A 57,074-nucleotide genomic window follows, 5' to 3' on the forward strand; every position below is an offset into this window, starting at 1 on the left:
CTCAAAGGGGCTTGCAGCGTGCGCAACCTGTCCCACAAACGAATTGTTCCCTGAATGCTCGAGCGACGGCAGCACCTGACGCCTCAGCACGTTTGACGTTAAAAGCTCCGTGCCATCAGAACGAGCAAGTCCAGATCCTTCACAGCGGCCTTACTTTTACTGCGTCTACCGATGCTAACGGCACACTGAAACTGACTGTTCCAGCTCTCTCTGAATATGCGATTTTCCTGATCTCTTTTGGGGATGACAAAGGTACAGTGGCAACGACGCATGTTCCCGATATTGAGGCATTTGAACGTGTGGCTTTGCAGTGGCAAGGCGAGACCGAACTACAACTACACGCGCTGGAGTTTGGCGCAAGTTATGGGGACGACGGCCACGTTTGGGCAAGTTCGGAATCCAATGGTACGGGTTCGGTAATTCATTTGGGTCAACCTGAAAATTCAGGGACGCGCCAGGCCCAGATTTATTCTTACCCCAACGGACCCGAAACGCCGACAGGCGAAATAGCACTGAGTCTGGAAGCAGAAGTAACCGAATCCAATTGCGGTAGCGCGTTGAACGTGCAGACGCTGGAGCTTCGGGGCGACCGGCGCCTGCGATCCCGAGACCTAACAGTGACACTGCCTGACTGTTCAACTTCAGAGGACTTTCTGGTGTTGAATAATCTGCTTCAAGACCTGACAATCGCCGCAAAGTAAGGGCAGTCAGGTCAACGGGCAAAAATGGCAATTTTTCGTGCGGCGATTATTGCGCTGACCGGCGTATTCGCCGCAACCAGCACACTCGCTCAGGACATCACTTTGACTTCGCATGACGGCAAGGTCGAAGTAGTCGGAACTCTTTTAGGTTACGACGGTGAGTTCTATCGATTGGAAACCCAGTTTGGCGAACTGACGATCGATGGCTCTGGCGTGACCTGTGATGGCCCAGCGTGTCCAAATTTGATCGACTACGTAGCTGAAATTCGGTTCTCCGGTTCATCCGTAATGGCAGAAGCACTTTTGCCAGCATTGTTAAAGGGCTTTGCACAACGAGAAAACCTGACCGTCAGCCGCCAAGAAGTAGACGGTCGGGAAACTATTTATAGTCTGTTTCAATCCGATCGCAAGGCGGCGTTGGCCAAATTTTTTATCCGCTCAACAGATACAGGCGGCGGATTTGAAGACCTCGTCAACAACAAGGCAGATGTTGTTCTTGCTCAGCGAGAGGTTCGACAATCTGAGATGGATGCGGCCAAGGTAGCTGGCCTGGGTGATCTTTCCCATCCAGTACGGTCACGCGTTTTGGCGCTGGACGCCATTGTGCCAATGGTTTCCTCAGACAATCCCGTGCAAAATATTTCGCTATCAGATCTGGTGCGCGTTTTTGCTGGCGATATTGCGAACTGGTCAGAGTTAGGGGGGCCAGACGCTCCGATTTCTTTGCACTTACCTCCAAATGGTTCGGGACTTGCACAAGCCGTTGACGATCAGTTGCTATTCCCGTCAAAAACAACTCTTTCCGATGATGTCATTAGGCACACTCAAATTCGTAAGTTGACCCAAACCGTCGTCAATGACCCATTTTCTATCGCGATCGGCAGTCTTGCGGAAATCGGGGATGCACGCGCCCTGGCACTGTCAGGAGGATGCGGGCATGAAATTACCGCCACACGAAAATCGGTGAAGACCGAAGATTACCCACTGACCGCGCCTATGTTCTTGTATCTTCCGCAATATCGCCTGCCTCGAATTGCCCGACAGTTTTTAGCTTATACGCAAACTCCTGCGGCCCAAGTCGTGATCCGCAAAGCAGGGCTGGTCGATCAGGAACCAGAAACAATACGCATAGGGCTGCAGGGCGATCGCCTTGCAAATTCGATTGCTTCTGGCGGAGCCGAAGTTGGTCTTGATGAACTGCAACGCATGATTGAAGTCTTACGCCCAATGTCCAGGCTGACTCTTTCATTTCGATTTGAGACCGGATCCTCGCGCCCGGATGCTCAATCCCGATCTAACATATTACAACTGGCGCAGGCTCTTGAGGGAGGCGTGTTCGATGCACGCAAACTGACTTTTGTTGGTTTCAGCGACGGCGAGGGACCAGCTTCTTCGAATGCACAAATAGCGAAACTCAGGGCAAACACCGTTAGAAATGCTGTTCTGGCTGCGGTTGAAACAGCAATTCCAGACAGTACCGAACTAACCACCGTAGGGTTCGGCGAAGCAATGCCTATGGCCTGTGACGACACCGAATGGGGGAAAAAGATCAATCGCAGGGTCGAAATCTGGATCCAATAGACCTTACAAATATCCTTTGGCCCGAAAACTCAGCTCAGTCGATTTTCCGATTATCAAATGATCATGCAGTGTAAGACCTAGCGCCAAGCATGCGTCCTGAATTCGGTTTGTCATTTCGATATCAGATTGCGACGGCGTCGGATCACCTGACGGATGGTTATGAACCAGAATCAATGCTGAGGCGTTTAGCTCGAGCGCGCGTTTGGCAACCTCGCGCGGATAAACCGGTACGTGGTCAACTGTGCCCTTTGCTTGTTCCTCATCAGCGATCAGGACATTTTTTCGGTCCAAAAAGAAGACGCGAAATTGTTCTGTCTCTCGATGGGCCATCGTTGTGTGGCAATAGTCTAGCAAGGCGTCCCATCCGGAAATCACATGCCTCTGAATAACGCGCGCGCGCGCCATTCGATGCGCGCAAGCCTCGAGTATTTTCAGGTCGGTGATCACCGTGTCGCCTACGCCTTTCACCTTTCGCAACCGTTCTACTGGTGCCGTTAAAACACGGTTGAAGTCACCGAAAGTGTCCATCAAAACCCGCGCCAACGGCTTAACGTCCTGCCGTGGAATCGAACGGAACAGTACAAGTTCCAGCAATTCATAGTCCGGCATAGCCGCCGAACCGCCTGACATGAACCGTTCGCGCAGCCTTTTGCGGTGATCCTTGATGTAAGATGGCAACTTACCAGAAGGCAGCGGCTGTACCGGGGCTTCGTCAATTTCAAATAGCGTCGGTGCTTCAGCAAAGGCGTCCTGTGTCATGTTTGAAATTTGCGGCAGAATCAGTTTCTGAAAGGTTAACGGCTTTCGCCTATCAGTCGAGCCGTCGCGTGGTGAGCGATCAAATGCAAGGTGATCGAAAATACACCAAGTGTAAGCATCGCTGCGAACATCAGGTCGGTCTTGGCGCGACCGTTTGCAAGCAGCATCAGATAGCCCAAACCCTGTGCCGACCCAACCCATTCGCCAATAACTGCCCCAATCGGGGCATAAATTGCCGCCAGACGCAGCCCCGTGGCCAGCGAAGGTAAAGCTGCAGGAATTCGGATGTGCCAAAGCACCGCCTTGGGGCCAATTTGCATAACGCGAGCCAGATCAAGGTAACCGGACGGAGTCCTCATTAACCCGTCGAAGAATGACGAAGTAATTGGAAAGTAAATGATAAGAACCGCCATCGCCACTTTGGACCAAAGTCCGTAACCCAGCCAAAGGGTCAGCAGAGGGGCAAGAACAAAAACCGGCAGAGATTGACTAAAGACCAGTACGGGCTGAACCAACATCCGGGCAATACGCGAACTGGCAAGTTGAAGCGCGGTGGCGACGCCAAGGGCGGTACCGCAGAACAGAGCGACAACAACCTCGACCGCTGTTACCCATGCGTGCTCGGCGATCAGCCAGCGGTTCTGCCACCAAGTATCGGCGACCCGTACCGGACCCGGCAAGATAAAATTGGGCAGCCCAGTCAGTTCTACAAGGGCCTGCCAAACCGCAAGCCCGAATAGAACGGCGAAAAACCCGGAAAGATATTTCAAGCCGCATCCTTCCGTAGCGGGCGCAGCAATGCTCCTTGAACTTCCAGCGTTGAAAGATCATCAACGTTGCGCGGCGGCAAGCCCGCCACTCCGGCACCAATTACCGACCACTTGCTCACGTCGCCCAAACCTTATGGAAGTGATGAACTGGACCGTGGCCAGAACCGATTTTCAAATCGTCCGCATGCGCGATCGCGCCCTGCAAGTAGGCATGTGCAGTTGCGGTGGCCAGCTTCAAATCAAGCCCACTTGCCAACCCTGCAGCAACGGAAGATGACAGGGTACATCCCGTACCATGAGTATTCTTCGTCTTCCTTCGTCGGGCCTTGAATTCACCAACTATACCTTTGCAGTCAATCAATAGATCGTGGCAAGTTTCCCCGATTGCGTGGCCGCCCTTCATCAGGACTGCACCCGCGCCGAACTCGCACAAAGCCAACCCCTGTTCTGCCATTTCCTTCGGTGATTCCGCCAAAGGGGCATCGAGCAATAGGGCGGCCTCGGGCAAGTTGGGTGTCAAAACCGTTGCGCGCGGCAACAGTGTTTCGCGTAGCGTCCGAACTGCATCTTGCCGCAACAGAACATCTCCGGACTTTGCTATCATGACTGGATCAAGTACCAGTGGACCTTCGTAACCCTGAAGGCCAATCGCCACGGTCTGGATTATCTCGCGCGTTGCAAGCATTCCCACCTTGATCGCGCCGACATCAAGATCGGACAGAACTGCTTCGATTTGTGCTGCAATTACGTCCTGCGGGATACCGTGAACAGCCTTGACGGTCTGTGTGTTTTGAGCGGTTACCGCAGTGATTACGCTGGCGCCAAAAACGCCAAGCGCGGACATGGCTTTTAGGTCCGCCTGAATGCCCGCGCCCCCGCCGCTGTCGGATCCAGCTATTGCCAAAGCTACGTACGCCATGCCTTTGCTCCAATAAAAGGCAAAGCGAACTTAGAAAACGTCTGTGCATAATAGACCGTTCCCTACGCCGGTATTGCCCGGATCAGGTTCGATGGGTTGACGCAGCAACGCCTCTCAGCCCTCCAATCAGGGCACCCCAACGGTTGGAGGGACATTCTCAGGTGGTGAGTCTGAGTTCAAGCGCAAATACGAAATTCTATCGTCAAATTTGGAAAAAATAGAGTAAATGAACTTGATTCATTTCACAGATAGCGCCAACCACCACAGAGACAGTGAGACCAGATCAAAACTAGTTGTCCCCATTGATCTGGTCTAAAAATATGAGAAGTGTCGGCAAAGCCGAGTCAAGTTGGACTCAGCCTTTCATTCCGTCCCAGAATGACTTTACAGACGAAAAGAAGCTTTTAGATTCCGGGTGATTGTCTTCGCCCAAATCTTCAAACTCTTTCAGAATTTCCTTTTGGCGGCTTGTCAGGTTGACCGGAGTTTCCACCGCTAACTCGATGAACATATCGCCAACGCCGCCGCCGCGCAGGGCCGGCATGCCCTTTCCGCGCAGGCGCATCTGGCGACCAGATTGGCTGCCTGCTGGTATCTGAACGCGCCCACGCCCACCGTCGATGGTCGGAACTTCGATCGAGCCGCCCAGCGCCGCCTTAGCCATGCTGACCGGAACACGGCAATAGAGATTCACGCTGTCGCGTTCGAAAAGTTTATGATCAGAGACCTCGACAAATATATACAAGTCACCCGGAGGTCCGCCGCGCATTCCAGCCTCGCCCTCGCCTGCAAGACGAATGCGTGTACCTGTTTCAACACCTGCGGGAATGTTGACCGACAACGCGCGTTCTTTTTCGACGCGACCAGCACCTTGGCACGACTTACACGGGTTCTTAATGATCTGGCCCAGCCCCGAACAGGTTGGACACGTACGCTCCACCGTAAAGAAACCCTGTTGCGCCCGGACTTTTCCCATGCCAGAGCACGTCGGGCAGGTCGTGGGCTCAACGCCACCCTCCGCGCCGGTACCTTCACAAGACGAACAGGCAACTGCCGTCGGCACGTTTATGGTCTTCTGCAAACCCCCAAAGGCTTCCTCAAGGGTTACCCGAAGGTTATACCGTAGGTCCGAACCCCGCGCGGCACGACGACCGCCGCCGCCCCTTTGACCGCCCATGAAGTCGCCGAACAGATCATCAAACACGTCCGAAAACGCGCTTGAAAAATCTCCCTGACCGCCGAACCCACCGCCGGGGCGGCCTCCGCCTCCCATACCGTTTTCAAACGCGGCATGACCGAAACGGTCGTAGGCTGCCTTTTTGTCGGCATCGCGCAGAATATCATAGGCCTCGTTAGCCTCTTTAAACTGCGCTTCTGCGTCGGGGTTGTCCTTGTTGCGGTCCGGGTGAAGTTCCTTGGCTTTTCTACGAAAGCCCTTTTTGATCTCATCCGCCGAAGCGCCCTTGGACACACCGAGCACTTCGTAATAGTCGCGTTTTGACATCAGCATGTCCTTCTGCCTCAACGTAATCGGGCCGGCCCGGCAACCGGACCGGCCCGAATTGGCCCGGCTTTCCGTTAGTTACGCTTGTCGTCGTCCAGATCTTCGAACTCGGCATCGACGATGTCATCTTCGCCCGGAGCAGCGTCCGCAGCCGCCGGTTCATCATCAGCCTCTTCGGACTGAGCCTTATAGATAGCTTCGCCGAGCTTCATAGCAGCTTCGGTGACGTTTTGGATGCCCGACTTGATCTTGTCGGCATTTTCGGTTTCCAACTCATCCTTCAGTGCAGCGATTGCCAGTTCAATGGCTTCGATCGTGGTCGGGTCGACTTTGTCGGAATGCTCTTCCATTGACTTCTCAGTCGAGTGGATGAGGCTTTCCGCCTGGTTTTTGGCGTCTACCAGTTCACGGCGTTCCTTGTCAGCTTCGGCATTCTCTTCGGCGTCCTTGACCATCTTTTCGATATCTTCATCGGACAATCCGCCAGAGGCCTGGATGGTGATCTTTTGTTCCTTGCCGGTACCTTTGTCCTTGGCTGAAACCGAAACAATACCGTTGGCGTCGATGTCAAAGGTAACTTCGATCTGAGGCATGCCTCGCGGTGCGGGCGGGATGTCTTCCAGGTTGAACTGACCCAATATTTTGTTGTCAGTCGCCATTTCACGTTCACCTTGGAACACTCGGATCGTTACGGCGTTTTGGTTGTCTTCGGCCGTAGAAAAGACCTGGGACTTTTTCGTTGGGATCGTCGTGTTACGGTCAATGAGCCGGGTGAACACACCACCAAGCGTTTCGATGCCCAGCGACAGCGGAGTAACGTCCAGCAGAACCACGTCTTTGACATCGCCCTGCAGAACACCGGCCTGAATTGCGGCGCCCATGGCAACCACTTCGTCCGGATTCACGCCTTTGTGGGGTTCTTTACCGAAGAATTTGGTAACCTCTTCAATCACTTTCGGCATACGGGTCATGCCGCCGACAAGAACAACTTCGTCCACATCGCCTGCAGACAGACCAGCGTCTTTCAGAGCGGCCTGACAGGGTTTCATCGACTTTTTGATCAGGTCAGAAACCAAGGATTCCAGCTTTGCACGGGTCAACTTCATAACCATGTGCAGCGGCTGACCGTTCGAACCCATCGAAATAAATGGCTGGTTGATTTCGGTCTGCGAGGTTGACGAAAGTTCGATTTTGGCTTTTTCAGCAGCCTCTTTCAGACGCTGCAGTGCCATCTTGTCGGCGGACAGATCGACACCGTGTTCCTTTTTGAACTCATCCGCCAGGTAGTTGACGATGCGCATGTCAAAGTCTTCGCCACCCAGGAAGGTGTCACCATTGGTCGATTTGACCTCGAACAGGCCGTCGTCGATTTCCAGAATGGTCACGTCAAAAGTACCACCGCCAAGGTCGTAAACCGCAATGGTTTGAGTTTCTTCTTTGTCCAGACCATAGGCAAGTGCAGCCGCTGTCGGTTCGTTGATGATCCGCAGAACTTCAAGACCGGCAATTTTACCAGCATCTTTTGTAGCCTGACGTTGAGCATCGTTGAAGTATGCCGGAACGGTGATTACGGCTTGTGTGACCTCCTCACCCAAATAGCTTTCGGCGGTTTCCTTCATTTTACCCAGAGTGAAGGCCGAAATCTGGCTTGGGGAGTATTTTTCGCCGCGGGCTTCGACCCACGCGTCGCCGTTGCCACCATCGACGATGGCATACGGGACCATCTTCTTATCTTTTTCTACTTCTGCATCATCCACACGACGTCCGATCAGGCGCTTTACGCCAAAGATCGTATTGTCGGGGTTGGTGACCGCCTGTCGCTTTGCAGGCTGACCGACCAGTCGCTCATCTTCGGTAAACGCGACGATCGAGGGCGTGGTCCGCGCCCCTTCGGCATTTTCGATGACCTTCGGCTGCGAGCCGTCCATGATGGCAACACACGAGTTCGTGGTTCCGAGGTCGATCCCGATTACTTTTCCCATTTTTGCAATCCCTTTCTCTTCAAGGCGATGTCCCGAGGCCGGGACCCGTTATGGCATCCCTGCCCCGATCTGATTTGCGCTACGGCACTACACCTTAGCGCGTCCCGGCGTATATAAGGGCGTGACCAGAGGCCTGCAAGCGTTCAGAAACGTGGGAATCACGGATTCTGGTGCCTTTTGGGAAAAGGAATTGTTAAGGAATGAGGATTCCGCGATGACAAGGCTGCTTTTGCGTGGTTTCGACATTCGAAAGAACTATTTGGGTGCCTCCGCTCAAACTGAATTGGTTCAGGTTCTGCGCCCGGTTCTGAAATCCGCACCTTTATTTAATCCGACAACTCCTTCTGGCAAGAAAATGTCGGTGCGCATGACGTCGGCGGGGAATCTGGGGTGGGTCTCGGACAAACGCGGCTATAGGTACCAGGATACCCACCCCAATGGCGTGGTTTGGCCCGCGATTCCAAACCAAATCGCCTCTATCTGGCATGATGTAACAGGCGTGGCCCGTTTGCCCGAATGCTGCCTGATCAACTATTATGGCGACGGTACACGCATGGGCATGCATCAAGACAAAGATGAGGCGGATTTTTCATGGCCCGTTGTCTCAATTTCCTTGGGCGATGATGCATTGTTCCGCATTGGCAATACCACCAGGGGAGGCAAAACCGAGTCGATCTGGTTGGGTTCAGGTGATGTGGTCATTATGGGAGGCCCCGCTCGGCTTGCCTATCACGGAGTTGACCGCATCCGGTTTGGTTCGTCTCGATTGCTGCCGAAAGGTGGGCGCATAAACCTAACGTTGCGTGTGGCGACCTAACGCCGCGCGCTCCAGCTTTTCGACACATGCTTTCGCGTGTAAAATTCAGCCATTAAACCGATCATGGTCAGAACAATCCCGACCCAAAGCGCATATTCCCAACTGGTGTTACGCGGAAAGTAATTTCGAAAAATGAAGCCGCGGCACTGATCAATTATGTGGAACAAGGGGTTCCAGGCAAACATGGTCAACATGAAACCGCCCAGCGCATTGGCAATGAACATTTTGCCTGAAAAAATCATGTTCAAGCGCCGATAAGCCAAACTCAATATTGCGGCCAGACGCGGAAACCAGGGCTGTATAGCTAGAAAAACCAAGCCCACCGCACAACCCGTAAACCACGACAAAACCAGCATGGCAAACGCTCCGCCAGGGTCTTGAACCTCCAGCGGGGCGACGGCAACGCTGTATCCAAACAAGATCACAAGGATCGAAACGAGCTGGGTGTAAAAAATCCCAAAGGCCGACGCCATCAGCATAACAATCCGGTTCATCGGGGAATGCAGCATCATCGGACTGTTGCCGGAACCAGCGCTGGCAATCGCTCCAACGGATTTAATATGCGTCAGAAAGACGAAGACGCCAGAAAGAAGGAAAAGTATGAATTCCCCGCGTATCTTGGCCACTCGTGTTCCTAATAATGACAAAAGAAAATAGAACGCCGTAACAATGAGAAGGACTTGAATAATATTAACAATAATCGCGACAACCGCGTTTGAGTGCTGAGATCGAATGTTACGAACGACGGCGTGAAAGACCAATTCGGCAGTCGTGAATGCTCCGCCCACCAAAGTCTGATTTCTACTGTACTGAAACACGCGAATACTCTTCCCTGCTACTTCGCCATCAATTTGGCACGAAATTCTTGCCGTTCCGTATTCATCGCAGCATAAGGCCGACATAATTTCGGATCAACAAACCACAGGAACGGAGTTTTTTTGTGAATTATAATTCCCTCATTCCCGTCATAAGGCGACTTGCCTTAGAGGCTGGCGACAGGATCATGCAGATCTACGAAGCCGATGACTTTGAGGTAAAAGTCAAATCCGATTCCAGCCCTGTGACCGAAGCCGACGAAGCCGCTGACGCCCTGATCGCGGCGGGCCTGCAGGATTCGTTCCCCGATGTCATGTTGGTTACCGAAGAGCAGGCAGACTCGCACAAAAAAACCAATGAAACCTTTCTGATTGTCGATCCGTTGGACGGCACCAAAGAGTTCATAAATCGACGTGGTGATTTCACCGTAAATATAGCACTGGTGGAAAACGGCGTACCAACGCGGGGTGTGGTTTACGCGCCTGCGCGCGGCAGGATGTTTTACACTCAGGCCGATGGTCAGTCAGTCGAAGAAACCGGCGCTTTGGAGAAAGATCAGCAGGGAGAGACGGCGCCAATTTCAGTCTCTAAACCTGACAATTCCGGACTTTTTGTTGTGGCCTCGAAATCGCATCGCGATCAGGCGACCGAGGACTATATTGATAAATATCATGTCCGAGACAGCAAGAGTGCAGGATCATCGCTGAAGTTTTGTTTAGTGGCTACAGGTGAAGCCGACCTTTACCCCAGGGTTGGCCGCACAATGGAATGGGACACCGCTGCAGGGCACGCCGTACTTTTGGGTGCGGGCGGCAAAGTAGTGAGGTTTGATGATCATATGCCTCTTGAATATGGAAAGGATGGCTATGCAAATCCATTCTTCATAGCCTACGCTCCGGGTGTTGAGCTTAAGGAAGCCTGATGTCTGTTCTTATTGCCATTCCCGCGCGCTATGCCTCTTCCCGCTATCCGGGCAAACCCCTCGTGCCGCTGACTGGCGCAAAGGGCGCCACCATGACTTTGATTGAAAGATCCTGGCGCGCGGCTATGAGCGTGTCTGGCGCTGATCGGGTTGTGGTAGCAACTGACGATGATCGAATTCGCCAAGTTTCTGAAGGGTTTGGCGCCGAAGTTGTAATGACTTCTGAAAGTTGTCGAAACGGCACTGAACGCTGCGCTGAAACCTTGGCCAAACTGAACGGAGGATACGAAATCGTAGTCAACTTGCAGGGTGACGCCCCGTTGACCCCGCATTGGTTCATCGAGGACTTGATCTCGGGTCTGCGTGCCGCTCCCCAGGCAGGCGTCGCAACCCCGGTTCTACGATGTGACGGCGACGCGCTGAACGGTCTTTTGAATGATCGAAAACATGGCCGGGTTGGTGGAACAACTGCGGTTTTCGGGAATGATAAGAGCGCGTTATACTTCTCGAAGGAAGTGATACCCTTTACTTCAGAAACATACGATAGCTCAGATGATACGCCAGTTTTTCATCATGTCGGAGTGTACGCTTACCGCCCAGATGCGCTCGCGGCTTATCCCAATTGGCATATTGGGCCCCTGGAAACGCTAGAAGGACTTGAACAATTACGTTTTATGGAAAACGGGCGCAAAGTTTTGTGTGTGGAAGTTGAAGCCAAGGGCCGCCAATTCTGGGAGTTGAATAACCCTCAGGACGTTGCCAAAATCGAGGAAATGATGGCCGCGATGGGTTTGGAATGACCAATATCCGAGTGACAGGCGGCGCAAGTTTTATTGGGTTTCATGCTTGCACAGCCCTGGCGCAAACCGGTTATGCACTCGCATGCTGCGAAAATTAGGCGAATGCCGGACGGTGGCAAGAAAACGGTGGCTCCTGGAAATAAGGATTACGTGAATAGCGAAGCTGCCGATTCTAATCCGCTGAATTGGCAGCAGAAATATCGGCTGCGCCTCAAACGCAAACGTCTGCTTTGGCGGTCTTTTAGAAGCCGCCATCAGCTAAGCTGTCAGTCAAATCGCACGGAAAACATTGCGCCAGGTGCTATTCTGGCCTTTTCCATCGTGCGAAACGAGATAACCCGCTTGCCTTGGTTCTTCCATCACTATCGCAGCTTGGGAGTTGACCATTTCCTAATGGTGGATAACGGCAGCGACGATGGCACCTTTGAATTTCTTTGCAATCAACCTGACGTCTCGTTGTGGCATACCGATGCAAGCTACCGGAGGTCTCGGTTCGGACTTGATTGGCTTACGTGGCTGCAAATGCGTTATGGCCACGAGCACTGGACGCTGATGGTGGACGCTGACGAAATCCTGATTTACGCCCACCACGACACGAGACCATTGCCGCATCTAACTAGATGGCTTGATGCGACCGGCCAGATCGCATTCGGCGCGCTAATGCTGGATATGTACCCTAAGGGTCCGCTCGGCACGCAGAATTATGACCCAAAAACGGACCCGGTAGCGACCTTGGGCTGGTTTGACGATGGGCCGTACAGGATCAAAAGGCAGAAACCCATGGACAACCTCTGGGTTCAAGGAGGCGTTCGGGAACGTGTCTTTCTCACCGATAGCCCAGACCTCTCGCCGACATTGAACAAGATACCGCTTGTACGATGGTCTCGGCACTTTGCCTATGTGAACTCGTGCCACTCGGCACTTCCACACCATTTGAATCAGGCCTACGATGGGCCCGGTGGTAAAATGCCTTCAGGCGTTTTGTTACACAACAAATTCCTTCCGGATGTGATCGAAAAATCTAAAGCCGAAAAGGAAAGGGGACAGCATTTTCATGATCCTTTGAAGTTCCAATCCTATTACGATGACATAATTTCAGGACCCAATATGTGGACACACCAGTCAACCAAGTATGAGGATTGGGTGCAGTTGGTTGATCTTGGCCTGATGCAGGCAGGGGATTGGGGCAAGATATGAAATGCCGGGGCTTCAAGGAGAAAAATACGGGATTTAAACCCGTTGCCTCGCAATGTGCAAAAATGCCATAAAACGTTAATTGTCCGGGACCACTCAGGCCAATGCCACTTCCGGGCAAGCTCGCGTAAAGAGGGTAGGGCAGTCGCGTGAGCCTTTTGGATTCCTATCGGATGAGACTGCGGCGCAAGCGCCGTTTGTTGCGTTGCATGCGCAAAAGACGCGAGTTGAACGTCAAACAAGACGCCACCAATGTCATCCAGCCTGATGACATACTCTTGATGAGCGTCATCCGGAACGAGAAAATCCGCCTTCCGTATTTCCTGGATTACTACCGCAAGCTGGGTGTTGATCATTTTCTGTTTGTCGACAATGACAGCGACGATGGATCAGCCGAGTTTTTGACCCAACAACCTGACGTTTCCGTTTGGAACACCCAGGCCAGCTATCGACGCGCAACCTTTGGGGTCGATTGGGTCAATTACTTGCTACGCAGTTACGCCCATGGCCATTGGGTCCTAACAGTCGATCCGGACGAGTTCTTTATCTATCCATTTTGCGATACCCGACCAATCCGTGCTCTCACGGATTGGCTGGACGACACAAGTGTACGCAGTTTTGGCACAATGTTAATCGACATGTATCCGCGCGGCCCAATCGAAGAGACGCCGTACCAAGAAGGTCAGAACCCCTTTGAGGTCGCACCGTGGTTCGACACTGGGAATTATATGATTTCGCGCAATCCGACCTACGGAAATCTTTGGATACAAGGCGGGCCACGCAGCCGGGTGTTTTTTTATGAAACACCTTCCAAAGCGCCAGCTTTGAATAAGATCCCGCTGGTCAAGTGGGATCGGCGCTACACATATGTAAGCTCGACCCATGCATTGCTTCCGCGAGGGTTGAACCAAGTCTACGAGCAAAATGGCGGAGAAAAGACCAGCGGTGCTCTATTGCACGCCAAACTGCTCGACACCTTGGGTGACAAAACACGCGAAGAACTGAGTCGCGGACAACATTACCGCAAATCGGATGAATATCGCGCTTATGCTGAACGGTTGCAGTATGGTCCTGTTTTTTGGAACGAGTGGTCAGAAAAGTTCATCAACTGGCGGCAACTGGAAATATTGGGGCTGATGTCTAAAGGAAACTGGGCATGAGCACTCTGGGCATCGTCATGCTGGTTCACACCGCCTTGGACCGGGCGGAACAAGTTGCCAGACACTGGACCGCATCGGGCTGTCCAGTAGTGATCCACGTTGACCGCAAGGTCAATAAAACGACTTATTCCCAGTTCGTTAAGTCTTGCTCTGACGATCCGCTGATATTGTTTTCCGATCGTCATGTCTGTGATTGGGGAGGTTGGGGTATTGTTGCAGCGTCACAGTCTGCAGCCACCCTTTTGTTGGATCGGTTTTCAGAAGTTCACCATGTCTATCTGTCGTCCGGGGCTTGTCTACCGTTGCGGCCAGTGACTGAATTGGTCAATTATTTGGCCGATCGCAAGCGGGTAGATTTCATTGAAAGCGCAACCACTCGCGACGTAACGTGGACAGTCGGTGGTCTGGATCTTGAGCGGTTTACATTTCGGTTTCCGTTTTCCTGGCGAAAGCAGCGCAGATTATTTGACGCACATGTTCGACTTCAACGAGCCTTGGGAATTCGCCGTGCCGTTCCGGAAGGATTAGTTCCTCATATGGGCAGCCAGTGGTGGTGCCTCACCCGACAGACCCTTTCCGCCATTCTGCAAGACCCAAAACGCAGGATTTACGACCGGTATTTTCAGCAGGTTTGGATCCCGGACGAAAGTTATTTTCAAACCCTGGCCCGACTATATTCTACTCAAATAGAAAGCCGCTCTTTGACGTTGTCAAAATTTGACTACCAAGGTCGGCCTCACATTTTCTACGATGATCACCTGCAATTGCTGCGCCGGTCAGACTGTTTTGTTGCGCGCAAGGTATGGCATCGGGCGGATCGGCTGTATCAGGCATTTCTGACCGATCAAGCTGGCGCCATGAAACCCGCCGAGCCCAATCCAGGCAAAATCGACCGTCTATTTGCAAGGGCAATGGAACGACGCACGCGGGGCCGGGATGGGTTATATATGCAAAGCCGATTTCCCAGTCTAAACAAAGGGTGCGGGTTAACAGCGTTCCCATATTCAGTCTTTCAGGGCTTTAACGATCTGTTTTCAGATTTCCAGCCATGGCTGACTAACGCAACCGGTTCCCGCGTTCACGGACATCTTTTCAGCCCCGAACGGGCACGGTTTGGCGGAAATGAAACGGTGTTGAATGGCGGACTAAGCGATAGCGCCAAGTTGAGGGACTATAACCCGGAAGCCTTTATCACGAACCTGATCTGGAATACGCGCGGCGAACGACAGTGCTTCCAGTTTGGTCCCTCCGATTTACAAAAAATCAACACTTTTCTGGCGTTCGATAAGAACGCTAAAATTTCGATCATAACCGGAGCCTGGGCCGTTTCGTTATTTAGATCGAATTTGAATTTCGCGGATATCCGGGCCGAGGCCGCCCGGTTGCAGCAAGTCGAAACGCAACAGTTGAGGGTTTTGAAATCGCTGGATGCCAAGGCTGACATTCGTATTTGGTCACTTTCCGAATTCGTCGAAGCTCCTATGGAACAGCTTCAGACCATAATCGATGATATTGGCGCTCCACATCTTAGGCCTGTAACCGAGGCTCCAAAAATGGTTGATCTGACTGGGTTCGGTAAATTTCTTCAAAACCTCAAGAACCAGGGTATGCACCCATATTTGACGGGTGATTTTTCTGCCGATGATGTTTTTGACACGCAAGTCAGGCCCTTTCGCAAACCCTATCTGGTGAAATAGACTGCAATGACACCGGACTTTGACTATTTCATCGTGTTGGCCGATATGCGCACCGGGTCCAACCTTTTAGAGCTTCACTTAAACACACTGGATGGGGTCACCTGTTATGGCGAAGCTTTCAATCCATTTTTCGTGGGGTTGCCCAAATTGCCTGAAATGCTGGGTTTCACACCCGAAAAGCGTGATCGCGATCCATCAGCACTAATCGACGCAATTCGCAATGCACCTGGTGAACTGAATGGGTTTCGCTTTTTTAGCACTCACGACGCACGCGCTTTGGGTCCCGCACTGGACGACCCGCGTTGCGCTAAAATCATATTAACGCGCAACCCGCTGGACAGTTATGTCTCATGGAAGATCGCGGTTGAAACCAAACAGTGGAAGCTTGTGAACATAAAACAAAGACGTGAGGCACAAGTTACATTTGACCCCGCAGAGTTTGCTGAACAAATCGAGCAGCGGACCGAGTTTCAACGCATGGTTTTGAATAAACTGCAAACGTCCGGTCAAACTCCGTTTTACATCGGCTTTGATGATCTGAACGATATTGAAGTTCTAAATGGGTTGGCAGAATGGCTTGGTGTACGTTCGCGTCTGAATGAGCTTAGCCGACATCTGAAACGCCAAAACCCTGAGCTGACTTTGTCTAAAGTCAAGAACCCCGAGGAAATGGAACGCGCGGTATCAGGGTTGGATCGGTTTAATCTGCATCGCACCCCGAATTTCGAACCACGAAGAGGGCCTTCTGTATCCCGATACGTATGTGCAGCAAAAACGTCCTTGATGTATCTTCCGGTTCGCGGAGGTCCCGAGGCGGCGGTCGAACGGTGGCTTGCTGAGCTGGATTCGGTCAATGTCCAAGACTTATTAACCGACCGTAACCAAAAAAAAGTGCGCAGTTGGATGGAATCGAAACCAGGCCACCGCAAATTTACAGTTTTGCGGCATCCACTGGCGAGGGCTCATTCCGTGTACTGCGAGCGTATACTGGGAACGGCGCCAGGCGCATACATCAAAATTCGTAACATGCTGCGCAACCGCTACAAACTTCCAATACCGGAAGATTTTGAACTTTCAGATTATTCCGTTGAACAGCACCACGAGGGATTTTCAGCATTTCTTGCGTTTTTGCAGAAGATTTTAGCCGGACAAACGCCCATCCGCGTCGATGGGCTTTGGTGTTCGCAGGTTCAGACATTACAGGGGATTTCATCTTTCGCGTTGCCGGACAGCATTCTGCGCGAAGACGAATTGAACAACGCGTTGCCCGAGCTGGCCCGACAAGTTGGTCACCGACACCCGCCAAGACCAATCGCATCAGATCCAGACTCTCCGTTCACGTTGGCTCAAATTTACGATGCGGATTTAGAAGCCCTGGCGCACAAAACCTATCGGCAAGACTATTTGCAGTTTGGCTTTGGTCCCTGGTTGCCATCTGGTGCATAAAATCAAGGGCGCAGTGTAATCACAGTACCTTCGTAGACCATGGAATATATCTCTTCGATCTCATTGTTCTTCACCGCGATGCAGCCTGCTGTCCAGTCTTCTGTTTTCTTCGCACGCTTGCGTTCAGATCGTCGATTGGGTTGACCATGAATAAAAATGTCACCGCCCGGATCGACACCTGCAGCTTTGGCCTTGGCGATATCTTCCGAATTTGGGTACGAGATACCCAGTGAAAGATGATATCTGCTGCGCGGATTGCGGCGATCTATTAGATAGGTACCTTCGGGTGTACGACCATCGCCACGTTTGGTTTTTGTACCGTAGGGCGCAAACCCAAGATCCACCTTATATTCCTTGAGGACCCTTTCGTTATGCAGAAGATACATTCTGCGGGCACCCTTGTTTATGACCAAAGAGGTCACTTCAGGGCCATTGTAACTTAGAAATCTGGGGCCTGTGGAGGCACATGCTGAAAGGCTCAGCGTCGCCATCGCCCCTAGTCCAAATGCTCGACGATCCATGTTTTCACTGCCTGATTGCTCTTTTTTTTTCGCATTATGCCAGAAACGAGAAAAACTGAAATCACTTTTTGATGTTCGCCTGTTCTATAAGTCTGCGTTCAATGTTTTCCAGCCGCTCAAGCACCTCATCACGATACGCATCTGTTTTAACTTCATCCTCTGCATGGTGCGCATCCTGCATCGAATTGACGATCAAACCAACCAGCAGGTTTACCACCGCAAATGTCGTCACCATTATGAAGGGGACAAAAAACAACCAAGCATACGGGTAAACCTGCATCACCGGCCGAACGATGCCCATCGACCAGCTTTCCAACGTCATGATCTGGAACAACGTGTAGGCTGACAGACCGAGGTCGCCAAACCAATCCGGAAAGGATTGAGAAAACAGTTTTGTCGAAATCACCGCGCCTATGTAGAACAAAATGGCCATCAACAGAAAAACGCTAGCCATTCCGGGAAGCGCTGAAATGAAGCCCTCGACGACACGGCGCAATCGTGGGGCAACTGAAATTACCCGTAAAACGCGCAGAATTCGAAGGGCCCGCAGCACTGAAAGGCCACCGCCTCCTGGGATCAGTGCGACCCCAACGATGGTAAAATCAAACAAATTCCAGCCGCTGGTAAAAAATCGCCGCCCGAAGGTGACCAGCTTCAACGCGATTTCAGCAACAAAAATCGCAAGGCAAATCGTGTCCAAAAAAACGATTACCGAACCAAAGCGGTCCATCAAACTGGGTGCAGTCTCCATTCCCAATAGGACCGCGTTGACAAGAATTACGGCTGTGATGAACCGCGCAAACCTTGGATCCTCGACAAAGTCCTGCAGCCGTTGCCTGATCTCCATTCTGGCACTCTCCTGTTTGATCCTATCTATCGACGAAGTGTGAACCCGGCCACCAGTTCGATGTGTGACGACCATCGAAATTGGTCAACAACTTGTATCCATTCAAGGGTGTAACCCGCGGCACACAGTTTTTTGGCGTCCCGCGCAAAACTGATTGGATTGCACGACACGTAGGCAACGACAGGACATTTGGACACTGCCACTTCTGCAATCTGCGCGATGGCACCAGCCCGCGGCGGATCCAAAACGACGGTATCGAACTGTTTTAACTCGTCTGCCATAAGAGGGCGGCGAAAAAGGTCCCTCACCTCGGTTGAGATTTTTTTTAAGCCAATGCTCATTCGCCAACCCTGGTCCAACGCGCGGGTCATAGCTGCGTCGCCTTCGACTGCATGGACTTCGGCCAAATGGGCAAGCGGGAAGGAAAACGTACCGCAGCCAGCAAACAAGTCAGCTATTTTCTTTGCGCCTTTGGATATTTCCATAACCGCCTGTGTTAGAGCCTGCTCTCCGTGCTTTGTAGCCTGCAAAAACGCGCCTGGCGGCGGGACTACGAGGTCCGGTCCCAAATGCTGGGCCGGTGCCTGCCGCATGGCAATGATCTCATCATTCCAAGTCAAGCGCGCAAGACCGTGCCGCTCGGTTTCTTGCGCCAATGCCAATTCCAGCGGACCGTCTAACGCCTTACCCCCTCTCACCGCCACATCCAGTCCGACCTCGGAAAGGGTGAGAGTAACCGAGAGTTCGGCTTTGCGGCTGCCGCCCAATTCAGCCATAGCCTCGGCAACGGGCAGGGCGTTTGTCAGGCCAGGGTCAAGCACATGGCAATCTGATATTTCCACGATGGTGCCTGAGCTGCGCCCATGAAACCCTGTTAAGGCTCCTTTTTTTGTGCGGCGCGCGGATAACACTGCACGCCGGCGGGACCGGACAGGAGAAGTCTGGATGGGGCGCAAAATGGCTTCGATGTGTTGTGCGGCTAATGCCGCTCGAACCACGTCCATCTTCCATCTCGCTACAAACTCGTCCGAAGCATGTTGCAATTGGCATCCGCCACAAGACTTATAATGATCACAAGGGGCTTTGACGCGCTCGCTTGATGGCGATTTGATGCGAATATCGCTCAGTCGATCACCTTCAAGCACGCCAGTAACCACCTCGCCCGGTAAAGTGCGAGGGGCGTATATCGGACCGTCTGCTATTCCGTCTCCATGATGTCCAAGCCGGAGAATGGTGTAATCCTGCGTCATGGCTGGCCTGATACCGGGGCTTGGCCAGTAACAAAACCCTTATTCGGCAGCCGCGGTTTGAATGAAACCTCCGGATTGCCGATGCCAAAAGCGAGCGTACAGACCGTTTTGAGCCAACAGAACGTCATGAGACCCGTTTTCGACGATCTTGCCATGGTCCAGAACAATGATTCTGTCCATCTCGCTCAGTGTCGAAAGGCGGTGCGCTATGGCCAAAACTGTCTTGCCTTCCATCACCCGATGCAGGGCCGTTTGGATAGAAGCTTCAACCTCGGAATCCAACGCCGAAGTCGCTTCATCCAGAACGAGAATAGGCGCGTCCTTTAGGATCGCGCGTGCCAAAGCAATCCGTTGGCGCTGCCCGCCACTTAGTTTAACACCGCGTTCTCCTAGATGCGCATCGTATCCTTTGCGGCCATGCGCGTCCTGCAGATCACAAATGAACTCATGAGCCTCAGCCTTCCGCGCAGCAGAAATCATGTCTTTCTCGGACACGGATGGGTTACCATAAAGAATGTTGTCACGCGCTGATCTGTTAAACATCGCGGTTTCCTGCGTGACCATTCCGATCTGACGCCGCAAGCTGTCTTGGGTAACCGCCGCAACATCTTGCCCGTCTATAAGAATAGCGCCTTTTTCCCTGTCATAGAGTCTAAGAAGCAGTGAAACTAATGTGGACTTTCCCGCCCCGGAAGCGCCGACAATACCTAGTTTTTCACCCGGCTCAATTGTCATGGATAGGTCCGTTACACCGCCTATGTCCCGACCATAGGCAAAGCTTACATTTTCAAAAACAATCTGCCCGCGTTTTACGTTCAGGTTTTGCGCTGCAGGCGCATCTTCGACCCTGTCTCGCTTGGTCAGGGTTTTCATTCCGTTTTCGATTTCACCGACATTTGCATAAAGACCCATAAGAGTGAAACTGACCCAGCCAGTCATCTGAGCAATCCGGATAGAAACAGCGCCTGCTGCAACTATGTCACCGGTCGTGGCGTTCCCGTTCTGCCACAACAAAAGCGTCGCACCCAGCAGCAGAACTGGCAGAACGCCAGCAAGTGTCATTAGCACAAATCGAAAACTTGCGGACAACATACCAAAATCAAGGGATCTTTCCCGCAAATCAACCATCGATTGTTGTGCGGATTGTTCTTCAAATTCGCCATGCGCGAACAGCTTTACTGTCTTGATGTTGGTAATCGTATCGACAACCTGCCCGGAAACCGTCGCGCGTGCGCCGGCGCGCGCAGCAGAACGTTTACGTATTCGAGGCAAGTACCAGCGGATTAATAGAAAGTAGACCACCAGCCAAGCCGCGAACGGCGCCATAACCAATGGATGTATTGACCCTAACAAAAGCAAAGAGCCAACCAACGAGGCAATTGCAAATACAATCGCGCTGATTGTTTCAGACACCACAGACGCCATCGCGTTCGAGGTTTGCATCTGTTTTTGAGCAATGCGACCAGCAAAATCGTCGTCGAAGTAAGTCACCGACTGTCCCAATGTCCAGCGGTTTAGTTTGGCAAGAACCAACGGCGTGATATTCGGCATGACGATATAGTTGTTCGACAGCGAGGAGAGGCCGAACAACAGGGGTCGCAGCAACATGAAAAAAGCAACCGCACCCATCAGCTTCCACAAGTTTGCACCTGTCAGAAAGTTATCCGGGCCACTGGCGGTCACCACGTCAATGACGCGCCCCAAGATCCAAGCGGTACCTGCCTCCATAGCGCCCGCAAAGGCCGAAAAGAACGCAGCCGCGAACAACATGGGCCAGGCACCAGACAAACACCAGCGAATGAACGCCCCCAAAGTCTGCGGCGGGGGCGTTTCGGTTGGTCGGAAAGGCTGAATGAGATCGGCAATTCTCATTCGGCGGCCTCTGGGTTCATGAATCCTCCGGACTGCCGCGCCCAGAATTGCGCGTACAGGCCGCCATGGGCCAACAAATCAGCGTGAGCGCCTTGCTCGACGATCCGCCCGCTATCCATGACTAGGATCCGGTCCATCTGTGCAATCGTACTAAGCCTGTGAGCTATCGCGATCACGGTCTTTCCCTGCATCATTCCGTAAAGTGTCTCCTGAATTGACGCTTCAACCTCGGAATCTAGTGCCGAAGTTGCTTCGTCCAGCAAAAGGATTGGAGCATCCTTTAAAATAACCCGCGCCAGCGTCACGCGTTGCCGTTGACCCCCGCTAAGCTTTACGCCTCGTTCACCGACATGCGCATCGTATCCCGCACGGCCCTGTGGATCCTGAAGGTCTAGAATAAATTCATGAGCCTCTGCCTGCTTGGCCGCGGCGACCATCTGCTCTTCGGTCGCGTCGGGACGTCCGTACAATATGTTATCGCGGACAGAGCGGTGCAAAAGCGCGCTGTCCTGTTGAACCATGCCAATGTGGCGCCTGAGACTGTCCTGAGTCACGTTAGCGATATTCTGATCATCAATAAGGATTGCGCCTTTTTCGACATCGTAAAACCGCAAAAGAAGCTTAACTAGGGTCGATTTTCCAGCTCCCGACCGACCGATCAGACCAATTTTTTCCCCGGGGTGTATCGTCAATGAGACGCGATCCAACCCACCAGCTTTCCGACCGTAGTGATGCGATAAATCGCGGATTTCAATCCGACCTTCTGTTAGCTGCAGGGGCTTGGAGCCCGGCGAATCCAAAAGGTCGATGGGCTGCGCTATCGTCTCCATGCCTTCGGCTACAACACCAAGCTGCCGGAAAAAGCTGGTAAGCGCCCACATGATCCAACCGGTCATCGCATTGAGACGCAGAGTCAGTGCCGTTGCTGCGGCCACAACGCCCACGGTTGCGCTGCCTTGCATCCACAACATAATCGCCCATCCAACAACGCCAACGATCAACAATCCGTTCAATGTAACCAAAACAGCATCCATGATTGTGAAGATACGCATTTCGATCTGGAATGTGCGGCGCGTTTCTTCAATGGCCTCGCGGGCATAGTCCAACTCTTGCTGGGCGTGGGCAAACATCTTGACCGAATGTATGTTGGTATAGCTGTCAACGACACGCCCCGTCACGGTGGACCGCGCATCTGATGCAGCCTGCGACGCCGGCCCGACACGCTTCACCGTCCAGCGCACGAGAAGCGCGTAAAGGGCAAACCAGATCAGCAGCGGCAACAGCAAACGTGGGTCTGCAGCCATCAAAAGTATTGCAGCTCCAATCAGATACGCCAGGGAGAATGAAATCGCGTCAAACACTTGAAACACGACTTCACCAGCTGCAGGCGGTGTTTGCATTATCCGGTTTGCAATTCGCCCTGCAAAATCATTTTCGAACCAACCAACGGATTGGCGCAAAACATGTTTATGTGCACGCCATCGGATTAGCGTACCAAAGTTGGGTAAGATAGTGTTGTTCAGCAACAGAACATCGATGACATGTAGGAGGGGCCGCAACAACAGGACAAACGCGGCAACCAGCAACAGCTCAGTCCCGTGGTCCCGCCAAACCTCTGCCGGACTTCTCCCTAGCAGGTCAACGACCCGGCCCATGTAATAGATGAGCCCGATTTCGACTGCGGCAACGACCACGGAAATGAGCCCCGCCCAAACAAAAACGCGAAAGAAAGGCCGGGAATAATCCAACATGAAAGGCCACAATTGCGTTGGTGGTTTGTCGACCTCATCATAGGCGACAAATGGGTCAACGAGGTTTTCGAAATAGCGAAACATTGAGGGTGCTCCGATGAGCTTAAAATTGGAATACGAAAAAAGATGGCGCTTAAACAACACCCTACGGGTCAAGTGTTCCGCGCTTTAGGCGAACCAAATCCCGTAATACATTCGCATTCCTCCCTCCTATTGGGTCACAGCCGAACGTAATCACAAACCGCTCAGCTTGTCATCCCCTTTTGAGACTTCATTTACTCAGACAGCAAATCTTCGCGTTTCAGTTTAAACCCTGACTCGATCCATCTTGCCTCGAGCTCGGCCAGTTTCCGACCCAGCGCCGGGCCGGTAAAGTCCGGTATCAGATCTTGCGCCTTTACCGGGAATTCGGCGCTTGCCCCGCGTTTCAAATCCCTTGCCATCTGATGTGACCATGGATGCTCCAGAAATGCACAACGCAACAGTGTTTTGTGCAATCCACCTTCGATGCCGTAGCGAAATCCAAGTTCGGCAACACTTGCCGGACTCATCGCTTCGTCCCTCATCCTTGTCAGCCGGTGCATTTGAGCGCGGCTGAGGCGCAAGGTTTCCGCAACTTCGGGCGGGGCGATGGCAGCCAGTCGCCGAACAGGATCGGGGATCGCACCCGCGTCATTTTCAACTGCAATCAGGATTGGAAGCGGTCGATCTTCAGAGCCCGGTAGTACACTAGCCAGAACACCGGCTTGGCGCATTACCGCGACTGAAGGTGCAGGATCCGGCGCGCCCAAGAGTTTCAGTAGCTCTGCCCCAACCCTTTCCCGCGACAGCCCGATTAGCCCGCCAAGATTTTCGGCAATCGCAGATAGCGCGTCGGCATCAAATCCGGCCTCGGCGTCGCCATACCAGGCGTGAAACCGAAAATATCGCAGCGAGCGTAAGTAATCCTCGCGGATTCTGTCCCGAGCCGTGCCAATAAATCGAACCTTTCGCGCCAACAAATCCGGCATGCAATTCAGTGGGTCCAGAATAGAACCGTCCGGCCGGGCATAAAGCGCGTTCATCGTAAAGTCGCGGCGAGCGGCGTCTTCCTCGACCTTCTCCGAAAAAGCAACAACCGCGCGGCGACCGTCAGTTTTTACATCTCGGCGAAAAGTTGTGACTTCGTGTGGTACACCATCGCTTACAACGGTAATTGTTCCATGCTCAAAACCGGTTGGGATCGCTTTCAGCCCCGCCGCCACAGCCATGTGAATGACCTGTTCTGGATGCGCATCTGTGGAAATGTCTATATCCGTTACTGGCACCTGCAGGATCGTGTTTCTTACACAGCCACCGACAAAAAAAGCCTGCGCACCTCCTGCTGTCAGTGCGGCACAAACCGCCTGAGTAGCCGGTTTGGTTATCCATTCTTCGGTGATTCGGTTCATTCGTTTACCTGCGCCGCCAGCCCTCGCAGAATGCGGGCCGTGGCGCCCCAAATGTAATAAGGCCCGTATGGTACGGTAAAGTAATATCGCTTTTGGCCGCGCCACCGACGAGATTCGATCACGTAGTTCGCGGGGTCGAGGACATGCGCAAGCGGAACCGAGAAGACCTCTTCTACCTCGCCAGGTTCTGGCACAGGGTCGAACGGACGATCAAGCACAGCAATAACTGGGGTCACCGAAAAGGATGTAACGGTTTCATGGGTCGGCAGACGTCCCAGAATACGCGGAAATTCAAGCGGTAGACCGATTTCTTCCTTTGCTTCGCGTAGCGCGGTCGCAGTGACATCCTTGTCACCTTCATCCTGCTTGCCGCCCGGAAACGCGATTTGACCGGGGTGGTGTTTTAGTGCCGACGACCTTTTGGTCAAAATTAGGCGCGGATCACTTTCGGTCACCATTACTGGTACAAGCACCCCGGCAGGGCGTAGTTTGCGCCCCGCGGGCAGATTAACTTCCGGGTTCAGATCAAAATCGCTGGACCCGGCTCCGTGGCGACTCAGAGCCGCCTTTAGTATCGAGATCGTATCAGACGCCATCCGCGTCTTCGGCATCAAAGCCGACCGTTCGAGGGTCCAGCACATAGTGAGCACCACAGAACTGGCAGTCCGCCGTTACACTGCCGTCTTCCGTCGTCATCTTCTCAATGTCCTGAGCGGAGTAAATTGAAAGGCTTTGCCGGACGCGGTCCTCGGAACAGGTGCACCCAAACTGCACCGCCTGCGCGTCATAGACGCGCGGCTGTTCTTCGTGGAAAAGCCGAACCAACAAATCTGTGGGCGCCACGGATGGTCCGATTAGCTCCAGGTCGTCAACTGTATCCAAAAGGATGTTGACGCGTTCCCAGTTTTCTCCCTCTTCTCCGTCAACCAGGTCAGAAGCGGTCAGAATCTCTCCGTTACCGTCCTCCGAGGCAGCAAATGGTGACGCCTTAGGCATGTGTTGCAACATGATTCCACCCGCACGCCAATGTTCTCCAACTTTCGGCTCCGTCGATTTGCCAAAGCTTAGTGAAAACCTTGTCGGTAATTGTTCGGACTGCGCAAAATACGCCTCCGCACACGTGCTCAGCGACCCTCCAGCAAGCGGCGTAATTCCTTGGTAGGGCTGCGTACCTTCGCCTTGGTCAATCATGATCGCAAAGTAACCTTCACCGACCTGATCGAACGGCGCATTGTCGGTCAAGCGATCCCTGTCAAAACTGGCATAGGCTCTGATCTGGGCAGGTTGCCCTTCTTCCTGAGGCGCATAATAATCAGTCGCTATCATTCGCACTGCGCCTTTGGACTGAACCTGAAGCGACAGTTTCCAGCGCAGAGATACGGTCTGGCCGATTAACGCGGTCAACAAGGCCATTTCGGCTACCAGAGCCTCGACGGTATCTGGGTACTCGTGCTGCTTAAGGATACCGTCTAGTACGCCATCCAAGCGCGCCACACGGCCACGCATATCTGATACATCAAGTTGAAAGGGTAGGACGGTATCGTCCCACGCGATTTTCGTTCCAAGAGACATGGGGTTTCCTTACACGCCAAGGGTTGGCATACCGCCATCATATAGGTTGAACGGACTCGGTTGAAAGGGGCCATACATGATCAGGCGGTTTGGCGAAAGCCCCGAACGGGGCCGAAAATATACCCGCCGGATTGGAGTGTATTCACTTTTGCCGCAAGGAGATCGCCTTTTGCTGACCTGCCAAAGGCAACCTGATCCGGATTTGCAACTGCCAGGCGGTGGAATTGACCCGGGCGAGTCTCCAGTCGCCGCTTTACATCGTGAAGTGTTCGAAGAAACCGGTTGGTCAATCGCTGCACCACGCCGTGTCGGCGCATTTCGCCGCTTTGTCTTTATGCCTGAATACGATCTTTGGGCCGAAAAAATATGCCTGATTTACTGCGCCCGTCCGGTCCGATGCAAAGGCCTTCCAACAGAACCCTTCCATGAGGCTTTGTGGATGCGAACTGCGGATGCTGCCCATTTATTGGGAAACGCCGGAGATCGGCATTTTGCGTCGCTGCTGCTTCGTGATCTTTAGGGACCATTGTATTCAAAGAAGACCGCCGAAACATCATCATCCATTCCGCCCTTGGGCGACATGGCTTGGGTCAACTGCCAGAACAAATCATCTAAAAACTCTGACCCCTCTGCCAAGGTTGCTGCGCATTCAAGGGCCATTCTTTGCAACCCGGTTTCGTCCAACAAACTTCCATTCAGCAGACGGCATTCAGTAAATCCGTCAGAATACAAAAGCAACCTGTCGCCCGGTTCCAGAAAGACGTCAGTCTGTTGAAATGGCGCGTCTGGCAGCAAACCAATCGGCAGACCACCGTCGCCTAAAAACTCGGTGCTGCCATCACGCCTCAAAAGAAGTGGGTGAGGGTGTCCGGCCTGTACCATCTTGAGGTGCCCGTTCCTCAGGTCGACAGTGGCATATGCCATGGTGAAATATTCTTCAATTCCTGTGTCAGCCATCAATCGTGAGTTCAATACCTTTGCCACCTCCTCTGGTGGCAGCAAAGCGTAAAAACTATTGAAGCGCTGTTCCATCGCGACGTTTTGATCGAAGTGTTTGCTTGAAAGATATCCCCCCAGACGCGCTGTCATCATCGCCGAGGTTATACCATGCCCTGAAACGTCGATGCTGTAGAACCCAAGCCGGTTAGCTCCTGGCGAAAACATCCCAACAAGATCTCCACCTATATGGCCGCATGGCTTCAGCAACAAACTGACCTTGGATGCGCCAAATGACGCCTTTAACTCTGGCACCAGAGATTCTTGAATTTTGCGCGCCTGCATCAAATCCTTGTCGATCGCGTCATGAGCCAGCCGCAACTCTTCCAGCGCGGCTTCAATCAGCTGGTTCTTCTCTGAAAGTTCGCGCTGCATAAGAAGTATGCGGGCCCCAGCGGCAATGCGAGCGCGCAACTCGTCAGCCTCCAGCGGCTTGATCAGGAAATCGTCCGCACCAGTATCCAATCCGCGCGCAACTTCCTGTTTTTCGCTTTTGGCTGTCAACAATATGAAATAGCTATAATGCCTGCTTTCCAATTCCCGGAAAGCTTTGCAAAATTCAAGTCCGCCCATACCGGGCATTACCCAATCGCTGAGGACCAAATCAGGCTGCTCCAACCTGCAGATGGCAATTGCTTGCTCGCCATTCTCAGCTTCGAGTACTTCGAATCCCCATTTCTTGAGAGAAGCCGCCAGAATTCGACGCTGCAGGCGGCTGTCGTCGACGATCAGCACCTTCCGAATCGCGCCAAAATCCGGCTCTACTCTGACCTCGGATTGTCTGATTCCCGGCACCATGTTTTCCCTGCTGGTCTTTTTCTCCTTCAGCTTATGAGCTGGGCACTTAATATCTGGTGAAACCCCGATCTTGCCGCCCTTAACGGGGTGTTTACCCGGAACTGAATATCGTCGGACACTCGAGGTAAAGGTGGGGGCAGGCCATGATAAATTGGCCCAGAGTCAAGCAGTTGTGGGACGAAGTGGGCAGTGATGAATTCGAGGCGATTCTACGGATTTTTCTACGGGAGGTGCAGGGCGTAATTTTACGTCTGCAACAAGAAACGGAACGCGGGCAAATTGAACAGAATTTGCACTTTTTAAAAGGTAGTGCTTCGAGTTTGGGCTTTGATCAGGTTTCCAAATTATGCCAGGACGGAGAAAGGCGCGCCGCCGCGGGTAATGAAATGGACGCGCACGTTGCAGAGATTGTCGCGGCGTTTTATGCCTCGAAAACAGAGTTTGACACAGAACGAAAGAGGCACCTGCGCTGACTTAGATCACGAACTGTGCCAGCGTTTCGTCCTCGGTAATGTCGGTGTAGGTGAATCCAGCGTCATCCAAATGTGCTAGAAGGCGGACGAAGTTTTCAGGCTTACGCGTTTCGATCCCGATTAGAACCGAACCGAAATTGCGCGCAGACTTTTTCATGTATTCAAACCGGGCGATATCATCATCGGGACCTAAAACGCCCAGAAATTCTTTTAGGGCACCCGGACGCTGCGGTAGCCGAAGAATAAAGTACTTTTTGACGCCCAGATAGCGTTGCGCACGCTCCTTGACTTCGGGCAAACGCTCAAAGTCAAAGTTTCCTCCCGAAGTGACGCAAACCACGGTTTTGCTCCGAACGAAACTTTGGACGTCGCCAATCGCTTCTATTGCGAGAGCTCCCGCAGGCTCCAGAACGATGCCTTCAACATTCAGCATCTCGATCATTGTCGTGCAAATTCGATCCTCGGAAAGAACAAGAACATCCGATAAGTGACGCGACTTCAGTAACTCAAACGGTTTCGCACCAATCCTTCCTACAGCAGCGCCATCAACGAATGTGTCGATATGATCCAGCGAAACTGGGTGGCCAGCAGCGAGCGCAGCGCGCAAACAGGCCCCACCAGAAGGTTCTACGAACAGGCAGTGGGTGCTTTCTCCAAACCACGTCGCAACACCGGCGGACATACCACCGCCGCCGACCGGCAATATTATATGATCCGGCGTATCACTCAATTGGGTTTCGATTTCGACCGCCAAAGAGGCCTGGCCTTCAATCACGTCGTCATCGTCAAAAGGCGATAGAAAATATCCGCCTTGCTTGGTGCACCATGATTTCGCGGCGGCCAACGTGTCATCAAAGTAGTCTCCAATCAGATGAATTTCGACGTTATCGCCGCCAAAAATCCGGGTCTTCTGGATTTTTTGCTGCGGTGTTGTGACGGGCATGAAAATTACGCCTCTCAAACCTAAGTGTTTGCACATATAAGCCACGCCTTGCGCGTGGTTCCCTGCGCTTGCGCAAACGAAAAGGTCCTGTTCCGGCCGCTTGCGCATCGCGTTGTACGCACCGCGAATCTTGTAGGACCGCACCGGGCTTAGGTCCTCGCGTTTCAACCAGATTTCTGCACCATAACGGTCTGACAGGTGCGCGTTCCTCTGCAGTGGGGTAGCGGGGAAAACAGATCGCATCGCCTGTTCAGCAGCTCGGGCGCGGGTCAAAAAATCACTCATAACCGGTTCACTGCCGTATCACTGTAGAAAGGGCAAGGAATACATATGTGTACGGATGCTCGGTGGGACCTGCTCATTTCGACGACTTGGACAGCCTCAGCTTGCCGAAATACAAGAATTCGCATTGAACATAACCAAGACGGCACTATACCGACCCAGATTCCTGGGTACCGGCTTTTTAAAATCTGACAAATTATCGCCTTTAGATCGGCCCTAATAGTTCTTTCTGAGCCGACAGGTTAAGACTCCAGCTGGACTGAATTGCTTGGCATCTTCTCTTACAAGTTCCTTTGACACGTGACTTTTCGGCCCTGAATTTGCCCGGTTTGCTCGCAAATCTATCCATCCAACATTTCAAATCCTGTAGTGCGTCAATCCACGCAACTTGCCCCCACGTTCAAAACCCGCTAGGGGCCAATCGTTCTACGCATAAAGGGAAGTCAGATGTCCGCGCCCAAGAAAGTTGTTCTGGCCTATTCCGGTGGCCTCGATACCTCGATCATCCTGAAATGGCTGCAGACCGAGTATGGCTGTGAGGTTGTGACCTTCACTGCTGATCTGGGTCAGGGCGAGGAACTAGAGCCTGCCCGCAAAAAGGCCGAGCTGCTGGGTATCAAACCTGAAAATATCTATATCGAGGACATTCGCGAAGAGTTCGTTCGCGATTTTGTCTTCCCGATGTTCCGCGCCAACGCGCAATACGAAGGCCTTTACCTTTTGGGCACCTCGATCGCCCGGCCGCTGATCTCAAAACGCCTTGTAGAAATTGCGGAGGCGACCGGTGCGGATGCTGTTGCCCATGGCGCGACTGGTAAAGGCAATGATCAGGTCCGATTTGAGCTGGCTGCCTATGCGCTGAACCCAGACATCAAAGTTATCGCTCCATGGCGGGAGTGGGACCTTACAAGCCGTACAAAATTGCTGGAATTCGCTGAAGCCAATCAGATACCTATTGCCAAGGACAAACGCGGTGAAGCACCGTTTTCAGTCGACGCTAACCTGTTACATACGTCTTCCGAGGGTAAAGTTCTGGAAGACCCTGCCGATATGGCCCCAGACTATGTATACCAGCGCACCGTCCACCCCGAGGATGCCCCAAACGAGCCAGAATACATCGAGATCGGCTTTGAAAAAGGCGATGCCGTAAGTATCAACGGCGAAGCGATGAGCCCCGCAACGATCCTGACAAAGCTGAATGAATATGGCGGTAAGCATGGGATTGGTCGTTTAGATCTGGTCGAAGGACGTTTTGTAGGTATGAAATCACGCGGTATCTACGAAACCCCGGGCGGTACTGTCCTGCTGGAAGCGCACCGTGGCATCGAGTCGATAACCATGGACCGAGGGGCGATGCATCTGAAAGATCAGCTGATGCCGCAATATGCCGAACTGATCTATAATGGTTTTTGGTACAGCCCAGAACGCGAGATGTTGCAGGCTGCGATAGACAAGTCCCAAGAGCATGTCACTGGGACCGTTCGCGTTAAGCTTTACAAGGGATTGGCCTCGACCGTGGGTCGCTGGTCAGACCACTCTTTGTATTCCGAGGCGCACGTGACGTTTGAGGAAGATGCTGGGGCCTATGATCAAAAAGATGCTGCAGGGTTCATTCAATTGAACGCACTGCGCCTCAAGTTGCTTGCTGCGCGGGATAAGCGTCTAAAATAATAACACGCAAAAGTTGATTTTCTGTTACTGAACACAACTTTGCCTAACAAATGTCCGTTTGATTTATTTCAAAAAGGGGCCGACTCCGCCGCGGGTTGGCCCTTTCTTTTTGGCAGCATGATTGAGGATCTTATGCACACGGACGGGGAATATAACCTTTCTGCTGATTTCGAATTTCGGGGAACAGCGAAAGAATTTTTTGGGATTTGGATTGTTAACCTGCTTTTGTCAATTCTGACTTTGGGCATCTACAGCGCTTGGGCCAAGGTTCGAACCAAAAAGTACTTTTACCAGAATACCTATGTCGCAGGGCGCAACTTTGATTATCACGCCACTGGAAAGCAGATTTTGATAGCAAGGCTGATAATTCTTGTTTTAGTTATCGCCTCTGCTCTGCTGTCAATTATTCCGTTTTTGAACATAGTTTTGTCGCTGACGCTTTTGATGTTGATCCCATACTTGTTGGTCAAGTCATTACGCTTCAATGCCCATATGACCAGCTGGTCCAACGTTCGGTTCGCCTTTAATGGTACAACCGGATCCGCCGCTTTGAATTACTACCTTTACCCGATCATCGCCATATTGACGTGGTTTACAACGTGGCCCTTTGTGGCACGATCGGTTCAACGGTTTCACGTGAATGGGCACAAATTCGGGCAAACACCACTATATTTTGATAGCCCGATAAAACCGTTCTATACGGCGATGCTGGCAGCTTTTGCCTGGGTATTGGCAACCGTTATAACCTTGATAGTCATTCTCCAAATTTTCGTCGCCGCACTGACAATAATTGCCGCCCAAATGGACAGCGTCGCTGCTGACACGCAACTGCCGTTTTTTGTCGGCGGCACGTTCCAAATCATAACCATTTTGACTATCGGAATTGTGCCTTTTGGCATCATTCCCGCCGTGGCCATCTACCAAGCCATGTTGCGCAACACAGTCTACAATTACACTATTCTTGGTGAAAACCACCGGTTCTATTCGGATATTTCTGCTCTAAGTTTGCTTTGGATTGACATGTCAAACTTTGTCGTCGTGGTGCTGTCGCTGGGTCTGATGCTGCCGTGGGCGCATGTCCGCCGCGCGTCGTACTTGGCCAGCCACACCACATTTGTCCCAGGCGGGCCGCTGGATGAATTCGTTGGCGAAATTACCGCAAACGTTAGTGCAATTGGCGACGCCTACGGTGATATCGAAGGATTCGATATCGGATTCGCGGTCTAAACGCATGGTACATGACGCCCAAAACATTGGTACATCCGTCACCGGGCGCGCCTATCCGCCCCTCAGTTCACGAGAGATGGCGGCCCGCTTATCTATCGGCACCAATTCGGCCTGGCTGATCGATGAAGACGAACGGGTTATTGTGCAATGTGATCCCCTTAAACTGCAGCTAGGAACCCGCGTTGGCAGAGCAGAGCGTCGCGTTGTTTTTCCAGACGGCACCTTGTTTCTGACAAACCATCACGATGCGCTGGAGCACTTAGTTGGTGACAGTCGTGGATCGCTTCTGCACCGGTACGAGCGACTTCACCCACGCCTGATGATCGTTCTGCTGGCCTGCCTCGTCGGAACTTGGGGTGTTTGGAAATACGGGCTGCCCATCCTCGTTTCACTGGCGGTTTGGATGACTCCTCCGACCCTGATTGCGTCAATCGACAAAACCATCATGCAGACAATTGACGCGATCGCTGCGGAACCAAGTAGACTGACGGACAAGAAGAAGGAAGAAGTTCAAATCAGCTTCGATTTGATTATTTCTGCTCTGGGATCGCAAGCAGGTGCACATGACTACAAGCTTGAATTTCGAAACATGCCCGGAATGGGCCCGAACGCGATGGCGCTGCCAAACGGTACAATCGTTATTACCGATGATCTCATCAATATCGCCTCACCAGACGCAGTCGCCGGTGTCATCGGGCACGAAGTCGGGCACGTGGCCGAGCGGCATGGGTTGCGCCAATTTTATCGCTCAGCTGGCGGCTTCGTCTTAATCAGCTTATTGGCGGGAGACACCGGACCAATCCTTGAGGACGTTTTACTGGAAGGCATCCTGATACTGTCACTTTCTTACTCACGTCAACACGAGCTTGCGGCAGACCAGTTTGGTGTCAGGTTGGCAGAACGCGCAGGTTTTGACCCCAAAGGACTGAGTGAATTCTTCGACTTAATGGTGTCGCATCATGAGGATCAGCACGGCAACTGGTTCAGCACCCATCCCGGGCTTAAAGAGCGGATCGAACACCTGGATGCCCTAACACACAACCGTTAGAGCGATAAAATCCTGTCACCAACCCGTGACAAACGATGACAGCGGATTGAAACGGGCAGAGTCCGAAGGCAGCCTTGTGATTGAAGGAGACTTGTCATGGACCGGAATGTTCGCACCAACTGCATTAAGCCTGCCTTGTTGTTTTTTTTGATTACTCTGGCAGCGATATTACGCGCCCTCCCCGCGCCGGCCGCGGGAACTGAAACACTGACAGTTGCAGGTGGGTGTTTCTGGTGCGTGGAATCTGATTTCGAATCCGTGTCGGGCGTAATTGGTGCCGTATCTGGTTATACTGGTGGTTCAACAGCCAACCCGACCTATGATCAGGTAACAAAGGGCGGAACGGGTCACTATGAGGCCGTCCAGATTACATTTGATCCAAGTCAGGTTTCGCGCGCGAAGCTATTAGAAATGTTCTTCCGTTCCGTCGATCCAACAGACCCCGGTGGTCAGTTTTGCGACAGAGGCGAAAGCTATCGCACTGCAATCTTTGTCTCTAATTCAGGGGAAAAAGCGATTGCCGAGGCCGCTAAGGCTGATGCCCAGCGCGTACTGGGACAGACGGTTGTCACGCCTATCCTGAACCATTCAGCCTTTTACCCGGCTGAGGCATATCATCAGGACTACTATAAAGGAGACAAGCTTGTACTTACGCGGTTTGGTCCTAAACGCCAAAAGAATGCCTACAAAGCCTATCGCAAAGCTTGCGGGCGCGACGCTCGGGTCAAACAGCTTTGGGGCGGTAAGGCACCCTTTGCCGGATCTTAACCGAATCTCGCTTCGCGCACTTCTTTCAGATCTGGAATCACATCTGCTGTACCGTGCCGAGTCACCATAAGGGCCGCAGCGCGATTTGCTAGTACTATCGCCTGTGCCATTGGCATACCGCGGTCCATGCCTGACAGCACATAACCTGTGAACGTGTCCCCCGCCCCGGTCGTATCGACTGGTTCAACTGAGTGCGCTTCAAAATCAACAGGCTCGGAATCATGGTGAAAATACCGCGCGCCCATTGCCCCGAGTGTAACGATCACATGCTCCACCGGCAACTCTGACGGCGAGTTGCCGGTGGACTGTTTCAACTGTTCAGCCTCAACCTCGTTCAAGATCAGAAAATCCAAGTATGGCAGGACGGCCAGAACCGCGTCTGACTGAAATGGTGCCGCCGCGTAACATACGGTGAGGCCCATTTCGTGCGCCATTTTACCGGCAATTATCTGCGCGTTGGTTTCGTTCTGCATCACCAGCAGATCACCAGGATGCGCCGAGGACAACGCTCCTGCCAACAGGTCTTCGGAAATCGCATGGTTGGCACCCTGAAACAGGATTATGCTGTTCTCTCCATGGTCATCCACCGCGATTATGGCATGGCCCGTAGGGCTATCCACTTGAGCAATATTGCGTGTATCCACGCCGTATTCTGTCAGTCTTTCCTGTGCCCAGCGCCCATCAGGGCCAACTGCCCCGATATGCGAAACCCGCGATCCCGCTCTGGCGGCTGCGACGGACATGTTTGCCCCCTTACCGCCAAGAAAACGGTCAAGCCCTTGCGCCGCCAAAGTTTCCCCGGGCCGGGGCAAGTGCGGCACGGAATAAACCATGTCTGCGTTGATCGAGCCAAGATTCCAGATGGTCATATCTTATCCGATATCGCAGGAGGCCAGAATGGCCATATTCAAAATGTCATTCGCAGTTGAGACTGTCGAACAAATCTGAATTGGCTTGTCGATACCAGAAAGAATGGGGCCAATTACTGTTGCGCCACCCATTTCCTGCATCAACTTTGTCGAAATAGACGCAGAATGGCGCGCAGGTACGATCAGGATGTTTGCCGGACCTGTCAGGCGTTGGAACGGATAGCTTTCTTGCTGATCCACATTCAGCGCCACATCGACCGTCATCTCACCTTCGTATTCAAAATCGACACCGCGTTTGTCCAGAACCGTCGGTGCGACATGCATTTTTTCGGCACGTTCTGAAACCGGATAACCAAAGGTCGAGAAACTGACAAATGCGACCCGAGGTTCCAGACCCATATGCCGAGCTACCGCGACCGCACGCTCTGCTATGTTGGCCAAATCGTTCTCATCTGGCCATTCGTGAACCAGAGTGTCGCCGATCAGGACGATGCGCCCCTTGTGCAACAGAGCTGTCACGCCTGCGGCGCCTCTCGCGGCATCCGCATCGAAGACATGATTGATCCGATCCAGTACGTGTGCCGATTTACGTGTTGCACCGGTTACTAGCCCGTCCCCGTGCCCATGTGCCAGCATCAGTGACGAGAACACATGGCGATCGCGCGCTGCCAGTCGGTGAATATCCTTACGGTCAAAACCCTTGCGTTGAAGCCTTTCATACAAGAACTCCTTGTAGGCATCCAAATGCGTAGTGTTGGCGGCGTTCACCACTTCCAACTCTCGCACGGCATCGCCCAGACCCGCCTCTTCCAGTTTTAGCTTAACGTCGTCCGGACGGCCGACAACCAAGGCCTTTCCAAAACCGGAACGCTGATACATTACGGCTGCGCGCAATACGCGTGGATCGTCGCCTTCGGCAAAAATCATTCTGCTTTGGGCAGCGCGGGCGCGGGCATTCAACCCCCTAAGAATACTAGCTGTTGGGTCCATGCGTGACTTGAGGCTCAGTTCGTAGGCTTCCATATCAATTATCGGTCGCCGGGCTGCACCGGTGTCCATACCTGCGCGGGCCACGGCCGATGGGATACGGTGAATCAGCCGGGGATCAAAAGGCGTTGGAATGATATAATCCCGTCCAAAGGTCAGCGACTTGCCATAGGCCATCGCAACTTCGTCCGGCACATCTTCTCGCGCAAGACGCGCCAAAGCATGAGCGCAGGCGATTTTCATTTCGTCATTGATAGCACGCGCATGAATGTCCAAAGCGCCGCGAAACAAGTATGGAAAGCCCAGTACGTTATTGACCTGATTAGGATAGTCGCTGCGACCTGTTGCGACGATGGCGTCAACGCGGACCTCATGCGCCTCTTCCGGAGTGATCTCAGGATCTGGGTTCGCCATGGCAAAAATCACGGGGTTGTCGGCCATACTCAGGACCATTTCCTGGGTTACCGCCCCTTTGACGGAAACGCCCAGAAATACGTCAGCACCCTTCATTGCCTCCTCCAGCGTACGAAGATCCGTCGAAACCGCGTGGGCTGACTTCCACTGGTTCATACCTTCGGTGCGGCCTTGATAGATTACGCCCTTGGTGTCGCAGACAATACAGTTTTCGTGGCTTGCTCCCATCGCTTTAAGGAGCTCAATACAGGCGATTCCGGCAGCACCTGCCCCGTTCAGTACGATCTTAACATCCTCGATCTTCTTTCCCGAGATGTGAAGAGCGTTGATCAGACCAGCCGCGCAAATCACGGCCGTTCCGTGCTGATCATCGTGAAAGACCGGGATGTCCATCTCTTCTTTCAGGCGCTGTTCAATGATGAAACATTCAGGCGCCTTGATATCTTCGAGGTTGATGCCGCCAAACGTCGGCCCCATCGAACGTACAGCGCGGCAGAATTCATCGGGGTCTTCAGTATCAAGTTCTATGTCGATCGAGTTTACGTCTGCGAACCGCTTGAATAGAACAGATTTACCCTCCATCACCGGCTTTGAGGCAAGGGCGCCAATATTACCAAGACCCAGAACCGCAGTGCCATTCGAGATCACAGCAACCAGATTGCCCTTGTTTGTATAGTCATAAGCCGTTTCCGGGGTATCAGCGATGGCCTCACACGGTACCGCCACGCCGGGACTGTACGCAAGCGACAGGTCTCGCTGTGTGGTCATCGGAATTGTGGCTTGAACCTCCCACTTGCCGGGGGTTGGCTCCAGGTGAAAGGCCAGCGCCTCTTCTTGGGTAATCTTTGCTTTTGGCATCAAACGGGTCATTTCTTTACAGCTTCAAGGCCTTCGCCTCATAGCGCAGGCTGGGACGCGCCTCAATCTCGAATACATTTCATCTTTCACACCAGTGAGGGGATTTGTAAGGTCGCCCGCGGAAGACGCCATAAGAGGTAAGCCTTGTCCACAGTCACGCCGATGATGGCGCAATATCTCGAAATCAAAGAGAACCATGCCGACGCTTTGCTTTTTTATCGCATGGGGGATTTTTATGAGATGTTTTTTGAAGACGCCGTGAATGCCGCTGAAGCATTGGACATCGCGCTGACCAAACGTGGAAAACACAATGGTGAAGACATTCCGATGTGTGGCGTGCCAGTTCATTCGGCAGAAGGGTATTTACTGACATTGATCCGCAAAGGATTCCGAGTGGCGGTCTGTGAACAGATGGAAAGCCCGGCCGAGGCAAAGAAAAGAGGCTCTAAATCAGTCGTAAAGCGAGATGTAGTCCGTCTTGTTACCCCGGGAACTCTGACTGAAGATGCGCTGTTAGAGGCGCGACGGAACAACTTTTTGACCGCCTACTCTGAGGTTCGAGACGAAGCTGCGCTGGCATGGGCAGATATTTCAACTGGCGCGTTTCACGTAATGCCACTGGCGACAGTGCACCTGAATCCCGAGTTGGCGCGTTTGGCACCATCGGAGCTGATCGTTGCCGATGGAATCGAGCAGAGATTGCGGGACTTGGCTCGGGATATGGGAATTTCCATGACTCCCATCGGGCGCGCCAGTTTTGATAGTACTGCCGCTGAAAAGCGTGTTTGCGCGTTGTTTCAAGTAAACGCACTGGACGCATTTGGCAGCTTCAGCCGCGCTGAAGTCTCGGCCATGGGTGCTTTGGTTGATTACCTTGAGATCACTCAGAAGGGCAAACTCCCTTTGCTGCAGACACCGCTAAAAGAGTCCGAGGACCGCGTCGTTCAGATTGACGCCGCTACCAGGCGCAATCTGGAGTTGACCCGCTCGCTGTCCGGCGGTCGCGCTGGTTCGCTACTGTCGGTGATGGATCGCACCGTTACTCCTGGCGGCGCAAGGCTGTTGGAGCAGCGCCTGTCCAGCCCATCGCGCAATCTGAATGTGATCCAAGACCGCCTGGATGCAGTAAACTTTGCTGTCGAAGAAGGGCCGTTGGCCTCCGACCTCCGTGATGCGTTGCGGAAGACCCCGGACCTGGACCGCGCTCTTTCCCGCCTGTCGCTAGATCGCGGTGGCCCACGGGACTTGGCGGCAATACGAAACGCTCTGACACAAGCTTCGGCAATCGCCGAAATTTGCACCGGACGGGACCTACCTGTCCGGTTAACGACGGCACTGCAGAACTTACTGGGATTTGATGATCTTCTATCCCTTCTGGACGAAGCTATAACCGCAGAACCGCCTTTGCTGGCGCGTGATGGCGGCTTCATTGCGCCGGGGTTTGACGGCGAACTAGATGAAGCCAGAAAACTACGCGACGAAGGCCGCTCTGTAATTGCGGGGTTCCAACAAAAATATTCCAGCCACACCGGAATCTCTTCGCTTAAGATCAAGCACAACAACGTACTGGGCTATTTCATCGAAACCACGGCCACCCATGCCGAGAAAATGTTAAGCCCGCCTTTGAGTGAAACCTACATCCATCGCCAGACCACAGCCAACCAGGTAAGGTTCACTACAGTAGAACTGTCAGAAATTGAAACGCGGATACTGAATGCCGGCAACCATGCGTTAGAGATCGAAAAGCGGCTCTACTCAAGGCTTTCTGGCGCTGTCCTCGATCAGGCCGTGCTTTTAAACCAAGCTGCGAGGGGCCTGTCTGAACTGGACCTGACTACCGCGCTGGGCGATCTTGCGCGCGGCGAGAACTGGTGCCGCCCACACATCGACAACTCCCGCGCATTCGAAGTGATTAGTGGTCGACACCCGGTTGTCGAGAATGCTTTGCGTCAGCAAAACGGTGATCCGTTTGTGGCGAATGATTGCGAGCTTAATGCAGATGCGGGCGCGGCGATTTGGTTGCTGACCGGCCCAAATATGGCAGGTAAGTCCACTTTTTTACGGCAGAACGCCCTTATCGCTCTGTTAGCGCAAATGGGCAGTTATGTTCCTGCAGAAAAAACGCATATCGGCCTTGTGAGCCAACTGTTTAGCCGCGTTGGTGCGTCCGATGATCTTGCTCGCGGCCGATCTACATTTATGGTCGAGATGGTCGAAACAGCCGCTATCTTAAACCAGGCAGACAACCGCGCGCTGGTGATCCTCGACGAGATTGGCCGGGGCACCGCTACCTATGATGGCTTGTCAATTGCCTGGGCGACATTAGAGCATTTGCATGCCGCCAATCAGTGCCGGGCTCTGTTTGCCACTCACTATCATGAACTTACGGCGCTGGCTGGATCCTTAGACGGAGTCGAAAACGCTACTGTCGCAGTGAAAGAGTGGGAGGGCGAGGTGATATTTTTACATGAGGTGCACAAGGGCGCGGCCGATCGTTCATATGGTGTTCAGGTCGCCCAGCTTGCGGGTCTTCCTCCGGCTGTCGTTGAGCGTGCCCGCATTGTGTTGGACCAATTGGAGAAAACGGAGCGTGAAGGCGGCAAGCAAAAGACGCTGATAGACGACCTGCCGCTTTTCTCGGCCACACCATCTCCGCCACCGCCTTCGCCAAGGGCATCGCAAGTAGAGGACATGTTAAACGAGGTTTTGCCGGACGAGTTGACGCCTCGTGAAGCTCTTGATTTGTTATATAAGCTCAAAGAGGCGGCCAATTCTTGACCGCCTCTCACACCTTCAGAAACTGTTCGCGTCTATACGTGCATTTAGTTGGCAGGGGTTGACGAAACACCGACCTGCGCCGGACGCAACAGTCTGTCGTGCAGCATAAAACCCTCTGCTGAAACTTGAATAATGTCGCCGGCTTTGGTGCCGGGAACCGGTGCCTCGAACATGGCTTCATGCACGTTTGGATCAAATCGATCGCCAACTTGGGGCGCAATCACTTCGATGCCATGTTTGTGGAATACGTCTGTCAGCGCTCGCATCGTCAATTCGACACCTTCGATCAAACCGGCGGCAACCTCTTTCTGCTCATCAGTCGCAGCCTCCAATGCCCGCTTTAGATTGTCATAAACAGGCAGCATATCTCTTGCCAGTTTCGAGCCACCGTATTGCTCGGCTTCGCGGCGCGCTTTGTCGCCTCTCTTGCGAGCATTCTCCGCATCAGCCAGCGCTCGCATGAACTTATCTTTGAAATCGTCCCGCTCGGCGCGCAGCTCATCCAGCTCCAACGCTTCTTCGCTGATTTCCACAAACTCATCTGCCATTTCTTCCGCCTCGGCGGTTGCGATGTCATCCAGAAATTCTTCGTTCTTGGGTTCTGCCATCTCTTACCCTCTAGCTCCGATCGGATATCAGCTTGCCGACCAGTTGCGCTGTATAGTCCACAATCGGAACGATTCGCCCATAGTTAAGGCGTGTTGGTCCAATGACCCCAACCGCACCGATAATCTTTCGATCAGCGTTCATATATGGAGACACCACCAAAGAGGAACCCGAAAGTGAGAAAAGTTTGTTCTCAGAGCCAATAAAAATGCGAACGCCTTCGCCCGTTTCGGTTAATTCGAGAAATTCAGCTATGTCACGCTTGCGTTCAAGATCATCAAACAGGGTTCGAATCCGGTCAAGTTCCTCTTGTTGACCTGTTTCGCCAAGCAGATTCGCTCTCCCGCGCACTATAAGTCTTGCCGAATCTGCTCCATCACCGTCCCAAGCCGCCATGCCGCTTTCGACCATTTCACGTGCCAGCAAGTCGATCTCTTGTCTTCGGCTGGCAATTTGGGTTTGCATTTGCTGCCGAACTTCGCTGAGCGTTCGCCCCTCGATCAAAGCGTTCAAAAAATTCGCAGCTTCACGCATTGAGCTGGGCGTTTGCCCGGGAGGCGGTGTAAAAAGTCGGTTTTCAACATGTCCATCAGCAAAAACCAGAACCACCAAAGCCCTATCGTGCGCAAGCGAAACAAACTCTATGTGCTTAATCTCGGATTCGTGCTTAGGCGTCAGAACCAAGGATGCTCCGTGGGTCACGTGCGACAATGCTGATCCGACGCGATCAAGCATATCGCCAACATCGCCTGCATTAGAGCCTAAAGTCTCATCCAATTTCTGTTGATCGTCTGCACCAAGGTCGCCCACTTCCAACAAGCCATCTACAAACATTCGCAAACCCATCTGCGTAGGTATGCGACCCGCACTGATATGCGGGCTATCGAGAAGACCCAAAAATTCAAGGTCTTGCATAACGTTTCGAACGGTAGCTGCGCTAACTTTTTCTGAAAGCGTTCTGGTCAAGGTACGGCTGCCAACCGGTTCACCGCTGTCCAGATAGCTCTCGACGATCAAACGGAACACTTCACGTGACCGGTCGTTCATTTCATCCAGTATTTTACTGGCTTCACTCATCAAGAATCCTCTGCTGGAGCGTCATTAAATAGCAGACATCGGAAAGGTCAATCGGGGTTGCATCGTAGCGCCGCTGAGCGTTATCCCCAATCCAGAAAACAAAGGAAATCCCATGCGACCTTCAGGAAGAGATTTAAGTGAAATGCGCGCCGTTTCAATTGAAACGGAATTTACCAAACATGCCGAAGGATCGTGCCTGATCAAGGTTGGCGACACCCATGTGCTGTGTACAGCAACAATTGAAGATCGTGTGCCGCCTTTTATCAAAGGTTCTGGTCTGGGTTGGGTCACTGCGGAATACGGCATGCTTCCGCGCGCAACAAACACTCGAATGAGGCGTGAGGCAGCCAGCGGCAAACAAGGCGGCCGTACGGTTGAAATTCAACGCCTAATTGGTCGCGCATTACGTGCTGGCGTGGACCGTGTAGCTCTTGGAGAACGCCAGATCACTGTAGACTGTGACGTCATTCAAGCTGACGGAGGAACTCGCTGCGCGTCAATTACTGGCGGCTGGGTCGCTCTGCGACTGGCGGTTAATAAGCTTCTTAAATCGGGGGACGTGATTTCGGACCCACTTGTCGACCCTGTGGCGGCTGTTTCCTGTGGTATATATGCCGGTCAACCTGTTTTGGATCTGGATTACCCGGAAGACAGCGAAGCCGGCGTCGACGGCAATTTTATTATGGCGGGCTCTGGGAAGCTGATCGAAGTTCAGATGAGTGCGGAGGGTTCGGTCTTTAGTCGTGATCAAATGAACAACTTGATGAATCTGGCTGAAAAGGGAGTCGGTGAATTGGTTGCTGCTCAAAAGGCCGCCACCGCATGACGCGCAAGTTCACAGGCGACAGACTGCTTGTTGCAACGCACAATACAGGCAAGCTTGAGGAGATGGCGCATCTCCTGAGGCCCTTTGGGGTGGCGGTTGTGGGTGCCGGTGACTTGGGCTTGCCCGAACCAGAAGAAACCGAAGATACCTTTGTCGGCAATGCCCGGATCAAAGCTCATGCTGCAGCCAAAGCCATAGGTCTACCCGCGCTTTCGGATGACTCTGGGATTACAATCGACGCCCTGAATGGGGCGCCAGGAGTGTACACGGCGGATTGGGCTGAAACTGATCAGGGCCGCGATTTCCTGGCAGCAATGACCCGAGCACATCATGAGTTAGAGAAAAAAAAGGCCCCCTTTCCCCGCACAGCGCAGTTTCGCTGCACTTTGGTTTTGGCTTGGCCCGATGGGCATGACGAAGTTTTCGAGGGTGTCGCCCCAGGCCATTTGGTTTGGCCCATCCGAGGCAAAGACGGCTTCGGATATGATCCGATGTTTGTCCCATCAGGCTACGACGTCACTTATGCTGAAATGGATCGTTGGGAAAAGAATAAGATCAGCCACCGTGGACGCGCTGTTCAGATGTTTGTGAATGGCTGCTTTGGCGGATGATTGGCTGAATGGAGGCTTTGGCCTCTATGTTCATTGGCCTTTTTGTGAGGCCAAATGCCCATATTGCGATTTCAATAGCCATGTGTCCAGAAATATTAATCAAAAACAATGGCTTGCGGCTTATCTGAGTGAATTGAAGCGTTCGGCACATCAAACTTCAGATCGGATTCTTAATACGATATTCTTTGGAGGCGGCACACCTTCACTAATGGACCCGGAGTCTGTTGCGGCGATCATTGATACGGCGCGCGCGCTCTGGCGGCCAGCTAATGACATGGAGATAACCCTTGAAGCAAATCCCAGTTCGGTCGAGGCCGGACGTTTTGGCGCCTACCGCGATGCTGGTGTCAATCGCATCTCGATGGGTATCCAAGCGCTGAATGATAACGATCTGCGTCGATTGGGCCGGAATCATACAGTGGCCGAGGCACGCGCAGCCTTTGACGTTGCCCGCGATTGCTTTAACAGGGTCAGCTTTGACCTGATTTATGCCAGGCAACACCAATCCGTGGGTGAATGGCGCGCAGAGCTGTCCGAGGCATTGTCTATGGCAGTTGATCATTTATCGCTTTATCAACTGACAATCGAAGACGGTACCGCCTTTGGCGATCGCTACGCTCTGGGTAAATTACGCGGCCTGCCAGAAGAAGACAGCTCTGCCGACATGTACACTGCGACGCAGGAGATTTGCGAGGCAAACGGGCTGCCAGCTTACGAGGTATCAAATCATGCTCGCCCCGGCGCTGAGTCACGACACAATCTGATCTATTGGCGTTACGGTGACTACGTCGGCGTAGGCCCTGGTGCTCATGGGCGACTTACATTGGGCGGGCATAAATTCGCCACTGAAACTTACTTGTCGCCAAATGCTTGGCTCAATGCCGTTTCCAAAGGAACAGGCGAAAAGAAACGTTTTGTTTTAGCAAAACAGGATCAAGCCATTGAATACCTCATGATGTGTATAAGACTGACAGATGGTCTAGATATAGAACGGTTTAATGCCCTTTCCGCGGTTCCGTTGAACGAAAGCAAAATTGAGGAACTCATCGGCTATGGTATGGTGAACGTCAGGGGCAACCAACTTTCTGCAACTGACAAAGGACGCGCTGTATTGAACGCAGTCATAAGATCACTGCTGGAGTAGTATATGCAGTTTCTTTGGGCAGGGCTGGGATTGATCTGCGTTGCAATTGCAATAATCGGGATTGTATTGCCGCTGTTACCAACAGTACCTTTTCTTTTGCTGGCGGCCTTCTTTTTTGCTCGCTCTTCGTCACGCCTTCACAATTGGCTCATAACTCATCGAACTTTTGGACCAATGATACTGGACTGGCAAACCTCCGGCTCCATCCGTCCGGGGGCGAAAAAGGCCGCCACTATCTCAGTTATCGCCGTATTTGGACTATCTGTTTTGTTTTCCGTACCGCCCCATTTCTTGATTATACAAGCGCTAACGCTGGGGGGCGTGATGATCTTTATCTGGACAAGACCTAACGGCTAAGCTTGGCGCACAGATCGTCCAATTGATCCAGATTTTCATAGTTCAGCACGACTTGCCCCGTTTCGCTCCCAGGCTTGTGGTTGATTGATACTTTCATCGCCAAAATTGCGGACAGGTCCTTTTCAAGCGCTCGTGTGTCTGCGTCCTTTTCAGGGCGGTTCCTTTTTGCTTTTGTCTGCTTTTCTTCATCAATATGGCTCTGTTTTTGAACCATTGCTTCGGTCTCACGAACAGATAGGCCCTTGCGGACAACCTCTTTTGCCAATTCCGATGCGTTATTTGCGGTGATAAGTGCGCGCGCATGACCTGCGGACAGCTTGCCTTCAACGACAAGTGTTTGAACATCAATCGGCAATGTCAGCAAGCGCATCAGATTGGCGATATGACTGCGACTTTTTCCCAAAGCCTGAGAAAGTTTTTCCTGAGTGTGGCCGAACTTGTCCATCAGCTGTTTGTAACCTGCCGCCTCTTCGACAGCATTCAAATCCGCACGCTGAATGTTCTCGATGATCGCAATCTCGAGAACTTCGGTATCATCCAGATCCCGAATAATTACAGGAATTTCATGAAGTTGCGCCATCTGAGCAGCACGCCATCGACGTTCGCCAGCAACAATTTCATACTCATCAAACGAAACACTTCGCACGATCAGTGGCTGAATAATTCCTTTTTCTTTGACTGAGGCAGCAAGGTCATCCAGTTGGTCCTGTGAAAATGTGCGGCGGGGTTGGTTCGGGTTGGCACGAAGCTTTTCTATCGGAACCTTTTGGTCCGGTCGCCGCGGCTCTGAAGAAGCACGGCCTTCACTTTCTGGCGTCACGTCCGCCATTAAAGCTGAAAGTCCCCGTCCCAATCCGCGAGATTTGCTTTTCTTAACGCTCATTTCACCCTCCTGATAACCACTTAGGCAGCTACCTTTTTGTTTTTGTGCATTATTTCCCGAGCTAGATGCCGATAAGCCATCGCCCCCAATGAACCCGAGTCATACTGCAACACTGGCAACGCATAAGACGGTGCCTCGCTGACCCGCACGTTTCTTGGTATCTTGGTTTTAAATACCATCTCTCCGAGGTTGTCACGTGCGTCCTTTTCGACCTGACGGGACAAGTTGTTGCGGTTATCAAACATTGTTAACACAACGCCTTCGATTCTCAGGGCTGGGTTGGCTGTTTGGCGAACTTCTCGGATCGTGAGCATTAATTGCGATAATCCCTCAAGTGCAAAGAACTCACTTTGCAATGGAACTAAAACAGAATGTGCAGCCACCATCGCGTTTACTGTCAATAAGTTCAGCGATGGGGGGCAATCTATTAATACAAAGTCCAATTCAAATGAATCTATAGATGTTTGCCTGAGGGCGTCGTGTAACAAGTAACTACGCTTTTCATTTGAAATTAATTCGATATCCGCCGAACTGAGGTCTACTGTAGCCGGCACGATAAGTAAGTTCTCGATTTCCGTCTCCTGAACAACAGCCTCAAGTGGAGCATCATCCAAAATCAGATCATAAGTTGTCCAATCTCGATCCTCGACCCCCAGGCCAGTAGACGCGTTTCCTTGCGGATCCAGGTCTACCACCAGTACTTTACATCCTGCTTCTGCTAAGCCCGCGGCAAGGTTAATTGCTGTCGTCGTCTTCCCCACGCCCCCCTTTTGGTTGGCAACTGCAATTATCCGGGGTCCGTTTGGACGAGAAAGATCAACCACGAGTCACTCCTTTTATCTTAAGGATAACGGCCTTGCGCTCGGTTAAGCTTGTAATTGGCTCAACTTGAAAGTTCCATTCTTCTCGCGCTTCCGCCAGCTCTTTTTCCCAACTTTCGCCCTTAAGGAACAGTGCTAAGCCAGTGTCGGTCAAATGTCTTTCACAAAAAGAAATCAGAGTTGTCAGATTGGCCAAAGCCCGTGCTGAAAGGACGTCGGCGTCAAGTGGATCAATTTCTTCAATTCGCTTCGAAATAACCGTGCAGTTTACCTTGCACTCCCTAGCCACGGTTCTCAAAAACGCCGATTTTCGCTGGTCGCTCTCTACTAGCGAAAACCTTGTTGCCGGCGCTTCTTCAATCGCCATTATGGCGCATACCATTCCCGGAAACCCCCCGCCGCTTCCAAGATCTACCCAATGATTAGCGGTTGGCACACACCTGAAAAGCTGTGCGGAATCCAGTATATGTCGGAACCATAGTTCGCTTAAACTCTTTCGCGAAACTAGATTTATTTTTGCGTTCCAGCGGGTTATCAAGTTGGCGTAAATAGAAAGTCGGTTAAATGTTTCACGTGAAACATTCAGGTCGCGCAGCTCCTTACCGAAGCTTTCCATCATGCCTTTAAAGCTTTCTGAGATCGCTTAAGTTTCGCAAGAACAAGGGTTAGAGCAGCGGGAGTCACCCCTTCGACCCTACTTGCCTGCGCTATATTTTCTGGACGCGCCTTGGACAGTTTTTGCTTCATCTCCGTCGACAACCCATCCAGTAGAAAGTAGTCGAAATCGTTAGGAATTCTATGCGACTCATCTCGCTTCATCGCGTCAACATCTCTCTGTTGACGAGCAATATAGTTGGCGTACAGGGCTTCTCGCTCGATCTGGCGGCGTATTTCCGGTTCTGTGCCAACAACACTTGGCAATAAGGCGGCGACATCATCAAACGTAACGCCCGGAAAAGCCAACAATTGCATTCCATCTCGACGGTTACCGTCTTGATTGACATTTATACCGGAAGACCGAATTTCTTTAGGGGTCAACGAAACCGAAGTAAGCTTCGACTTTGCGGCCTTCAATTTCTCTTTCTTGTTCTCAAACGCTGATTGCCGCTCTTTGCTTACGCAACCTAAATCTATGCCAATCGGCGTCAAACGTTGATCGGCATTGTCAGCCCTAAGTGAAAGCCGAAACTCCGCGCGCGACGTAAACATTCTGTATGGCTCTGCAACACCGCGCGTAGTTAAATCATCAATCATAACTCCAATATAGCTGTCCGTTCGAGTAAAATACTGCGGCTCACGGCCTTGGGATTCTAGTGCTGCATTTAAACCGGCTACAAGACCTTGTGCAGCAGCTTCTTCATAACCCGTGGTTCCATTGATTTGTCCGGCCAGGTACAGACCCGGTACATCATACACCAACAATGAGGCGGTTAAAGCGCGCGGATCTACATAATCATATTCAATGGCGTATCCTGGCTGCAGGATTTCCGCCATTTCTAAACCTTTGATCGACCGCACATAATCCCACTGCACTTCCTCAGGCAACGAGGTCGAGATTCCATTCGGGTATACCGTGTGGTCATTTACGCCTTCGGGCTCCAGAAAGATCTGGTGAGATTCCTTATCGGCAAACCTTACAATCTTGTCCTCAATTGAAGGACAGTATCTGGGTCCCACTCCTTCGATGTGACCACCATACATAGCCGACCTGGAAAGATTTTTTTCAATTATTTCATGAGTCCGTGCATTCGTATGAGTGATTCCACATGCGATCTGAGGTGCTGTTGTGGCGCTCGACAAGAATGAAAACAAGGTGGGCTCAGGGTCGCCTTCCTGTCTTTCTAAAACGTCCCAATTAATTGTACGCCCATCTAACCTGGGCGGTGTTCCCGTTTTTAACCGAGCTGTCGGTAATCCAAAATTATCCAGCCTATCTGCCAGCCTGACAGACGGCTTGTCGCCCATTCGGCCGCCGGGGCGCGAAACGTCTCCAATGTGAATAACGCCGCGCAGAAACGTGCCCGAGGTAAGAATAACCGACCCAGAATAAACTTCGGAACCATCCGACAAACGAACACCAGAAACACGGTCATTCCGTAAAACAAAGTCGGTGACTTCGCCTGTGATAACAGAAAGATTCGGTTGTCGCTGCGTTTCATATTGCATTGCTGCGCGGTAAAGGGCGCGATCCGCTTGCGCGCGAGGTCCCTGTACTGCGGGTCCCTTCCGTCTGTTTAATAACCGAAACTGTATACCAGCGCGGTCTGCTACTCTTCCCATAACACCGTCCATGGCATCGATCTCTCGCACCAGGTGCCCTTTACCAAGGCCGCCGATCGCAGGGTTGCAGGACATCACTCCGATATCTCGTTCAGACAAAGTAACTAATGCCGTGCGCACACCCATCCTTGCCGCTGCATGAGCTGCCTCTGTTCCGGCATGTCCAGCGCCGACAACTACAACATCAAACTTCGAATGTTTCACGTGAAACAATCCTTACTTTCCCAAACAAAAACTGGAAAATATTTCGTCCAGCAAGTTCTCAACGTCTATTCTGCCAACTATTGATTCGAGTGCTCGGATAGCTGAGCGTAACTCTTCTGCAGCTAAATCATACATATCCGGCCCCGATTCCAGAACAGTCCGCGCAGCAGTCAAAGCGTCTATTGCCTTTAACATCGCTATACGGTGTCGTTCTCGTGTTGCAACACCGCTGATAGTGGATCGATTAACCAGAACCCGCGATATGTTGGATACAAGTTCGTCAATACCCTGCCCAGTTTTTCCAGACACACCCGCAGACGAGCTCCGAAGATCGGCCTTTGGAAGAACTTGTATATCGCCGGCCTGCAACTCAACCCCCAACTCGTCCGTTGTCTCGGATAAAAAAACCCTTAAATCTGCAGCTTCAGCTCTCTTTCGCGCCAATTCTACCCCGATGCTTTCGACATAATCATCCGTCTCTCGTAACCCCGCCGTGTCAAGCAGTGTGACTGGAAGGCCCGCTAGGTCCATTCGAACTTCGATCACATCCCGGGTTGTTCCAGCGAATTCCGATGTAATCGCCGCTTCCCTGCCAGCCAACGCATTCAGGAGAGTAGATTTTCCCGCATTTGGCAAACCGACAATCGCAACTTCAAAACCATTTCGGATCCGTTCCGCAATACGTACGCCTCTTGCTTCCTGCTCCAAGTCTGAAACAACTCCCGAAACCAGAGTTTGGACCTCTGGGGATACGTCAGTCGGAACCTCCTCATCGGCAAAGTCAATCACCGCCTCGAGCAGTGCCGCCGCTCGGATTAAATCTCGACGCCATCGCTCTACCAAAGATCCTAACGAACCGGCTAGAACGGATTGAGCCTGCTTGCGTTGGGCTTCGGTTTCCGCATCTATTAGATCCGCCAAACCTTCTACCTGAGTCAGGTCGATCTTACCATTTTCCAATGCTCGCCGGGTGAACTCTCCCGGATCCGCAAGACGAAGTCCGCGTATTTCAGAAAGACACCGAAGTAACGCGTTTACAGTAGCAACGCTGCCGTGGATTTGCAGCTCGGCCACGTCTTCGCCTGTAAAGCTCTTAGGCGCTTGAAAGGTTAAAACCAGACCGTCATCCAGTCGCGCACCACTAAAATCACGCAGACAGCAATGTCGCATGCCACGAGGCGGAAGATCTTTGCCCGCAAGCTTCTTTGCGGCTGTGTGGGCCAGTGGGCCGGAAAGACGAATAACAGCCACCCCGGCCTTGCCTTGCGCACTGGCCAAGGCGAATATCGTATCCATTCGTAGGCCCCGCGAGAGTCAGCTCTCTGTATCAGGTATTCATAGAGTCAAAGAATTCAGAGTTCGTCTTAGTCTGCTTTAACTTTGACAGCAAAAACTCAATCGCGTCTGTTGTCCCCATTGGGTTCAGGATGCGACGCAAGACAAAAGTCTTAGCGAGATCGCCTTTATCAACCAGAAGGTCCTCTTTACGGGTACCAGATTTGAGGATGTCGATTGCCGGGAACACGCGCTTATCAGCAATCTTACGATCCAAAACAATTTCTGAGTTACCGGTACCCTTGAATTCTTCAAAGATCACTTCGTCCATCCGGCTACCGGTGTCGATCAGCGCTGTCGCGATGATGGTCAGCGAACCGCCCTCTTCTATATTCCGTGCGGCGCCGAAGAACCGCTTTGGCCGCTGAAGTGCATTTGCGTCGACACCACCCGTTAAAACTTTACCTGAAGATGGAACAACAGTGTTAAAAGCTCTACCAAGTCTTGTTATCGAGTCGAGAAGAATAACAACATCTCGTTTATGCTCGACTAAACGTTTTGCTTTTTCGATTACCATTTCTGACACAGCCACGTGACGTGTCGCCGGTTCGTCGAAGGTAGAAGAAACGACTTCGCCCTTCACCGACCGCTGCATGTCCGTCACTTCTTCGGGACGTTCATCGATCAATAGTACGATCAAATAGCATTCAGGATGGTTCTGTTCGATAGAGTGCGCAATGTTCTGCAAGATTACTGTCTTACCTGTCCGCGGCGGCGCCACGATCAACGAACGCTGTCCCTTACCGATCGGCGCGACCAAGTCAATAACACGGGCAGACTTGTCTTTGATGGTTGGATCCTCAATCTCCATTTTAAGACGCTCTTCTGGATACAAAGGCGTCAGGTTGTCGAAAAGGATCTTATGTTTAGCCTTATCAGGTTCTTCAAAATTGATTTTCGTAACCTTTATCAGCGCAAAATAACGTTCGTTCTCATCCGGCGCCTTTATTTCCCCTTCAACCGTGTCACCTGTACGCAACGAGTGCTGGCGGATCATGTCTGGTGAGACATAGATGTCGTCTGGTCCGGGAAGATAATTAGCTTCAGGCGACCGCAGAAACCCGAAGCCATCTTGGAGAACTTCAAGCACACCATCACCGCCGACAGTCCAACCTTCATCCGCGCGTTCGCGCAGAATCTGGAACATCATCTCGCCCTTGCGCATGGTCGAGGCGTTTTCGATCTCTAGCTCTTCAGCCATCGCCAAAAGGTCTTTTGGGCTTTTGGCCTTTAGATCGGACAGGTTCAGGGATTCAGTTGTCATGATTATACGGACCTTGGCCACAAAGCCTGCGGCACATCTGAAAATTTGCAGTTGGAAGATACGCAGCCCGGACGGGAGCGTTTTGCCTTAATTAAGGGTCAATGGCAGCAGAGTCAAACGCCCTTAGAACTTTAGAACAACAGATAGTACAATAATCACCATCAAGACTGTCGGAACTTCGTTCATCATTCGATACTGGCGTCCGGTAAGCCTATTGCTTCCTGCCAAAAAGTCCTTTCGCCTTGCCATTAACCAATGGTGAAACCAAGTCATGCCTAATACGGCAACGCCTTTAACCCATGGCCATGCCCAATCCCAACTGACAATGCCAGGCGTAAAGACCATCAATAATCCGCATATCCACGCTACTATCATTGCGGGACGCATGATCACACGAAGTAGCTTTTCTTCCATTTCAAAGAAAATTTCTTGCGCACCTGCCACCGTTTGCGCCTTTTCGACATGATAGACGAACAATCGCGGTAAATAGAATAGACCAGCCATCCATGAAATCACTGCCATGATGTGCAAGGACTTCACCCATGGATAAAGGGTAATAAGAAAGTCAGTCATCCCGGCCTCGAGCTTTGTTCTGATCTTCCCTAATAAAAAAAATAGAAAAGAAAAAGGATGATGGTTTTGTAGGGAGTATAGAATCCGTGGATTACTTGTTTTTCCAAGGTTTTTCCCCAAGCTGGATGAGTTTAAAGTTCAGAGCAGAAGTTCTGTTGATATAGAAAAATAAGTAAATAAAAACAACATGTTGAGATGTCGACACAAAATTAAGTCTGGGGATATCTCCTGAGGAATTCTTGGAAAACTACCTTATCCCGTTTAATGAACTTATCCTTGTCCTATCTGGACCGAACTTGAGCGACTCACAGATATTTTTTGCGTGAACACAGGACTTGCGTGTCAATCGGAAAACCATACAAAACATCCCAGAACTGTTAACGAATTACTCGGCTGGTTTTCCACATGTCTGTCCCCATTGTTTTGGCTTCTGGTTCTACTATTCGAGCACAGCTGCTGCGAAATGCTGGTATTGATTTTTCCGTAAATGTCGCGCGCATAGACGAGGATAGCGTGAAACAAGCGTTGTTGGCCGAAGATGCGTCTCCTCGGGATATCGCAGACGCTTTGGCCGAAATGAAGGCGCGGAAAGTCAGTGATAAGTCGCCGGGTGCTATGGTAATAGGGTGCGACCAGGTATTGGACTTTGACGGCAAGGTGATTTCGAAACCGGATTCGCCTGAAGATGCTCTGCAACAGCTCAAGTCTATGCGCGGTAGACGGCACGCTTTGCTTTCTGCGGCAGTCGTCTATCAGAATAGCGAACCGGTCTGGAGACATGTTGGCCAGGTGCGATTGCGGATGCGAGCGAGTTCGGACGCGTACTTACGCGACTATGTCACTCGAAATTGGGAGAGTATTCGTTATTCTGTTGGAGCGTATAAACTGGAAGAAGAAGGTGTACGCCTATTTGCGGACATAGACGGCGATTACTTTAACGTTCTGGGTATTCCGTTGTTAGAAATCATTAATTTTTTGGTTGTGAAAGGCGTAATTGACCAATGACGGACCATCGTATCCCACTGGCCGGGGTGATAGGACACCCCGTTGCACACTCCCGGTCACCGAAATTACATGGTCATTGGCTCAAGGCTCATGGGTTATCAGGTCATTACATCCCGATGGACGTGGCGCCTGCTGATCTCGAAACAGTTTTGCGGGCACTGCCCAAGGCAGGTTTTGTCGGCGCTAACATAACAGTTCCACACAAAGAGGCCGCACTGCGTCTGTCGGATCACGCAGCTGACCGCGCTTCTGTCATAGGGGCAGCGAATACACTGGTATTCCGTGAAGATGGTTCGATCCATGCGGACAACACTGACGGGTATGGTTTTATGGCGAACCTGAGATCGGGCGCTCCGGATTGGGTGCCTCAGGATGGTCCAGCAGTTGTGTTCGGCGCTGGAGGAGCGGCCAGAGCAGTATTGTGGGCTCTTGCAGATGCAGGTGTTCCAGAAATTATGCTGACCAATCGTACAAGCAACAGAGCCGACCATCTGAAAGAGGAATTTGGACAACGCATTACGGTAGTCGATTGGGTGCAGGCCGGAAATGTTGTCGAGAATGCCGAACTGGTCGTCAACACAACGTCTTTGGGAATGCAAGGACAGCCAGAGTTGCGCGTACCACTGGATGGATTGCAGCCGGGTACCGTTGTAACGGATCTTGTCTACACTCCTTTGAAAACGCGTCTCCTGCGCACAGCCGAAGAAGCTGGATGCACCACGGTCGACGGCTTAGGCATGTTGCTCCACCAGGCTGTGCCCGGTTTTGAGCGTTGGTTCGGATTACGTCCAGAAGTTGACGAAGACGCGCGTGCGGCGGCGTTAGCATGAGTTTCGCCCTTGGACTCACCGGTTCGATTGGTATGGGAAAAAGCACTACAGCAAAGATGTTTGCGGACGAAGGATGTGCTTTGTGGGATGCAGATGATGCAGTCCATCGGTTGTACTCACCAGGGGGTACCGCCGTGCAGTCGATATCAGAGATCTATCCTGAAGCTATAATAGACGGCTCGGTCAACAGAAATGTCTTAAAGCAGATTATTTCTAAGGAACCATCGGCATTGAAAGTAATAGAATCCATAGTTCATCCATTGGTTTCCAAAGACCGGGCGACTTTTCGTGCCTCGGAAACAGCGGATATCATTGTATTTGATATCCCGTTACTCTTTGAAACTGGCGGGGACGCCGACATGGACGCGGTCGCGTGCGTTTCGATATCGCCCGAGGAGCAAAAGCGCAGAGTCATGACACGGGGCACGATGACTGAGGCTCAATTCGATCAAATCAGATCCAAACAAATGCCAAATGAAGAGAAATGCCGGCGATCGGACTTTGTAATTGTCACGGATACACTGGACCACGCCCGTGCGCAGGTGCAGGATATAGTCAGACAAATCAGAGTGGGAATGCGAAATGCGTGAGATCGTACTCGATACGGAAACCACTGGCTTTGACCCTGAAAACGGTGACCGGATCGTAGAAATCGGTGCCGTGGAGCTATGGAATCATGTAGCAACCGGCGAAACGTATCACGTCTACATTAACCCAGAGCGATCAATGCCCGAAGACGCGTTTGGTGTACACGGAATCGGCCCAGACTTGCTGGACCCGCCTCAACCTACAAAGCCTGGGCAGATTACGCTGAAGGATAAACCGGTTTTCAAAAAAGTTGGTCTGGAATTTCGCGACTTTGTCGGTGACGCCAAACTAGTAATCCACAACGCATCCTTTGATATGAAGTTTCTGAATGCCGAATTGGGTTGGATGGGTGCGCCGATGATACCGATTGAACAGGCCGTTGACACATTGGCAATCGCGCGAAAACGGTTCCCCGGTTCTCCTGCCTCATTAGATGCACTATGCCGCCGGTTCAACATCGATAACTCGAACCGTGTTCTTCATGGAGCATTACTCGATTCGGAAATATTGGCTGAAGTTTATCTTGAGCTGATTGGTGGGCGGCAGCCGGATTTTGGTCTGGCTACAGCGGCGTCGACGGTATCTGAAGGAGGCGATGCATGGCGTCCTGCGCAGCGCGCGGTAGCATTGCCTGAACGGATCACAGAAGAAGAGCGCGTGGCACACAACTCTTTTGTAGAAAACCTTGGCGAAAATGCCCTTTGGACCCGCGTCTGAGGGTGCCCAGACGCGGGCAGATAACTTAAGCTTCTGTTTTCTGCGTCTGCGCAGCCTGGCGGCGCGCAATTTCATTCCGATAAAGTGCTACAAAGTCGATATTGTCCAAATTGACCGGTGGATAACCTCCGTCGCGGGTAATGTCGCTGACAATGCGGCGCAGGAAAGGGAACAGCATGCGCGGACATTCAATCAGCAGGAACGGATGTAGCTGATCTTCTGGCACGCCTTCAACATGAAACAGGCCGCAATAATCGATTTCGCAAACGAAAAGAATATCTTCCATGCCCTTGGCTTTGGATTTCAGGTTCAGCTTGATCGACACTTCATATTGGTGTTCAGTCGGGCGCTTTTTTGCATCCAGGTTAACCTGCACCGCTATTTCAGGCTGAACTTCGCCTGATACGCCCTTTTGCGCCATTACGTTTTCAAAGGACAAATCGCGGATGAACTGCCCCAAAACGCGCATTTGGACCTGCGGTGCGGCCTGTGCCGCGGTGTTTTCTTTGGCGTCTTCGTCGGCCATGGATCTACTCCAAAAATGATTTTCGTCACTGCTTAACAAGTTGCGCGAGCCACCTCAATGCTGGTGCGGCCCCTCTACCCACTTAGAAGGTTTCGCGGAGCCATTTCTGGGCCGGACCTCGGAGTACTCACCGTCAATCACATCGGCATTTTCAAATGGTTCTGGACGGCTATGGAATTGCGCACCCGCGCCCATCTGGAATTGCGTGACCGAGATTTTGGACTTCAAGTAGTGGAACAAAGCCAAACGTATAGCGGGAATTAACAATGCGAAACCAATAATATCAGTGAAGAAACCTGGTGTTACTAACAAAGCCCCCGAAAGCAAAATCATAGCGCCGTGCGCTAAGGGTTCAGTCGGGTCATCCATTTGGGAAAAGGACCGCTGTAATTCTCCCAGCGCCATGCGACCTTGTGTCCGTACCAAAACGGCACCTAAAACAGCCGTCGATACGACAATGGCAAGTGTCGGCCATAGCCCAATCAGACCACCGACCTGAATGAACAGGGCGATCTCAATTATGGGTACCAACAAAAAAGCCAGAAACAGGTACATATGCGCTGTCCTTTCTAGTAGTTCGGGCTGTGGACTTGCCACCAACTGTCACCTACATAGGAGCATGAGGCTGTGCTTACAAAGTCTCGGTTCTGAAAAGAGGACGAAATGAACAATCCCATGATCCAGCTATTGGTCTTGCTTGGTATCGCTGTTTTCCTGATCATGCGCCTGAAAAGCGTACTGGGAACACGTGAAGGATTTGAAAAGCCGCCGCTGCAGCAACAACCCGAAGCCAGCAAGTCGCGTCGCGATTTTGAAGTAATCGAAGGTGGCCCGGATCATGACATCACCGATCACGTGCCAGAAGATAGCGAACAAGCGCAAACCCTGGCAGCGATGAAGCGAATCGAACCCAGTTTTTCTATCACTGAATTTGTACAAGGTGCGCGCGGAGCATACGAAATGATCGTTATGGGTTTCGAAAAAGGCAACCTGGACGAAATCCA

At 52.1% G+C, this 57,074-nt stretch carries 55 protein-coding genes and 1 riboswitch (1 of these 56 running past the window's edge); of the genes, 25 read left to right on the forward strand and 30 right to left on the reverse strand.

From position 1 onward, the window contains the following. On the forward strand, positions 1 to 701 hold a 701-nt coding region (locus tag AC2FNV_RS13865; RefSeq protein WP_496773642.1), incomplete at its 5' end, for a hypothetical protein. 24 nt (positions 702 to 725) lie between these two features. Further along, positions 726 to 2,282 (forward strand): phosphate ABC transporter substrate-binding/OmpA family protein, encoded by a 1,557-nt coding sequence (locus AC2FNV_RS13870; protein ID WP_170606433.1) that lies wholly within the window; start codon positions 726 to 728, stop codon positions 2,280 to 2,282. A gap of 3 nt (positions 2,283 to 2,285) precedes the next feature. Here the strand turns inward: AC2FNV_RS13870 and radC are convergent, their stop codons facing one another. From radC to dnaK, 6 genes are all read right to left on the reverse strand, one after another. After that, positions 2,286 to 3,041, reverse strand: a complete 756-nt coding sequence (gene radC / locus AC2FNV_RS13875; RefSeq protein WP_170606435.1) for a RadC family protein — start codon at positions 3,039 to 3,041, stop codon at positions 2,286 to 2,288. A 35-nt stretch (positions 3,042 to 3,076) separates the two neighbouring features. After that, complete coding sequence (locus AC2FNV_RS13880; RefSeq protein ID WP_496773645.1) at positions 3,077 to 3,811, reverse strand: ABC transporter permease; 735 nt, start codon at positions 3,809 to 3,811, stop codon at positions 3,077 to 3,079. Then, complete coding sequence (locus AC2FNV_RS13885; RefSeq protein WP_302477836.1) at positions 3,808 to 3,930, reverse strand: hypothetical protein; 123 nt, start codon at positions 3,928 to 3,930, stop codon at positions 3,808 to 3,810. The genes AC2FNV_RS13880 and AC2FNV_RS13885 overlap by 4 nt, the downstream gene beginning before the upstream one ends. After that, positions 3,927 to 4,730 carry a bifunctional hydroxymethylpyrimidine kinase/phosphomethylpyrimidine kinase gene (gene thiD, locus AC2FNV_RS13890; protein WP_170606439.1) on the reverse strand — a complete coding sequence of 268 codons (804 nt, stop codon included), beginning with the start codon at positions 4,728 to 4,730 and terminating at the stop codon, positions 3,927 to 3,929. The genes AC2FNV_RS13885 and thiD overlap by 4 nt, the downstream gene beginning before the upstream one ends. Positions 4,731 to 4,772: 42 nt before the next feature. After that, positions 4,773 to 4,879: riboswitch (TPP riboswitch) on the reverse strand. A 206-nt stretch (positions 4,880 to 5,085) separates the two neighbouring features. Then, positions 5,086 to 6,234 (reverse strand): molecular chaperone DnaJ, encoded by a 1,149-nt coding sequence (gene dnaJ, locus AC2FNV_RS13895; protein WP_170480914.1) that lies wholly within the window; start codon positions 6,232 to 6,234, stop codon positions 5,086 to 5,088. A 74-nt stretch (positions 6,235 to 6,308) separates the two neighbouring features. Next, entirely contained in the window at positions 6,309 to 8,216 is a 1,908-nt protein-coding gene (gene dnaK, locus AC2FNV_RS13900) for a molecular chaperone DnaK (protein ID WP_170480933.1), read from the reverse strand. 214 nt (positions 8,217 to 8,430) lie between these two features. Here dnaK and AC2FNV_RS13905 point away from each other — a divergent pair, with 214 nt between their 5' ends. Next, positions 8,431 to 9,033 carry an alpha-ketoglutarate-dependent dioxygenase AlkB family protein gene (locus AC2FNV_RS13905; protein WP_170606441.1) on the forward strand — a complete coding sequence of 201 codons (603 nt, stop codon included), beginning with the start codon at positions 8,431 to 8,433 and terminating at the stop codon, positions 9,031 to 9,033. On the opposite strand, the gene AC2FNV_RS13910 is transcribed toward AC2FNV_RS13905, so the two are convergent. Beyond that, positions 9,030 to 9,659 carry an ABC transporter permease gene (locus AC2FNV_RS13910; protein WP_367648154.1) on the reverse strand — a complete coding sequence of 210 codons (630 nt, stop codon included), beginning with the start codon at positions 9,657 to 9,659 and terminating at the stop codon, positions 9,030 to 9,032. The two genes, AC2FNV_RS13905 and AC2FNV_RS13910, sit on opposite strands and share 4 nt — an antisense overlap. Before the next feature lie 314 nt (positions 9,660 to 9,973). Between AC2FNV_RS13910 and cysQ the strand changes: the two genes are divergently transcribed. From cysQ to AC2FNV_RS13940, 6 genes are all read left to right on the forward strand, one after another. After that, positions 9,974 to 10,771, forward strand: coding sequence for a 3'(2'),5'-bisphosphate nucleotidase CysQ (gene cysQ, locus AC2FNV_RS13915; protein WP_170606443.1), 798 nt, complete (start codon positions 9,974 to 9,976; stop codon positions 10,769 to 10,771). Continuing rightward, on the forward strand, positions 10,771 to 11,571 hold the full coding sequence (locus AC2FNV_RS13920; protein ID WP_170606445.1) for a 3-deoxy-manno-octulosonate cytidylyltransferase family protein: 801 nt from the start codon (positions 10,771 to 10,773) through the stop codon (positions 11,569 to 11,571). Before cysQ ends, AC2FNV_RS13920 begins: the two co-directional genes overlap by 1 nt. 72 nt (positions 11,572 to 11,643) lie before the next feature. Continuing rightward, positions 11,644 to 12,768 (forward strand): glycosyltransferase family 2 protein, encoded by a 1,125-nt coding sequence (locus AC2FNV_RS13925; protein ID WP_254442565.1) that lies wholly within the window; start codon positions 11,644 to 11,646, stop codon positions 12,766 to 12,768. 170 nt (positions 12,769 to 12,938) lie between these two features. Then, complete coding sequence (locus tag AC2FNV_RS13930; RefSeq protein WP_170606628.1) at positions 12,939 to 13,925, forward strand: glycosyltransferase family 2 protein; 987 nt, start codon at positions 12,939 to 12,941, stop codon at positions 13,923 to 13,925. Further along, positions 13,922 to 15,622 carry a DUF5927 domain-containing protein gene (locus AC2FNV_RS13935; RefSeq protein WP_170606447.1) on the forward strand — a complete coding sequence of 567 codons (1,701 nt, stop codon included), beginning with the start codon at positions 13,922 to 13,924 and terminating at the stop codon, positions 15,620 to 15,622. The genes AC2FNV_RS13930 and AC2FNV_RS13935 overlap by 4 nt, the downstream gene beginning before the upstream one ends. A 6-nt stretch (positions 15,623 to 15,628) precedes the next feature. Next, on the forward strand, positions 15,629 to 17,068 hold the full coding sequence (locus AC2FNV_RS13940; protein WP_170606449.1) for a nodulation protein NodH: 1,440 nt from the start codon (positions 15,629 to 15,631) through the stop codon (positions 17,066 to 17,068). 2 nt (positions 17,069 to 17,070) lie between these two features. Here the strand turns inward: AC2FNV_RS13940 and AC2FNV_RS13945 are convergent, their stop codons facing one another. The 8 genes from AC2FNV_RS13945 to hslO form a co-directional block, all read right to left on the reverse strand. Continuing rightward, complete coding sequence (locus tag AC2FNV_RS13945; RefSeq protein WP_170480954.1) at positions 17,071 to 17,589, reverse strand: L,D-transpeptidase family protein; 519 nt, start codon at positions 17,587 to 17,589, stop codon at positions 17,071 to 17,073. A 61-nt stretch (positions 17,590 to 17,650) separates the two neighbouring features. Continuing rightward, positions 17,651 to 18,436, reverse strand: a complete 786-nt coding sequence (locus AC2FNV_RS13950) for an ion transporter (RefSeq protein WP_170480957.1) — start codon at positions 18,434 to 18,436, stop codon at positions 17,651 to 17,653. Between the two features lie 26 nt (positions 18,437 to 18,462). Beyond that, complete coding sequence (locus AC2FNV_RS13955) at positions 18,463 to 19,686, reverse strand: class I SAM-dependent RNA methyltransferase (protein ID WP_170606453.1); 1,224 nt, start codon at positions 19,684 to 19,686, stop codon at positions 18,463 to 18,465. Positions 19,687 to 19,725: 39 nt separating this feature from the next. Further along, a complete protein-coding gene (locus tag AC2FNV_RS13960) occupies positions 19,726 to 21,558 on the reverse strand; it encodes an ABC transporter ATP-binding protein (RefSeq protein ID WP_170606455.1) in 1,833 nt (610 codons plus the stop codon). Further along, positions 21,555 to 23,393, reverse strand: coding sequence for an ABC transporter ATP-binding protein (locus AC2FNV_RS13965; RefSeq protein WP_170606457.1), 1,839 nt, complete (start codon positions 23,391 to 23,393; stop codon positions 21,555 to 21,557). The genes AC2FNV_RS13960 and AC2FNV_RS13965 overlap by 4 nt, the downstream gene beginning before the upstream one ends. 191 nt (positions 23,394 to 23,584) lie before the next feature. After that, positions 23,585 to 24,739, reverse strand: coding sequence for a CCA tRNA nucleotidyltransferase (locus AC2FNV_RS13970; protein ID WP_170606459.1), 1,155 nt, complete (start codon positions 24,737 to 24,739; stop codon positions 23,585 to 23,587). Further along, positions 24,736 to 25,335 carry a CoA pyrophosphatase gene (locus AC2FNV_RS13975; RefSeq protein ID WP_170606630.1) on the reverse strand — a complete coding sequence of 200 codons (600 nt, stop codon included), beginning with the start codon at positions 25,333 to 25,335 and terminating at the stop codon, positions 24,736 to 24,738. Before AC2FNV_RS13975 ends, AC2FNV_RS13970 begins: the two co-directional genes overlap by 4 nt. Beyond that, complete coding sequence (gene hslO / locus AC2FNV_RS13980) at positions 25,325 to 26,311, reverse strand: Hsp33 family molecular chaperone HslO (protein ID WP_170606461.1); 987 nt, start codon at positions 26,309 to 26,311, stop codon at positions 25,325 to 25,327. Before hslO ends, AC2FNV_RS13975 begins: the two co-directional genes overlap by 11 nt. Before the next feature lie 76 nt (positions 26,312 to 26,387). Here hslO and AC2FNV_RS13985 point away from each other — a divergent pair, with 76 nt between their 5' ends. Further along, positions 26,388 to 26,831, forward strand: coding sequence for an NUDIX hydrolase (locus AC2FNV_RS13985; protein WP_170606463.1), 444 nt, complete (start codon positions 26,388 to 26,390; stop codon positions 26,829 to 26,831). Here AC2FNV_RS13985 and AC2FNV_RS13990 read toward each other — a convergent pair. Next, the gene (locus AC2FNV_RS13990) at positions 26,828 to 28,105 is read right to left on the reverse strand and encodes a PP2C family protein-serine/threonine phosphatase (RefSeq protein WP_170606465.1); all 1,278 of its coding nucleotides are present in this window, start codon (positions 28,103 to 28,105) and stop codon (positions 26,828 to 26,830) included. The two genes, AC2FNV_RS13985 and AC2FNV_RS13990, sit on opposite strands and share 4 nt — an antisense overlap. 143 nt (positions 28,106 to 28,248) lie before the next feature. Here AC2FNV_RS13990 and AC2FNV_RS13995 point away from each other — a divergent pair, with 143 nt between their 5' ends. Beyond that, entirely contained in the window at positions 28,249 to 28,578 is a 330-nt protein-coding gene (locus tag AC2FNV_RS13995) for an Hpt domain-containing protein (RefSeq protein ID WP_170606467.1), read from the forward strand. A gap of 1 nt (position 28,579) precedes the next feature. On the opposite strand, the gene ilvA is transcribed toward AC2FNV_RS13995, so the two are convergent. Then, positions 28,580 to 29,806, reverse strand: a complete 1,227-nt coding sequence (gene ilvA, locus AC2FNV_RS14000) for a threonine ammonia-lyase IlvA (RefSeq protein ID WP_496773655.1) — start codon at positions 29,804 to 29,806, stop codon at positions 28,580 to 28,582. A gap of 444 nt (positions 29,807 to 30,250) precedes the next feature. Here ilvA and AC2FNV_RS14005 point away from each other — a divergent pair, with 444 nt between their 5' ends. From AC2FNV_RS14005 to msrA, 4 genes are all read left to right on the forward strand, one after another. Continuing rightward, a complete protein-coding gene (locus tag AC2FNV_RS14005) occupies positions 30,251 to 31,474 on the forward strand; it encodes an argininosuccinate synthase (RefSeq protein WP_170606471.1) in 1,224 nt (407 codons plus the stop codon). 132 nt (positions 31,475 to 31,606) lie between these two features. Continuing rightward, positions 31,607 to 32,701, forward strand: a complete 1,095-nt coding sequence (locus AC2FNV_RS14010; protein ID WP_170606632.1) for a YjgN family protein — start codon at positions 31,607 to 31,609, stop codon at positions 32,699 to 32,701. Positions 32,702 to 32,705: 4 nt separating this feature from the next. Continuing rightward, positions 32,706 to 33,749: a M48 family metallopeptidase gene (locus AC2FNV_RS14015; RefSeq protein ID WP_170606473.1), complete on the forward strand. Its 1,044-nt coding sequence runs from the start codon at positions 32,706 to 32,708 to the stop codon at positions 33,747 to 33,749. 96 nt (positions 33,750 to 33,845) lie between these two features. Beyond that, the gene (msrA, locus tag AC2FNV_RS14020; protein WP_170606475.1) at positions 33,846 to 34,517 is read left to right on the forward strand and encodes a peptide-methionine (S)-S-oxide reductase MsrA; all 672 of its coding nucleotides are present in this window, start codon (positions 33,846 to 33,848) and stop codon (positions 34,515 to 34,517) included. Here the strand turns inward: msrA and AC2FNV_RS14025 are convergent. Then, positions 34,514 to 35,386, reverse strand: a complete 873-nt coding sequence (locus tag AC2FNV_RS14025; protein WP_170606477.1) for a ribokinase — start codon at positions 35,384 to 35,386, stop codon at positions 34,514 to 34,516. The two genes, msrA and AC2FNV_RS14025, sit on opposite strands and share 4 nt — an antisense overlap. A gap of 3 nt (positions 35,387 to 35,389) precedes the next feature. Beyond that, on the reverse strand, positions 35,390 to 37,645 hold the full coding sequence (locus AC2FNV_RS14030) for an NADP-dependent malic enzyme (RefSeq protein ID WP_170606634.1): 2,256 nt from the start codon (positions 37,643 to 37,645) through the stop codon (positions 35,390 to 35,392). A gap of 162 nt (positions 37,646 to 37,807) precedes the next feature. Here AC2FNV_RS14030 and mutS point away from each other — a divergent pair, with 162 nt between their 5' ends. Then, complete coding sequence (gene mutS / locus AC2FNV_RS14035; RefSeq protein ID WP_496773669.1) at positions 37,808 to 40,423, forward strand: DNA mismatch repair protein MutS; 2,616 nt, start codon at positions 37,808 to 37,810, stop codon at positions 40,421 to 40,423. A gap of 44 nt (positions 40,424 to 40,467) precedes the next feature. Here mutS and AC2FNV_RS14040 read toward each other — a convergent pair whose 3' ends face one another. Continuing rightward, complete coding sequence (locus AC2FNV_RS14040) at positions 40,468 to 41,031, reverse strand: nucleotide exchange factor GrpE (protein ID WP_170480998.1); 564 nt, start codon at positions 41,029 to 41,031, stop codon at positions 40,468 to 40,470. Between the two features lie 10 nt (positions 41,032 to 41,041). After that, the gene (hrcA, locus tag AC2FNV_RS14045) at positions 41,042 to 42,106 is read right to left on the reverse strand and encodes a heat-inducible transcriptional repressor HrcA (protein WP_170606479.1); all 1,065 of its coding nucleotides are present in this window, start codon (positions 42,104 to 42,106) and stop codon (positions 41,042 to 41,044) included. A 112-nt stretch (positions 42,107 to 42,218) separates the two neighbouring features. On the opposite strand from hrcA, the gene rph reads away from it, so the two are divergent. From rph to AC2FNV_RS14065, 4 genes are read left to right on the forward strand one after another with little or no spacing between them, the layout of a single operon-like run. Then, entirely contained in the window at positions 42,219 to 42,932 is a 714-nt protein-coding gene (gene rph / locus AC2FNV_RS14050; protein WP_170606480.1) for a ribonuclease PH, read from the forward strand. Beyond that, a complete protein-coding gene (rdgB, locus tag AC2FNV_RS14055; RefSeq protein WP_170606481.1) occupies positions 42,929 to 43,543 on the forward strand; it encodes an RdgB/HAM1 family non-canonical purine NTP pyrophosphatase in 615 nt (204 codons plus the stop codon). Before rph ends, rdgB begins: the two co-directional genes overlap by 4 nt. Then, positions 43,524 to 44,687 carry a radical SAM family heme chaperone HemW gene (hemW, locus tag AC2FNV_RS14060; RefSeq protein WP_170606483.1) on the forward strand — a complete coding sequence of 388 codons (1,164 nt, stop codon included), beginning with the start codon at positions 43,524 to 43,526 and terminating at the stop codon, positions 44,685 to 44,687. The genes rdgB and hemW overlap by 20 nt, the downstream gene beginning before the upstream one ends. A gap of 3 nt (positions 44,688 to 44,690) precedes the next feature. Continuing rightward, positions 44,691 to 45,044 carry a YbaN family protein gene (locus tag AC2FNV_RS14065; RefSeq protein WP_170606485.1) on the forward strand — a complete coding sequence of 118 codons (354 nt, stop codon included), beginning with the start codon at positions 44,691 to 44,693 and terminating at the stop codon, positions 45,042 to 45,044. On the opposite strand, the gene AC2FNV_RS14070 is transcribed toward AC2FNV_RS14065, so the two are convergent. The 7 genes from AC2FNV_RS14070 to AC2FNV_RS14100 form a co-directional block, all read right to left on the reverse strand. After that, the gene (locus AC2FNV_RS14070; protein ID WP_170606487.1) at positions 45,034 to 45,927 is read right to left on the reverse strand and encodes a ParB/RepB/Spo0J family partition protein; all 894 of its coding nucleotides are present in this window, start codon (positions 45,925 to 45,927) and stop codon (positions 45,034 to 45,036) included. The genes AC2FNV_RS14065 and AC2FNV_RS14070 overlap by 11 nt on opposite strands. 20 nt (positions 45,928 to 45,947) lie before the next feature. Beyond that, positions 45,948 to 46,751, reverse strand: a complete 804-nt coding sequence (locus tag AC2FNV_RS14075; protein ID WP_170481019.1) for a ParA family protein — start codon at positions 46,749 to 46,751, stop codon at positions 45,948 to 45,950. Then, the gene (gene rsmG, locus AC2FNV_RS14080) at positions 46,744 to 47,364 is read right to left on the reverse strand and encodes a 16S rRNA (guanine(527)-N(7))-methyltransferase RsmG (protein ID WP_437436820.1); all 621 of its coding nucleotides are present in this window, start codon (positions 47,362 to 47,364) and stop codon (positions 46,744 to 46,746) included. Before rsmG ends, AC2FNV_RS14075 begins: the two co-directional genes overlap by 8 nt. Continuing rightward, positions 47,364 to 49,232 (reverse strand): tRNA uridine-5-carboxymethylaminomethyl(34) synthesis enzyme MnmG, encoded by a 1,869-nt coding sequence (gene mnmG, locus AC2FNV_RS14085; RefSeq protein WP_170606491.1) that lies wholly within the window; start codon positions 49,230 to 49,232, stop codon positions 47,364 to 47,366. The genes rsmG and mnmG overlap by 1 nt, the downstream gene beginning before the upstream one ends. Before the next feature lie 12 nt (positions 49,233 to 49,244). Then, positions 49,245 to 50,528: a tRNA uridine-5-carboxymethylaminomethyl(34) synthesis GTPase MnmE gene (gene mnmE, locus AC2FNV_RS14090; protein ID WP_170606493.1), complete on the reverse strand. Its 1,284-nt coding sequence runs from the start codon at positions 50,526 to 50,528 to the stop codon at positions 49,245 to 49,247. A 31-nt stretch (positions 50,529 to 50,559) separates the two neighbouring features. Further along, positions 50,560 to 51,831: a transcription termination factor Rho gene (gene rho / locus AC2FNV_RS14095; protein ID WP_170481031.1), complete on the reverse strand. Its 1,272-nt coding sequence runs from the start codon at positions 51,829 to 51,831 to the stop codon at positions 50,560 to 50,562. Positions 51,832 to 51,954: 123 nt separating this feature from the next. After that, positions 51,955 to 52,404, reverse strand: a complete 450-nt coding sequence (locus tag AC2FNV_RS14100) for a CopD family protein (RefSeq protein ID WP_170606495.1) — start codon at positions 52,402 to 52,404, stop codon at positions 51,955 to 51,957. Between the two features lie 405 nt (positions 52,405 to 52,809). On the opposite strand from AC2FNV_RS14100, the gene AC2FNV_RS14105 reads away from it, so the two are divergent. From AC2FNV_RS14105 to dnaQ, 4 genes are read left to right on the forward strand one after another with little or no spacing between them, the layout of a single operon-like run. Beyond that, positions 52,810 to 53,409: a Maf family protein gene (locus AC2FNV_RS14105; protein WP_170606496.1), complete on the forward strand. Its 600-nt coding sequence runs from the start codon at positions 52,810 to 52,812 to the stop codon at positions 53,407 to 53,409. Further along, a complete protein-coding gene (locus AC2FNV_RS14110; protein ID WP_170606498.1) occupies positions 53,406 to 54,239 on the forward strand; it encodes a shikimate dehydrogenase in 834 nt (277 codons plus the stop codon). The genes AC2FNV_RS14105 and AC2FNV_RS14110 overlap by 4 nt, the downstream gene beginning before the upstream one ends. Next, positions 54,236 to 54,829 (forward strand): dephospho-CoA kinase, encoded by a 594-nt coding sequence (coaE, locus tag AC2FNV_RS14115; protein ID WP_170606500.1) that lies wholly within the window; start codon positions 54,236 to 54,238, stop codon positions 54,827 to 54,829. The genes AC2FNV_RS14110 and coaE overlap by 4 nt, the downstream gene beginning before the upstream one ends. Continuing rightward, positions 54,822 to 55,544: a DNA polymerase III subunit epsilon gene (gene dnaQ, locus AC2FNV_RS14120; protein WP_170606501.1), complete on the forward strand. Its 723-nt coding sequence runs from the start codon at positions 54,822 to 54,824 to the stop codon at positions 55,542 to 55,544. Before coaE ends, dnaQ begins: the two co-directional genes overlap by 8 nt. A 25-nt stretch (positions 55,545 to 55,569) precedes the next feature. Here the strand turns inward: dnaQ and secB are convergent, their stop codons facing one another. Both secB and AC2FNV_RS14130 read right to left on the reverse strand, forming a co-directional pair. Continuing rightward, positions 55,570 to 56,070 (reverse strand): protein-export chaperone SecB, encoded by a 501-nt coding sequence (gene secB, locus AC2FNV_RS14125; protein ID WP_170481047.1) that lies wholly within the window; start codon positions 56,068 to 56,070, stop codon positions 55,570 to 55,572. Between the two features lie 54 nt (positions 56,071 to 56,124). Next, positions 56,125 to 56,625: an FxsA family protein gene (locus AC2FNV_RS14130; RefSeq protein WP_170606503.1), complete on the reverse strand. Its 501-nt coding sequence runs from the start codon at positions 56,623 to 56,625 to the stop codon at positions 56,125 to 56,127. Positions 56,626 to 56,733: 108 nt separating this feature from the next. Here AC2FNV_RS14130 and AC2FNV_RS14135 point away from each other — a divergent pair, with 108 nt between their 5' ends. Further along, a protein-coding gene (locus tag AC2FNV_RS14135; protein WP_170606505.1) for a Tim44/TimA family putative adaptor protein crosses the window boundary here: on the forward strand, positions 56,734 to 57,074 show its 5' portion. It continues 319 nt past the right edge of the window; the window shows 341 of its 660 coding nt (coding positions 1–341); it begins with the start codon at positions 56,734 to 56,736; its stop codon lies beyond the right edge, outside the window.

It is taken from the genome of Ruegeria sp. BHSA163 (assembly GCF_059613365.1).

Excerpts from the sequence above, each read along its gene's own strand:
- AC2FNV_RS13870 (WP_170606433.1), top strand. The coding sequence starts at position 726 with ATGGCAATTTTTCGTGCGGCGATTATTGCGCTGACCGGCGTATTCGCC.
- radC (WP_170606435.1), bottom strand. The coding sequence starts at position 3,041 with ATGACACAGGACGCCTTTGCTGAAGCACCGACGCTATTTGAAATTGAC.
- thiD (WP_170606439.1), bottom strand. The coding sequence starts at position 4,730 with ATGGCGTACGTAGCTTTGGCAATAGCTGGATCCGACAGCGGCGGGGGC.
- dnaJ (WP_170480914.1), bottom strand. The coding sequence starts at position 6,234 with ATGTCAAAACGCGACTATTACGAAGTGCTCGGTGTGTCCAAGGGCGCT.
- dnaK (WP_170480933.1), bottom strand. The coding sequence starts at position 8,216 with ATGGGAAAAGTAATCGGGATCGACCTCGGAACCACGAACTCGTGTGTT.
- AC2FNV_RS13905 (WP_170606441.1), top strand. The coding sequence starts at position 8,431 with ATGACAAGGCTGCTTTTGCGTGGTTTCGACATTCGAAAGAACTATTTG.
- AC2FNV_RS13920 (WP_170606445.1), top strand. The coding sequence starts at position 10,771 with ATGTCTGTTCTTATTGCCATTCCCGCGCGCTATGCCTCTTCCCGCTAT.
- AC2FNV_RS13925 (WP_254442565.1), top strand. The coding sequence starts at position 11,644 with ATGCACTCGCATGCTGCGAAAATTAGGCGAATGCCGGACGGTGGCAAG.
- AC2FNV_RS13930 (WP_170606628.1), top strand. The coding sequence starts at position 12,939 with ATGAGACTGCGGCGCAAGCGCCGTTTGTTGCGTTGCATGCGCAAAAGA.
- AC2FNV_RS13935 (WP_170606447.1), top strand. The coding sequence starts at position 13,922 with ATGAGCACTCTGGGCATCGTCATGCTGGTTCACACCGCCTTGGACCGG.
- AC2FNV_RS13940 (WP_170606449.1), top strand. The coding sequence starts at position 15,629 with ATGACACCGGACTTTGACTATTTCATCGTGTTGGCCGATATGCGCACC.
- AC2FNV_RS13945 (WP_170480954.1), bottom strand. The coding sequence starts at position 17,589 with ATGGATCGTCGAGCATTTGGACTAGGGGCGATGGCGACGCTGAGCCTT.
- AC2FNV_RS13950 (WP_170480957.1), bottom strand. The coding sequence starts at position 18,436 with ATGGAGATCAGGCAACGGCTGCAGGACTTTGTCGAGGATCCAAGGTTT.
- AC2FNV_RS13955 (WP_170606453.1), bottom strand. The coding sequence starts at position 19,686 with ATGACGCAGGATTACACCATTCTCCGGCTTGGACATCATGGAGACGGA.
- AC2FNV_RS13960 (WP_170606455.1), bottom strand. The coding sequence starts at position 21,558 with ATGAGAATTGCCGATCTCATTCAGCCTTTCCGACCAACCGAAACGCCC.
- AC2FNV_RS13965 (WP_170606457.1), bottom strand. The coding sequence starts at position 23,393 with ATGTTTCGCTATTTCGAAAACCTCGTTGACCCATTTGTCGCCTATGAT.
- AC2FNV_RS13970 (WP_170606459.1), bottom strand. The coding sequence starts at position 24,739 with ATGAACCGAATCACCGAAGAATGGATAACCAAACCGGCTACTCAGGCG.
- AC2FNV_RS13975 (WP_170606630.1), bottom strand. The coding sequence starts at position 25,335 with ATGGCGTCTGATACGATCTCGATACTAAAGGCGGCTCTGAGTCGCCAC.
- hslO (WP_170606461.1), bottom strand. The coding sequence starts at position 26,311 with ATGTCTCTTGGAACGAAAATCGCGTGGGACGATACCGTCCTACCCTTT.
- AC2FNV_RS13985 (WP_170606463.1), top strand. The coding sequence starts at position 26,388 with ATGATCAGGCGGTTTGGCGAAAGCCCCGAACGGGGCCGAAAATATACC.
- AC2FNV_RS13990 (WP_170606465.1), bottom strand. The coding sequence starts at position 28,105 with ATGGTGCCGGGAATCAGACAATCCGAGGTCAGAGTAGAGCCGGATTTT.
- AC2FNV_RS13995 (WP_170606467.1), top strand. The coding sequence starts at position 28,249 with ATGATAAATTGGCCCAGAGTCAAGCAGTTGTGGGACGAAGTGGGCAGT.
- ilvA (WP_496773655.1), bottom strand. The coding sequence starts at position 29,806 with ATGAGTGATTTTTTGACCCGCGCCCGAGCTGCTGAACAGGCGATGCGA.
- AC2FNV_RS14005 (WP_170606471.1), top strand. The coding sequence starts at position 30,251 with ATGTCCGCGCCCAAGAAAGTTGTTCTGGCCTATTCCGGTGGCCTCGAT.
- AC2FNV_RS14010 (WP_170606632.1), top strand. The coding sequence starts at position 31,607 with ATGCACACGGACGGGGAATATAACCTTTCTGCTGATTTCGAATTTCGG.
- AC2FNV_RS14015 (WP_170606473.1), top strand. The coding sequence starts at position 32,706 with ATGGTACATGACGCCCAAAACATTGGTACATCCGTCACCGGGCGCGCC.
- msrA (WP_170606475.1), top strand. The coding sequence starts at position 33,846 with ATGGACCGGAATGTTCGCACCAACTGCATTAAGCCTGCCTTGTTGTTT.
- AC2FNV_RS14025 (WP_170606477.1), bottom strand. The coding sequence starts at position 35,386 with ATGACCATCTGGAATCTTGGCTCGATCAACGCAGACATGGTTTATTCC.
- AC2FNV_RS14030 (WP_170606634.1), bottom strand. The coding sequence starts at position 37,645 with ATGCCAAAAGCAAAGATTACCCAAGAAGAGGCGCTGGCCTTTCACCTG.
- mutS (WP_496773669.1), top strand. The coding sequence starts at position 37,808 with ATGATGGCGCAATATCTCGAAATCAAAGAGAACCATGCCGACGCTTTG.
- AC2FNV_RS14040 (WP_170480998.1), bottom strand. The coding sequence starts at position 41,031 with ATGGCAGAACCCAAGAACGAAGAATTTCTGGATGACATCGCAACCGCC.
- hrcA (WP_170606479.1), bottom strand. The coding sequence starts at position 42,106 with ATGAGTGAAGCCAGTAAAATACTGGATGAAATGAACGACCGGTCACGT.
- rph (WP_170606480.1), top strand. The coding sequence starts at position 42,219 with ATGCGACCTTCAGGAAGAGATTTAAGTGAAATGCGCGCCGTTTCAATT.
- rdgB (WP_170606481.1), top strand. The coding sequence starts at position 42,929 with ATGACGCGCAAGTTCACAGGCGACAGACTGCTTGTTGCAACGCACAAT.
- hemW (WP_170606483.1), top strand. The coding sequence starts at position 43,524 with ATGGCTGCTTTGGCGGATGATTGGCTGAATGGAGGCTTTGGCCTCTAT.
- AC2FNV_RS14065 (WP_170606485.1), top strand. The coding sequence starts at position 44,691 with ATGCAGTTTCTTTGGGCAGGGCTGGGATTGATCTGCGTTGCAATTGCA.
- AC2FNV_RS14070 (WP_170606487.1), bottom strand. The coding sequence starts at position 45,927 with ATGAGCGTTAAGAAAAGCAAATCTCGCGGATTGGGACGGGGACTTTCA.
- rsmG (WP_437436820.1), bottom strand. The coding sequence starts at position 47,364 with ATGGAAAGCTTCGGTAAGGAGCTGCGCGACCTGAATGTTTCACGTGAA.
- mnmE (WP_170606493.1), bottom strand. The coding sequence starts at position 50,528 with ATGGATACGATATTCGCCTTGGCCAGTGCGCAAGGCAAGGCCGGGGTG.
- rho (WP_170481031.1), bottom strand. The coding sequence starts at position 51,831 with ATGACAACTGAATCCCTGAACCTGTCCGATCTAAAGGCCAAAAGCCCA.
- AC2FNV_RS14100 (WP_170606495.1), bottom strand. The coding sequence starts at position 52,404 with ATGACTGACTTTCTTATTACCCTTTATCCATGGGTGAAGTCCTTGCAC.
- AC2FNV_RS14105 (WP_170606496.1), top strand. The coding sequence starts at position 52,810 with ATGTCTGTCCCCATTGTTTTGGCTTCTGGTTCTACTATTCGAGCACAG.
- AC2FNV_RS14110 (WP_170606498.1), top strand. The coding sequence starts at position 53,406 with ATGACGGACCATCGTATCCCACTGGCCGGGGTGATAGGACACCCCGTT.
- coaE (WP_170606500.1), top strand. The coding sequence starts at position 54,236 with ATGAGTTTCGCCCTTGGACTCACCGGTTCGATTGGTATGGGAAAAAGC.
- dnaQ (WP_170606501.1), top strand. The coding sequence starts at position 54,822 with ATGCGTGAGATCGTACTCGATACGGAAACCACTGGCTTTGACCCTGAA.
- secB (WP_170481047.1), bottom strand. The coding sequence starts at position 56,070 with ATGGCCGACGAAGACGCCAAAGAAAACACCGCGGCACAGGCCGCACCG.
- AC2FNV_RS14130 (WP_170606503.1), bottom strand. The coding sequence starts at position 56,625 with ATGTACCTGTTTCTGGCTTTTTTGTTGGTACCCATAATTGAGATCGCC.